The 54,910-nt window shown below is 58.9% G+C and carries 60 protein-coding genes, 1 tRNA gene and 1 pseudogene (2 of these 62 only partly in view); 8 read left to right on the forward strand and 54 right to left on the reverse strand.

The genetic code is table 11. The features are described 5' to 3' along the window. From ACSVIK_RS05705 to ACSVIK_RS05840, 28 genes are all read right to left on the reverse strand, one after another. Positions 1-451, reverse strand: the 5' portion of a protein-coding gene (locus ACSVIK_RS05705; protein ID WP_442443398.1) for an integrating conjugative element protein. It extends 59 nt beyond the left edge of the window; 451 of the gene's 510 nt are visible here — the first part of the coding sequence; the start codon lies at positions 449-451; its stop codon lies beyond the left edge, outside the window. Positions 452-461: 10 nt separating this feature from the next. After that, positions 462-887 carry a Soluble lytic murein transglycosylase gene (locus tag ACSVIK_RS05710; RefSeq protein ID WP_442443399.1) on the reverse strand — a complete coding sequence of 142 codons (426 nt, stop codon included), beginning with the start codon at positions 885-887 and terminating at the stop codon, positions 462-464. A 119-nt stretch (positions 888-1,006) separates the two neighbouring features. Continuing rightward, positions 1,007-1,711: a TIGR03759 family integrating conjugative element protein gene (locus tag ACSVIK_RS05715; protein ID WP_442443400.1), complete on the reverse strand. Its 705-nt coding sequence runs from the start codon at positions 1,709-1,711 to the stop codon at positions 1,007-1,009. A 21-nt stretch (positions 1,712-1,732) separates the two neighbouring features. Further along, complete coding sequence (locus ACSVIK_RS05720; protein WP_442443401.1) at positions 1,733-2,413, reverse strand: hypothetical protein; 681 nt, start codon at positions 2,411-2,413, stop codon at positions 1,733-1,735. A gap of 314 nt (positions 2,414-2,727) precedes the next feature. Beyond that, entirely contained in the window at positions 2,728-4,005 is a 1,278-nt protein-coding gene (locus ACSVIK_RS05725) for a DUF5623 domain-containing protein (protein ID WP_442443402.1), read from the reverse strand. 289 nt (positions 4,006-4,294) lie between these two features. Further along, the gene (gene pilM / locus ACSVIK_RS05730; protein WP_442443403.1) at positions 4,295-4,726 is read right to left on the reverse strand and encodes a type IV pilus biogenesis protein PilM; all 432 of its coding nucleotides are present in this window, start codon (positions 4,724-4,726) and stop codon (positions 4,295-4,297) included. 48 nt (positions 4,727-4,774) lie between these two features. Then, a complete protein-coding gene (pilV, locus tag ACSVIK_RS05735; RefSeq protein WP_442443404.1) occupies positions 4,775-5,977 on the reverse strand; it encodes a shufflon system plasmid conjugative transfer pilus tip adhesin PilV in 1,203 nt (400 codons plus the stop codon). After that, the gene (locus ACSVIK_RS05740; protein WP_442443405.1) at positions 5,967-6,908 is read right to left on the reverse strand and encodes an ATPase, T2SS/T4P/T4SS family; all 942 of its coding nucleotides are present in this window, start codon (positions 6,906-6,908) and stop codon (positions 5,967-5,969) included. Before ACSVIK_RS05740 ends, pilV begins: the two co-directional genes overlap by 11 nt. Before the next feature lie 11 nt (positions 6,909-6,919). Next, positions 6,920-7,435, reverse strand: a complete 516-nt coding sequence (locus ACSVIK_RS05745) for a type 4 pilus major pilin (protein WP_442443406.1) — start codon at positions 7,433-7,435, stop codon at positions 6,920-6,922. A gap of 23 nt (positions 7,436-7,458) precedes the next feature. Then, positions 7,459-8,625 (reverse strand): type II secretion system F family protein, encoded by a 1,167-nt coding sequence (locus ACSVIK_RS05750; protein ID WP_442443407.1) that lies wholly within the window; start codon positions 8,623-8,625, stop codon positions 7,459-7,461. Next, a complete protein-coding gene (locus tag ACSVIK_RS05755; RefSeq protein ID WP_442443408.1) occupies positions 8,615-10,162 on the reverse strand; it encodes a GspE/PulE family protein in 1,548 nt (515 codons plus the stop codon). Before ACSVIK_RS05755 ends, ACSVIK_RS05750 begins: the two co-directional genes overlap by 11 nt. An 11-nt stretch (positions 10,163-10,173) precedes the next feature. After that, positions 10,174-10,746: a type IV pilus biogenesis protein PilP gene (gene pilP / locus ACSVIK_RS05760; RefSeq protein ID WP_442443409.1), complete on the reverse strand. Its 573-nt coding sequence runs from the start codon at positions 10,744-10,746 to the stop codon at positions 10,174-10,176. Next, complete coding sequence (pilO2, locus tag ACSVIK_RS05765) at positions 10,736-12,067, reverse strand: type 4b pilus protein PilO2 (protein ID WP_442443410.1); 1,332 nt, start codon at positions 12,065-12,067, stop codon at positions 10,736-10,738. Before pilO2 ends, pilP begins: the two co-directional genes overlap by 11 nt. Positions 12,068-12,077: 10 nt before the next feature. After that, complete coding sequence (pilN, locus tag ACSVIK_RS05770; RefSeq protein WP_442443411.1) at positions 12,078-13,919, reverse strand: PilN family type IVB pilus formation outer membrane protein; 1,842 nt, start codon at positions 13,917-13,919, stop codon at positions 12,078-12,080. Next, a complete protein-coding gene (gene pilL2, locus ACSVIK_RS05775; protein ID WP_442443412.1) occupies positions 13,916-15,001 on the reverse strand; it encodes a PFGI-1 class ICE element type IV pilus protein PilL2 in 1,086 nt (361 codons plus the stop codon). The genes pilN and pilL2 overlap by 4 nt, the downstream gene beginning before the upstream one ends. A gap of 115 nt (positions 15,002-15,116) precedes the next feature. Next, positions 15,117-15,731, reverse strand: coding sequence for a hypothetical protein (locus ACSVIK_RS05780; RefSeq protein WP_442443413.1), 615 nt, complete (start codon positions 15,729-15,731; stop codon positions 15,117-15,119). A gap of 118 nt (positions 15,732-15,849) precedes the next feature. Continuing rightward, a complete protein-coding gene (locus ACSVIK_RS05785) occupies positions 15,850-15,987 on the reverse strand; it encodes a hypothetical protein (RefSeq protein WP_268179468.1) in 138 nt (45 codons plus the stop codon). 114 nt (positions 15,988-16,101) lie between these two features. Beyond that, a complete protein-coding gene (locus tag ACSVIK_RS05790; protein WP_442443414.1) occupies positions 16,102-16,605 on the reverse strand; it encodes an STY4534 family ICE replication protein in 504 nt (167 codons plus the stop codon). Positions 16,606-16,905: 300 nt separating this feature from the next. Further along, positions 16,906-17,451 carry a hypothetical protein gene (locus tag ACSVIK_RS05795; protein WP_442443415.1) on the reverse strand — a complete coding sequence of 182 codons (546 nt, stop codon included), beginning with the start codon at positions 17,449-17,451 and terminating at the stop codon, positions 16,906-16,908. A gap of 696 nt (positions 17,452-18,147) precedes the next feature. Continuing rightward, the gene (locus ACSVIK_RS05800) at positions 18,148-19,515 is read right to left on the reverse strand and encodes a helicase HerA domain-containing protein (protein WP_442443416.1); all 1,368 of its coding nucleotides are present in this window, start codon (positions 19,513-19,515) and stop codon (positions 18,148-18,150) included. After that, positions 19,512-21,530, reverse strand: coding sequence for a type I DNA topoisomerase (gene topA / locus ACSVIK_RS05805; protein ID WP_442443417.1), 2,019 nt, complete (start codon positions 21,528-21,530; stop codon positions 19,512-19,514). The genes ACSVIK_RS05800 and topA overlap by 4 nt, the downstream gene beginning before the upstream one ends. Positions 21,531-21,646: 116 nt before the next feature. After that, positions 21,647-22,561 (reverse strand): hypothetical protein, encoded by a 915-nt coding sequence (locus ACSVIK_RS05810; RefSeq protein WP_442443418.1) that lies wholly within the window; start codon positions 22,559-22,561, stop codon positions 21,647-21,649. A 17-nt stretch (positions 22,562-22,578) separates the two neighbouring features. After that, positions 22,579-22,827: a hypothetical protein gene (locus ACSVIK_RS05815; protein WP_442443419.1), complete on the reverse strand. Its 249-nt coding sequence runs from the start codon at positions 22,825-22,827 to the stop codon at positions 22,579-22,581. A gap of 115 nt (positions 22,828-22,942) precedes the next feature. Continuing rightward, positions 22,943-23,131 (reverse strand): ribosome modulation factor, encoded by a 189-nt coding sequence (locus ACSVIK_RS05820; protein WP_442443420.1) that lies wholly within the window; start codon positions 23,129-23,131, stop codon positions 22,943-22,945. Positions 23,132-23,193: 62 nt separating this feature from the next. Further along, positions 23,194-23,664: a single-stranded DNA-binding protein gene (locus ACSVIK_RS05825; RefSeq protein WP_442443421.1), complete on the reverse strand. Its 471-nt coding sequence runs from the start codon at positions 23,662-23,664 to the stop codon at positions 23,194-23,196. Between the two features lie 39 nt (positions 23,665-23,703). Next, complete coding sequence (locus ACSVIK_RS05830) at positions 23,704-24,189, reverse strand: DUF3158 family protein (RefSeq protein WP_442443422.1); 486 nt, start codon at positions 24,187-24,189, stop codon at positions 23,704-23,706. Then, positions 24,179-24,958: a PFL_4669 family integrating conjugative element protein gene (locus ACSVIK_RS05835; protein ID WP_442443423.1), complete on the reverse strand. Its 780-nt coding sequence runs from the start codon at positions 24,956-24,958 to the stop codon at positions 24,179-24,181. Before ACSVIK_RS05835 ends, ACSVIK_RS05830 begins: the two co-directional genes overlap by 11 nt. Positions 24,959-25,090: 132 nt before the next feature. Next, on the reverse strand, positions 25,091-26,377 hold the full coding sequence (locus tag ACSVIK_RS05840; RefSeq protein WP_442443424.1) for an AAA family ATPase: 1,287 nt from the start codon (positions 26,375-26,377) through the stop codon (positions 25,091-25,093). Between the two features lie 691 nt (positions 26,378-27,068). Here ACSVIK_RS05840 and ACSVIK_RS05845 point away from each other — a divergent pair. After that, positions 27,069-27,575: a hypothetical protein gene (locus tag ACSVIK_RS05845; RefSeq protein WP_442443425.1), complete on the forward strand. Its 507-nt coding sequence runs from the start codon at positions 27,069-27,071 to the stop codon at positions 27,573-27,575. 244 nt (positions 27,576-27,819) lie between these two features. Here ACSVIK_RS05845 and ACSVIK_RS05850 read toward each other — a convergent pair whose 3' ends face one another. The 26 genes and pseudogenes from ACSVIK_RS05850 to ACSVIK_RS05975 form a co-directional block, all read right to left on the reverse strand. Then, positions 27,820-28,260 (reverse strand): hypothetical protein, encoded by a 441-nt coding sequence (locus tag ACSVIK_RS05850; protein ID WP_442443426.1) that lies wholly within the window; start codon positions 28,258-28,260, stop codon positions 27,820-27,822. Beyond that, on the reverse strand, positions 28,257-28,730 hold the full coding sequence (locus ACSVIK_RS05855) for a hypothetical protein (protein ID WP_442443427.1): 474 nt from the start codon (positions 28,728-28,730) through the stop codon (positions 28,257-28,259). The genes ACSVIK_RS05850 and ACSVIK_RS05855 overlap by 4 nt, the downstream gene beginning before the upstream one ends. Then, on the reverse strand, positions 28,723-30,054 hold the full coding sequence (locus tag ACSVIK_RS05860) for an STY4528 family pathogenicity island replication protein (protein WP_442443428.1): 1,332 nt from the start codon (positions 30,052-30,054) through the stop codon (positions 28,723-28,725). Before ACSVIK_RS05860 ends, ACSVIK_RS05855 begins: the two co-directional genes overlap by 8 nt. Continuing rightward, a complete protein-coding gene (locus ACSVIK_RS05865) occupies positions 30,051-30,704 on the reverse strand; it encodes a DUF2857 domain-containing protein (protein WP_442443429.1) in 654 nt (217 codons plus the stop codon). Before ACSVIK_RS05865 ends, ACSVIK_RS05860 begins: the two co-directional genes overlap by 4 nt. Position 30,705: 1 nt before the next feature. Beyond that, positions 30,706-32,226 carry a ParB family protein gene (locus tag ACSVIK_RS05870; RefSeq protein ID WP_442443430.1) on the reverse strand — a complete coding sequence of 507 codons (1,521 nt, stop codon included), beginning with the start codon at positions 32,224-32,226 and terminating at the stop codon, positions 30,706-30,708. 56 nt (positions 32,227-32,282) lie between these two features. Then, positions 32,283-32,492: pseudogene (locus tag ACSVIK_RS05875) on the reverse strand (Arc family DNA-binding protein); the annotation flags it as partial. 142 nt (positions 32,493-32,634) lie between these two features. After that, entirely contained in the window at positions 32,635-33,651 is a 1,017-nt protein-coding gene (locus tag ACSVIK_RS05880; protein WP_442443431.1) for a hypothetical protein, read from the reverse strand. Then, on the reverse strand, positions 33,648-34,667 hold the full coding sequence (gene yejK, locus ACSVIK_RS05885; RefSeq protein ID WP_442443432.1) for a nucleoid-associated protein YejK: 1,020 nt from the start codon (positions 34,665-34,667) through the stop codon (positions 33,648-33,650). The genes ACSVIK_RS05880 and yejK overlap by 4 nt, the downstream gene beginning before the upstream one ends. Further along, positions 34,667-35,068 carry a hypothetical protein gene (locus tag ACSVIK_RS05890; RefSeq protein ID WP_442443433.1) on the reverse strand — a complete coding sequence of 134 codons (402 nt, stop codon included), beginning with the start codon at positions 35,066-35,068 and terminating at the stop codon, positions 34,667-34,669. The genes yejK and ACSVIK_RS05890 overlap by 1 nt, the downstream gene beginning before the upstream one ends. Beyond that, a complete protein-coding gene (locus ACSVIK_RS05895; RefSeq protein ID WP_442443434.1) occupies positions 35,065-35,580 on the reverse strand; it encodes a hypothetical protein in 516 nt (171 codons plus the stop codon). The genes ACSVIK_RS05890 and ACSVIK_RS05895 overlap by 4 nt, the downstream gene beginning before the upstream one ends. 126 nt (positions 35,581-35,706) lie before the next feature. Further along, a complete protein-coding gene (gene dnaB, locus ACSVIK_RS05900; RefSeq protein ID WP_442443435.1) occupies positions 35,707-37,056 on the reverse strand; it encodes a replicative DNA helicase in 1,350 nt (449 codons plus the stop codon). Next, positions 37,053-37,751 carry a DUF2786 domain-containing protein gene (locus ACSVIK_RS05905; RefSeq protein ID WP_442443436.1) on the reverse strand — a complete coding sequence of 233 codons (699 nt, stop codon included), beginning with the start codon at positions 37,749-37,751 and terminating at the stop codon, positions 37,053-37,055. Before ACSVIK_RS05905 ends, dnaB begins: the two co-directional genes overlap by 4 nt. Continuing rightward, the gene (locus tag ACSVIK_RS05910; RefSeq protein ID WP_442443437.1) at positions 37,751-37,960 is read right to left on the reverse strand and encodes a hypothetical protein; all 210 of its coding nucleotides are present in this window, start codon (positions 37,958-37,960) and stop codon (positions 37,751-37,753) included. The genes ACSVIK_RS05905 and ACSVIK_RS05910 overlap by 1 nt, the downstream gene beginning before the upstream one ends. After that, positions 37,944-38,408 carry a hypothetical protein gene (locus ACSVIK_RS05915; RefSeq protein ID WP_442443438.1) on the reverse strand — a complete coding sequence of 155 codons (465 nt, stop codon included), beginning with the start codon at positions 38,406-38,408 and terminating at the stop codon, positions 37,944-37,946. Before ACSVIK_RS05915 ends, ACSVIK_RS05910 begins: the two co-directional genes overlap by 17 nt. Then, positions 38,408-38,683, reverse strand: a complete 276-nt coding sequence (locus ACSVIK_RS05920) for a hypothetical protein (RefSeq protein ID WP_442443439.1) — start codon at positions 38,681-38,683, stop codon at positions 38,408-38,410. Before ACSVIK_RS05920 ends, ACSVIK_RS05915 begins: the two co-directional genes overlap by 1 nt. Continuing rightward, positions 38,680-39,423 carry a hypothetical protein gene (locus ACSVIK_RS05925; protein ID WP_442443440.1) on the reverse strand — a complete coding sequence of 248 codons (744 nt, stop codon included), beginning with the start codon at positions 39,421-39,423 and terminating at the stop codon, positions 38,680-38,682. Before ACSVIK_RS05925 ends, ACSVIK_RS05920 begins: the two co-directional genes overlap by 4 nt. Position 39,424: 1 nt before the next feature. Further along, positions 39,425-40,252, reverse strand: a complete 828-nt coding sequence (locus tag ACSVIK_RS05930) for a ParA family protein (RefSeq protein ID WP_442443441.1) — start codon at positions 40,250-40,252, stop codon at positions 39,425-39,427. A gap of 423 nt (positions 40,253-40,675) precedes the next feature. Continuing rightward, positions 40,676-41,893 carry a methyltransferase gene (locus ACSVIK_RS05935; RefSeq protein WP_442443442.1) on the reverse strand — a complete coding sequence of 406 codons (1,218 nt, stop codon included), beginning with the start codon at positions 41,891-41,893 and terminating at the stop codon, positions 40,676-40,678. A 69-nt stretch (positions 41,894-41,962) separates the two neighbouring features. Next, on the reverse strand, positions 41,963-42,655 hold the full coding sequence (locus tag ACSVIK_RS05940) for an ABC transporter permease (RefSeq protein WP_442443443.1): 693 nt from the start codon (positions 42,653-42,655) through the stop codon (positions 41,963-41,965). Further along, positions 42,652-43,347, reverse strand: coding sequence for an ABC transporter permease (locus ACSVIK_RS05945; RefSeq protein ID WP_442443444.1), 696 nt, complete (start codon positions 43,345-43,347; stop codon positions 42,652-42,654). Before ACSVIK_RS05945 ends, ACSVIK_RS05940 begins: the two co-directional genes overlap by 4 nt. A gap of 199 nt (positions 43,348-43,546) precedes the next feature. After that, positions 43,547-44,299 carry an ABC transporter substrate-binding protein gene (locus ACSVIK_RS05950; protein WP_268179438.1) on the reverse strand — a complete coding sequence of 251 codons (753 nt, stop codon included), beginning with the start codon at positions 44,297-44,299 and terminating at the stop codon, positions 43,547-43,549. A gap of 15 nt (positions 44,300-44,314) precedes the next feature. After that, positions 44,315-45,088 carry an ABC transporter ATP-binding protein gene (locus tag ACSVIK_RS05955; protein WP_442443445.1) on the reverse strand — a complete coding sequence of 258 codons (774 nt, stop codon included), beginning with the start codon at positions 45,086-45,088 and terminating at the stop codon, positions 44,315-44,317. A gap of 244 nt (positions 45,089-45,332) precedes the next feature. Next, positions 45,333-45,408: transfer RNA gene (locus tag ACSVIK_RS05960), tRNA-Phe, on the reverse strand. A gap of 177 nt (positions 45,409-45,585) precedes the next feature. Further along, positions 45,586-45,858 carry an oxidative damage protection protein gene (locus ACSVIK_RS05965; RefSeq protein ID WP_442443446.1) on the reverse strand — a complete coding sequence of 91 codons (273 nt, stop codon included), beginning with the start codon at positions 45,856-45,858 and terminating at the stop codon, positions 45,586-45,588. Next, positions 45,855-46,922, reverse strand: coding sequence for an A/G-specific adenine glycosylase (gene mutY / locus ACSVIK_RS05970; protein ID WP_442443447.1), 1,068 nt, complete (start codon positions 46,920-46,922; stop codon positions 45,855-45,857). Before mutY ends, ACSVIK_RS05965 begins: the two co-directional genes overlap by 4 nt. Next, positions 46,919-49,144: an AsmA family protein gene (locus tag ACSVIK_RS05975; RefSeq protein WP_442443448.1), complete on the reverse strand. Its 2,226-nt coding sequence runs from the start codon at positions 49,142-49,144 to the stop codon at positions 46,919-46,921. The genes mutY and ACSVIK_RS05975 overlap by 4 nt, the downstream gene beginning before the upstream one ends. A gap of 410 nt (positions 49,145-49,554) precedes the next feature. On the opposite strand from ACSVIK_RS05975, the gene ACSVIK_RS05980 reads away from it, so the two are divergent. The 7 genes from ACSVIK_RS05980 to ACSVIK_RS06010 all read left to right on the forward strand — a co-directional run. Continuing rightward, positions 49,555-51,213, forward strand: a complete 1,659-nt coding sequence (locus tag ACSVIK_RS05980; protein ID WP_442443449.1) for an OFA family MFS transporter — start codon at positions 49,555-49,557, stop codon at positions 51,211-51,213. 146 nt (positions 51,214-51,359) lie between these two features. After that, positions 51,360-51,953, forward strand: coding sequence for an imidazoleglycerol-phosphate dehydratase HisB (hisB, locus tag ACSVIK_RS05985; RefSeq protein WP_442443450.1), 594 nt, complete (start codon positions 51,360-51,362; stop codon positions 51,951-51,953). Then, positions 51,953-52,591 carry an imidazole glycerol phosphate synthase subunit HisH gene (gene hisH / locus ACSVIK_RS05990; protein WP_442443451.1) on the forward strand — a complete coding sequence of 213 codons (639 nt, stop codon included), beginning with the start codon at positions 51,953-51,955 and terminating at the stop codon, positions 52,589-52,591. The genes hisB and hisH overlap by 1 nt, the downstream gene beginning before the upstream one ends. Next, positions 52,591-52,848: a DUF2164 domain-containing protein gene (locus ACSVIK_RS05995; RefSeq protein ID WP_442443452.1), complete on the forward strand. Its 258-nt coding sequence runs from the start codon at positions 52,591-52,593 to the stop codon at positions 52,846-52,848. The genes hisH and ACSVIK_RS05995 overlap by 1 nt, the downstream gene beginning before the upstream one ends. 95 nt (positions 52,849-52,943) lie before the next feature. Then, positions 52,944-53,702: a 1-(5-phosphoribosyl)-5-[(5-phosphoribosylamino)methylideneamino]imidazole-4-carboxamide isomerase gene (hisA, locus tag ACSVIK_RS06000; RefSeq protein WP_442443453.1), complete on the forward strand. Its 759-nt coding sequence runs from the start codon at positions 52,944-52,946 to the stop codon at positions 53,700-53,702. Between the two features lie 71 nt (positions 53,703-53,773). Then, complete coding sequence (gene hisF, locus ACSVIK_RS06005; protein WP_442443454.1) at positions 53,774-54,544, forward strand: imidazole glycerol phosphate synthase subunit HisF; 771 nt, start codon at positions 53,774-53,776, stop codon at positions 54,542-54,544. A gap of 226 nt (positions 54,545-54,770) precedes the next feature. Continuing rightward, positions 54,771-54,910: the start of a substrate-binding periplasmic protein gene (locus tag ACSVIK_RS06010; RefSeq protein ID WP_442443455.1), read on the forward strand. The gene runs 610 nt beyond the window's last position; 140 of the gene's 750 nt are visible here — the first part of the coding sequence; the start codon lies at positions 54,771-54,773; the stop codon falls past the right edge of the window.

The raw sequence follows: 54,910 nt of genomic DNA on the forward strand, positions 1-54,910 counted from the left end.
CAGCGAAGTCGTCAATGTGCATGGGCATGACGCCAAGACCTGGAGCGGCTGCCCGGATACGGCCGAGAGCCGCCTTGTCACGGACATTCACCGCCCAACCCACAGCCTGCAGTTGATGAAGGGCAGCTTGATTGCGCTGGAGCCATGCGAGAGATCGACTGTCATCACCGACGATGAAAAGAGGGGCCGGCAACATGGGGAGCTGCACGACTTTGCGCTCGACATCCCCAGGGGTGAGCTGGCTCTGAACAGGCAGCATGTCCTCAATTCCTGAGGGGCCGGCTGGAGGACGGGGCTGAATTTGACTCGCACTGTGACTATCTGATGGTTCCGCAGATATCCCAGCGTAGAAAGGGGCTGCGGGTATGCCACCGAAATCAGCCACGACTGTCATCGCTGTGCATACGCCGGAGACCATAAGCATTGGCAGAGAGATAACTAGCGATCGCATCAGCGCGCCCTCAATGGTTTGAAATTGGGAAGGTGCAGAGCTCAGCGCAGATCTGGCGTAGGCGTGATCTCACTGCAGCTCGATAGCGCTTTGCGGGTTGTCCTCCTGCAGGGCGGTGATACTGCCCCGCTGCAGTTACCCAGTCGCCGGACGAGTCGAAGTAACGTCGAAGCTGCTTGGACGCGGCCTGAAGATTCGCGTAGGGATCGAGGGCGTCACAGGGATGGGCGAACCAGAACTTTCCAACATAGCCCCAATTCTGCTGGGTCAAGCCGATATCGACACCGAGCTCGCCATGCTCGCGTATACCCTCCAGGGCAGCGCTGCATGCCTCATGGCGAGTTGCGAAGTAAAAGGACTTGCCCTTGATATTCAACGTCCATGGCCACGGGAAATACCCAATTCGCAGTTTCGTGTTGCTCTCGGTCTTGGCCACGGCATAAAGCAGCTCGGATGGAGTGCCTCCCGCATGTGCTGCGACCTGGTACGCCGGCGGCGGTATCTCAGGCCAGTCCTGTGCCTCCACATCACCCACAGTGCAGATTGCCGCTGCAATCAAAACTCGACAGGTAGCCATTGATCACCAGCTCGCTTGAATGCAGCGGGAAGAGTGCCGGTTAGGCCGCCTAGGTCGAACCATTGGCCATTGTCGTGATTCAGCGTTATCTGGCGGGCACGCACCCGATCAGGTGGAATACCCACGGACTTGGCCCAAGTACGGATCACCTGGTCATCACTGTCAGTTCCTACGAGAAACAGATCGAATGCTGCTCCGCTCGTGACCAAGCGCTTAACCAAAGCCGCGCAGGTTTCACATTTCTGTGAAACGAATACCAGCAGGCGTGACGCCTGAGCGGGGGAGGCCGCATCGGTGCCAGGGACGCTGGATCCACTCCGCATGACCGGCATCAGGTCAGGGTATAGGCGCCTCCAGGCGGCGTCATATTCCTTCTGAAAGGCAAGCTCCTGCTCGATACGCAGTTTTTCAGCCTCGACAAGCATTTCGGCAAAGCGTCGGCGCTCAGCATCGGTTTCAGCACTGAGGCCCAGGGCAGTGATGGGATCAATACCTGGAGACCATGTACCTCGCGGGCCTGCCTGGAGATCCTGATATCGCCGCCAATCCGAAGCGTTTAGACGCCAGGCCTTCGCTGCAGACGCTTCCTGGGTGGTGGATTTACGCGTTGTACTGGTTTCATCGGCGATCGCTGTATTGGCCAGTAGCAGAGCGGCAGCCAGTGCGATGTATTTCAATTGCATGTTCAGATTCCTTGCCCCGATTTATCTGATGCTCACCACTTGCTCTTCCCCGCCGGCGGAGAAGACAGCAGCACGATCCTCTACTCGGATCAGCTTCCAGCTTTGATAGGCCTCACCAGGCCTCAACAACTGAACATCTCCCAGGCTGGCTGCTCCGTCACGGGCGATGGAAGCGAATGGTTCCCCTGCCCTGGTCTCGATGCCGAGCAACACAAACGGAGGCGGTGCCGGTTTTGGCTTCGCCTTCGCGATACGGGCTGCAGGAGCCGGTCGCGTCTTCGGTGGCGATTTGGCCGGCGTCGGAGAGGTAGGGGCCGCTGGCCGAGGAAGCGAAGCAGGAGTGCGCTTGAGCGCTGTAACGTCATCAATGAGCTGTTCAACCTTCGCTGCGAGAACGACCCGTAGCTCAAGGGTGTCAACTTGGGACGCGCCTAGGGAATCCGTGAGCTCCTTCAGCTCTGCGACCTTGGTGTCCAGAGAGCCCAGTTGCGCTTTTGTAGTGCCTTTCAGGCTGCTGACTGCCCCAGCCAGTTCTGTATTGGCGGCTCGCAAGCCATCAAGTTCTGCGGACGTTTGCGTGAGCTGTTCCTGCAGCCGTGTCGTCGATATGGATTTGTCGTATTGAAACCAGCCCAGCCAACCGAGCTGACCCAGCTGTAGTGCGACCAGCAGCGCCGTTGCTGTGATCCGTTTCTTCGACATGGTGACCTCTTGCCGTGCCTTCGGTGATGCGCGATAGGCTGCTAGAGATGCATGTCGGTCTCAATGCGAATTCAAAAGTGCGCGGAGGGGGAATTAATCTAACTGGAAGAAATGCGGGGTTTGCTGTGAGGGGATGTTGTTGGCTTTTGCCCCGAACGGTGACGTGACAGCCGTTTGGGCGTGTTTAGCTCGATCAGATATCCGTATTAGTGCCCAAAGAGAAATTACGACCATAGCTAGCGGTCGTGGCTCGCTTTACGATTCTTGCAGCACCGGCATGGCCAACTCCTAGGGCCATGCCAGCACAAGTGCATTTAACGGCTGACCTTCTTCTGAAGATCAGCGGCAGCCGCCTCAATCTTTGTGAGCATCTGTGCTCGTGGCTTGCATTCTCTATATCCTTTCAGAAGTACGGCCCGGACGCTCTCTATAGCCTCGAGAGCTTCTTGCGGGCAGGTGTACCCATCAACCCGTGGGCCGTAGTAGAGCTTTGAATCAACTTCGGCTGAGATACCTTCGGGGTGCTCCATGAAAGCCCAGTCTTCAAGTCGAGATCGCACCTGATTCAATCTATCGTAAACCCTGGCAGTTACTCCGGCAGTCCGGACGGAACTGTTGCAGAGCTTATGTAGGATGGGGCCAATCGTGGTATGCAGTTCAAGCGACATTCCTCCAGCAGGGCGCCACTTGGAGCGAACCCCTGGAGCCCCGCCGTAAGCTACAGCCCCATTTCTTGGGCTGTGTGCCGCCTTTAAGCGCGACCTTCTTGGCTTGCCTGATGCCTGGCGGGACGGACTGACAAAACATGAGTCGTACGGCATGGCTTCAGGAACACCCATGTGGAAGGAACTGTCTGGTATTCTCTCAAGCTGGGCCTGTACTTTCCTAAGTAGCTCCTGGCTTGGAGAAATTAGGTAGGGGACTGCATTCCCTGGGTAATAGATTCCCGGCCATTGTGGGGCGACCTGATGTAGGCGTTTTTCCTGCAGCCACTCCTTCCTGAAGCCCGGATAAGGCGAGATATAGGGCTCATCCAGTAGCAACCAGTCGCCACTTTGTGGTTCCTCCCAGCCGGTTATGTGATCTGCATAAGGAATCCGTTCAAGTTTGTTCATCTCCTCAATGTTTTCCCGCCGGAAAGCTCTCACCAGTCCAGTTGCGTTAATGAAGAGCAGGACAAAACTGGCTTGATCCAGATATTGCATCGCGCTTACCTGGCTAGCTGCATCAGTCCGCATTTCGATGTGATCAGGAGCTTCAAGCTTGAATTTACGTAAATAGGTTCCACCAACCTTGAGTCCGTCAGCAAGTAACTCTGGAAGAGGGCGCGTGAGGTGAACCTGAATGGTATATCGTCCGGAAGACGGTACCTCAGAACTGAGTTCTTTCCAGTACACAGTTACATAGGCTGTATAGCAATGCTGAGAGCCTTTCGCGATCGCATGTGAAGCGTGACGAAAGTTTTGGAAGCCAGCCTTGCGAGCAGCCTCTTCGAGAGCAGCGAGGTGAGTGAGGCCAGATTCGCGCTTGATGGCCTTAGCCAAGCGCTTGATGCCGTCAATGGTGGACGGAGGAGTTGCGAGGGTAACCATGAGTTTCTCCCGGTCTATCACGCAGCGTCACCCGTCTCCGCCACAACAGACCGAATGAATTCACGGTCGGTAATTTAGCAAGGCAGTGCCGTTTCCAGCTTTATTGACGGGTGTCCTACGCCTGCCGGGGCGCGACTCGATAGTAGCAACAAGATTTATATAGACTCAAGTACAACGTACGTATTAGGTCTCGCCTCCTTGTCGAGAGACAAGCGGCTTGTAGAGAGGATGCGTTGGCCATTCACGTCCGAGGGGGGAGCCAGAGGAGTAGCGCAAAGAGTTCGTCAGATCAATTAACCGCGACTACGGCACCGTTCGGAACCGCGCCAGGCACCGCAATTCCGGTCGAACCAACGTTCGGTGAAATCAGGATGCCGGCACGGTTCACGCCAACGGCAAGAGACTCTGTGAGCGACGACAGAGCCGCAGGTAGGCCTGGGGCCATATCACTGTAGTACGTGAAGGCCTGGCCATTTTCGATGTACGCAGAAACCCCTGCCGGGCGGTTGTACCAGGTCGGCAATGAAAGGGCAGAAGGCACCCCAGTGAATCCAGGGTTTTGATGAGCATACTCAGCAACCGCCGATCGGTACACGAGCATGCCACGGCTCAGTGCATCCAGGTCGGCCTGTTCAGACGTTATGGCGTCGTCGTGCAGAACATTAACGAGCACACCGCTCGCTATTACTAGGAAGGTGATGACGATCCACTGAAAAGACATTGAGCGACCCTTGGTAGCTTCTAGACACCAGTCACAACCTATTGGAAATCAAGGCTTGTAACAGCTGAAAGACCGGCATGGATTGCAGCCTCCGACCTGGATAGCGAACTGCTGATTTGCAACATATCCAGCTGGACAACTGCACGAGCCTGTATACGGGTTTGCAGTGCCGCAGCCACTTGCGAATTGGGTTCCTGTCCAAAAGGAGCCGCCCCACCGTTCTTCCGCGCTGCTAGCTTTCCACCTCCCGGATTGGCAGCTCAGTGGAGCGCCTTGGCTATTCTTCGACTGTAGTCCGTTCTTCGGGCACGCCTGATTTTCAACAGCAACACTCTCGATATCCAGGTACTCCCCCACTACGACACGACCTTGCGATTCAAGCGTGCCACCACGGATTCGCCCACCAGTGAGCAGTCCCTTGTCATTGAATACGCGAAGCCACTCAGCATCCGACTGATAGATCCCGCCACCCCATTTCTCGCTATACCAGCCATTGTCACCAGTCGATTTAAACCAGCCGCTCGCTTCGACTGTCTCAGCCGATACCGATTCCGAGGCCGTGAGTGCGCGGGTATTCAACTGGTCGGCATTGTTGATGTCGTTACCGCCCATATTGATGGCGGTATTCATTGTGTTCAGCTCGGGGCGGCCAGGTACGGCGTTACGGTAGAGATAGTCGTTTGCAAGCTCTCCATCCATCAAGAACAGGGCACTAGCTGTGTGGCCCGGGCCAGGAGATATCCCGTAATTACTCAGCGCGAGTTGCCACCCTCCACGAATGCCCTGGATGACACTGCTATTCAACGATGAGATGAACCCCCCAGGGCCACCGAGGTTCTCAGCTATCGTCCGCACGCCAAGCTCAGGGATTGCACGACCGTCGGTTGTGATGACGATGGCCTCAAGCTGGTTGGGGTTCGGTCTTCTGGCTAGGCCGATAATCGTTTGTCCGAACAGGTTCGTGTCACTGTAGCCGTCGGGTAGATATTTGGTGTTGCGCAGCATGGCCACAGTGATCTGCGCAGGCGCGGTCGCTGTTGCATTGGTCAGCACCGTGCTGTAGTGATCTTTCAGGTATTTCGAGAGCGCTTCTGCCACCGTGCGTTGCTGATCGGCGGCTATGCGGTAGTCCTGTTGATCCATCTGCCTGGTTACCCAGCCAGTTGCCAGGGCAATCATGATCGACAGCACTATCAAGGTGATCACTGCATCGACCCCCAAAAAACCAGACTGACTGCGTTTACTGATCATTCCAGAGGCTCCTTGAGGATTGATGGGCAATTTCTTGCTCGAGGGTAGATAGCTGGCCCGAGCGGACTTTTTCGCGAATGGCTGCGCTGTCATGCCCTGTGAAGGAGAGGCACTGCAGCTTGAGGCGCTTTATCCCAGAGGCATTCGTGATCAGCGTCTGATGGATCACGGCAATGAGCCCCTGGGCGAGGATCTGCCTGGCATTCGGCAGAAGGGGTTGGGCCAGAACAGCCAAACGTTCAATGCCCTGGATGACGCTACCTGAATGCCCCGTGCAGATGATCAGGTGGCCATTGATACAGGCCTGCACGACCTGAACCGCCGTAGGTGTATCCCGCACTTCGCCAACCAGGAGCAGGTCAGCTCTGGTGCGTAATGCGCGCACCAGGGCTTCTTCATAGCCCCCATTTCGTCGTGATACTGGGATCTGGATGCAACGCCCCAGTCCATGCTCACCGTGCAGAAGAGGCTCGGGCGGATCTTCGACCGTCAGTGCAGTGCCGCCGTGCGCCTCCAGTCGGGCTTTGACGATTGAGGCGGCACTGGAGGTCTTCCCCGAGCCCATTTCCCCACAGATGAAGATGAGCCCGCGAATAGACTCTTGCATCAGCGTGACGTGTATCTCTTCTGGCAGCCCAAGGTTATCGAGCGGCAGGATCTGCACTGACGACTTGCTCAGCACGAATACCTGCTTGGCATTCACGTCTTGGAGCTGAGTGACCCGGAGTACCACGCCCTCCAGAATCAACGAAAACTCAGGTTCTTGGGTTGCGTTGAAGTGATCGATACAACGCTGCAGCAGGCCCTCCAGTTCCTCTGCCCAAGTATCAGGTGCAGGGACGCGTCGAGGCTGGCCAGGCAGCCCCTTCACATCTGAAAAGCCGTCGCCAAGGTAGAGGTCGACGAACTCGACTCCAGCTATGAGACTCACGCTACGAACCTTCAGTAGGTGGTCCAGGTGATGCTGTTGGCGTCGCTGGAGCAACTCGTCGTGGCCGTGGTGGCATGAACCTCGCCGGTAGTGGCAGAGCCACCGTTGATGCTGGTGGTCGTCTGGCGGTCTTTCGCGACTTTCGTTGCGAGCGTGATGCATGCGCTCTTCGGAACGCCGCTTTCTGTGATCGTGAAAGTCATGCCGTTACTGACTACAGTGACACCGCCGTTCCACTGATTCACCAGCGTTGTGCCTGATACCCCCATAGAGCCCGCCCCCTCGATTGCGATGAGAGACGGCACCAGGTTCTGTCCTGCAGTTCCGTAGCCAGTGGAACCCTTCAACTTCTTGGTATTGGCGATCAGCGTGCTGATGTTGCTCTGCTCGATGGCCACGTCGGAGCTCCCGAGCATTCGCGCGCTCATCCAGATGATGAAACCGAGTGCGACCACGATCAACATCAACCAGAACAAGCCGTCGATCGACAAGAAGCCGCGCTGCTTGTAGTTACCTGGAAACTGCATATTCATTACCCCTTGGTGTGTTGTTAGAAACCTGAAGAGTCGGTGGCGTTGCCGGCAAGCATGAAGACCCCAATCACTACCAGGATCATCAGTGAGCCCATGCATACGGCTGAAAGAGCGATCATGGTTTTGGCCATGGCGTCGACGCGCTTGAGCATTTGATCCAGCCAGCGGTTCGCAAACCGCTCCATCGACGCTGCGAAGCCAGTGCGTGCCGAAAGCACTTCGAGGAAGTGAATGGCCATCGGGTCGGGAAATTGATGGCCGGCGAGCTTCAGTGCTTCACCAAAAGTCTTGCCCGCGCTGACGCCATAGCGGATTGCATCCAAACGTTCACGGAGCCATGGGGTAGCGCTGCGCTTCAGCGTGTCGAGCGCTGCGTTTTGATTGATGCCGGTGCGTAGCATCACCGACATGTTGAGAAGGAAAATTGAGCCCTGCAGGGTTTTATAGATTGACCAGGGCGGAATCCCCTCGAGCCGGATCCGGGCGGTCTGCAGGATCCTACTGAGCTGAATTTTCCACATTGGGCTAGTGGGCGTGACCTTCAGGCCACAGAAGTGAGGCAAGGTCAGGATCGAGGTGATGATCACCCCGACAATAGTGATCACGATGAACACACCGTAATGGCTGACCACATAAGAAAGCATGTGTAGGAATGCTGGTATCCCCGTCCAATTCTCCGGATCATCGCGGCGAGACATCGAGGGGACGAGCCATAGAGCAATCACGTACAGCAGAACCCACATCAGGCTCCAGGTCAGCGATGGTAGTAGCACCACGGAAGCTACCAGCCGACCTACCTGCTGCCGAACTTCGATGATGCGCACGCAATCGCGGAATGCCTGTACAAGGCCTCCGGTTTCTTCGCCAGTTTCAATCAGCGACGTCTCGTCATTGGGGAACCTGGCCCGACAGGCATCCGCGAGGGTCTTGCCCCCGCGCACCCCCATGGCTACTTCGTTGCAGATGATCGAAACAGGATGTAGAGCGCGGCCGCCATTGCTGAATGCTTTCTCTACCGTTTCGAGAGCTTCCTCGATCGGTATGCCGTCCTCGAGCACGCCCATCAGGCTCTCGTAGAACTGAATTCGCTCAGGCTTGCCGAACTGCGCCGCATAGAAGCCTTCGATTTTTCCACGGAATGCCTCCTTCAGCCCATCGACGATGTCCAATAGCTCAGCCAGCATGGGTGAACTCCACTACTTGCTGGTCGAAGTCCAGGGGGCCAATGATCGTCTCGGCATGTCGGGGGTCGATTTCACCGGCTGCAATCTTGGTGATTGCATGGGCGATCTTCGTGACTCCGCCCATCTCTTTGACCCAGTAGCGGCGAGCCGCACTGGCCCCGCTCTCGGCGAATACCCGCATGAATGAGAGATCTGTCAGGAGAACTTCGGCTACAACGGTTCGGCCCACGACGCCCAGGCCCTTGCAGCTCGAGCAGCCGTCTCCCTTGAGGCTCGTGCTGTGGAGTATCTGCAGGTGCTCGAGTCTGTCGCGAAGCCCACTGTCCAGCCGCTCTGCATGATTCTTTGCCGGTAAGCGGCATTTAGGACAAAGCACAGGTAGCAACGACTGATTGATCACACCAGTCATCAAGGCTGGGTCAGTGATCAGATACTGATCGACACCCATGTCGGCCAGCCGCTGCAGCGAAGCAACTGCATTGTTCGTATGCAGGGTTGACCAGACCAGGTGGCCTGTCATGCCGCCCCGAAACGCAGCCTGTGCCGACGCCAGATCGCGGATCTCGCCATACATCAGGTTGTCTGGGTCGAGCCGCATCGAGTTGGTGATGGCGGAATCCCAGGTCTCACTGGCCCCGAGTGGGGATTGGTTAGCTCTGATACGGTACTCGGGTGGATCCTCAACGGTCAGGATATGCTTGGTGCTCGAGGCTTCCTGATCCAGGAGATCCATATTGACCTGCAGCGTTTTCGACTTGCCTGATCCAGTTGGCCCGGTGATCAGGTTCACGCCATAGGGCAGGCTGCGCAGTCGGGCGAACTGACTGATTTGCTCGGGAAGGAAGCCCAGGTCTTCGAGGGTCATCTTCGACATGTCGTCGTAGAGCAAGCGCATCACCATCAACGGGCCTTCAACGAGCGGACGTGTGGCGATACGCGCGCCGAACAGACCGAGCTGCTCGACGTACTGACGGCTCACACGGGCATCCTGTGGAATCTGGGGCTGAAAGTGATCCTTAGTGACGTCGCACATGCTGTTGTACAGCGCTGCGCACAACTCGCGGCCTACTTCGCTTTTTTCCTGGCCGGCTTCCCACAGCAGGCCGTGAATGCGGTACTTGATCCTTGTGATCTCGTGTCCGACCACGATATGAACGTCGCTGGCCCCGCGACGGTGCGCGTCCTCAAGGATTGCAACTGCGTGCGCCTGTCTATCAGTTTCAACCTGCTTGGACATCCGCCCGATTTGCGATGACGATTGGTAGAGCGCTTTGATATCGGTCATCGAGCAGCTCAGGAGCTGATAGTCGAACCCAGCGTGTTCGAGCTGATCCATGAAGGCCATGACATACGGATCGGTGCTGTGTTGCGCACTCACATAGAGCTTGCCATCCGATGTGAGTGCGCAAACTTGGCGCAACTCTGGCTTCAACTCATAGCGTCCCCCAGGGGCCGTGAGTACGGTGACAAGAGGGAAGATTTCAGAGGTCGGAATCTCCGATTCAATGGCGGTGCTTTCAGGAATTTGAGTCGTCATTGGAGTGACCCTCAGAACTGGCCCGGTAGTGCCGGCGCTACAGGAGAAGATGCTGAGCCGGACGTGCTCGGGCTGATACCAGAGAAGCCCAGGAGAAACCGCTTGCCGTTGCCCTCTACGGTCACGCCATCCAGTGAGATATGGCTGACCCTGAAGTTGCCTGGGAGGATGGAACCAGCAGCCACATCGAACTCCACCCCTGATTTGTAGAGGAGGGTCGCACTCAGCTTGCTGGGCGACCCGGTGATGGCTTTGATCACTGGCAAATCCTGGTACTGGGTTATGGCCTGCGCCGAATTGCCTGGAGCGGGAGAGGGCATTGGCACTTGGGTGCTCGGGCCTCCCGATTGCTCGTTGCTCCCTCCGTTCTCAGTTATCGAACGCCTTGCTTTCGCCTGTTCTGCCTGAGCGTTGAACAGGATCGTCTGGCTTTGCACCTTGCCGAGGTGTCCAACATCAATGCCGGATAGATCCGCGACATCTGCCTGGGCATCGTTTGCAATGCAAGACGCCACAAACATGGCTACGAGCAGTACCAAGGGCAGCCAGAAAGGCAGCTTCAGATCAGGAGGGTTATTTGGCATACAGATCACCTGTTACTGACCACATGAGGAGCTCGGACTGCAGCTCTGTTTTGATTTCGCGTAGGCGCAGGCCCTGTCTCGGGGCACCGCTGAGAGAGTCGTAGGGAAGGAGGCCGGAAACGAAGCGCAGCTCGAACTGCTTCCACTGAGGTGGTGGCGGTGGTGGTGGGGCGGGCTCACCAGGCAGAGCTTCAGGTTGCGGCACGACCACAGGAACCTCCTTCAGGGTCGGTTCTTGGGCAAAGCCGTGAAGCCACGATGACAATGCGGCCAGGGCATCAAGTGCGGGTGCCAAAGGTTCGTCGCCTGCGGCCGGCAGCGACATCACGAACTTCAACGTCGCAGAGTTGCCTTCGTCGAAGAACGCTGGACGCTCCGAGGTCAGGCCGGAGGTAGCCGACATGAGCTGCAGCGCCGAACTGTTGCCTGTGCGTTTATATGAGGCCAGCACCTGGGTGCCGTCACAGGTAGCACTGGCGAAAATCCAGCCGTGGATGCTCAGCGGCAGTTGATACATCACCTGACTGCAGCCGCCGACAAATGACATGACAGAGGGGCGTTTTGCCCACGGGTGCTCAAGCGCCTGGGGAGGTTGCTCTGCACCACTCTCTTTATGTAGTTTGGACAGCTCTTCCAGGCGTGCCTGTTCAGCCGCGAGGCGTGCCTCCATGGCGATTCGGGCCTGATATGCCTGCCATTGAAACCAGGCCGTCAGCGCGATGCCGGCGACGAGTGCGACCACAACGAGCTGAGCCAGCTCTGCCTTAGAAAGGCCGAACATCAGTGGGCGTAGGCGGTATTCACGCTTCAGCTTGGAAGGGTGGAGCAGCTCCTCGATGTCGATGGGCGAACCACCCATATCGAAGTCAGCGGGTAGATACCATTCCTCGAACTCGATGCCCCTGCTGCGTTGCTGGGCAACGCGGCGCCGAACCTCGGCTTCTGTACCGATGAGATCGCAGCCCGGAATTATCCCTCCCTTGTGAACGGCGACTACGGCAAAGCGGTCTTCGTCCCGCTCAACGCGCCATGCAGCAATCCAGGAGTCCCCGAGCTGTCCGGCCAGAGTAGCGGCCAGTGAGTACATGCCCTTCGTCACTCCGTCGCTTCGGGAGACAAAGCCCGCCTGAATGATCCCCGGCGTCCTGCGTATTGCAACGATATCGAGGTTATTTTCCTTGCCGAACTGGCGGGCTTCTTTCATGTAACCCGTAACGCTGCCCAGAGGGTGCCAGCGCAACCCTGTCACGAACGCCTTGCCATGATGTGTGATGATTTGAGTGCGCGAGGCGCGCTGGGGCTGAAGCTGCTCTGTGCTCATACCCAATTCCTCAGAAGACAGAGCAGGCGCGCAGGGGCTGGCGACAGTTCATGAGCCCGATAGCGGGTTCATTTGCGACCAGGTTGTTCGCAGCGTTACGGATGCTGGGCACGTATTGGCTCTGACTGCTCGTGCCATCCACCTCGACAATGGGGGTAACCAGCACGACCAGAACGCTGTGCTCCGACGTCCTCGATCGGCCCCCGCCGAGCCCCAGGAATCGAGCGCTACCGACCCCGGATCGTGTGGCGTCTTCGCGGTTCTCTTCAAAGCCCGTCAACACCAAGGTCTGCCCGCTACGCAGCTTCACTTTCGGGGCGGCATTCTTCGTGTCGTAATCAGCGGTTTGAACGCGTGAATCGTTGCTCTCGAACGTCTGAAAGGTAGGCCTGCTGCTCATGCTGAGGTTGATCATCAACAGCAGGTTGTCCCGGTCGAGCACCTTGGGCAGCAGCATCATGTTGAAGCCACTGGTAATGGTCGCGGGATTCAGGGAGGTGGTGGAGCCAACCGAAGCCGTTGTCGAGGTCGTGCTTGACGCGATGTAGCTCTGCACGTTGCCGATCTGAATGGGGGCAGGCTGCAGGTTCAGGGTTGTAACGCTCGGCGTACGGATGTTCGAGATCCGCCCCTGCTGCGCCAACGCCTGTATCACCGCCTCCGAACCGGCCCAGGGCGAATTGGCCGTATCCAGGATGCCGACCGAGCCTGTCACGGCGTCGCTGCCGATGCCCGCGACAGTGTTGGCAAGCTGGAATCCCCAATTGCGGGAGATCGATTTATAAACCGCAGACCAATTCAAGGCGAGCTGATCGCGGTCGGTCAGGACTACCTCGAAGACCGTGACGTTGAAGGAAACCTGTCGAGTGATGCTGCGATTGATACTCGCCAAGTAAGCATCGACTCGACGCAGTACCTCGGGGCGATCACTGACGGTTAGCGTTCCGGTTGTCCGCGACAGGAACATGCGCCCGGCCGGTCGCGTGCTCAGCATTGACCTGACGTTCGACTCGATGTCACCGAGTAGCGAGGTGACGATTTTTACCTTGGTACTCTGGCTGCTACCGGACTCGCCAGAGGCGCCAGTACCGGATGAGTTGCCTCCGGACATCCCGGCTGCTGATCCAGTAGACGTGGTCAGCCCCGAGCGGACTGTACTCTCGATCTCCTGGTCGTCCCCGAAAGCCCATACATCGAAGACCTTCGTATCGAAGTAGGTGATCCGAACCCCTTTGATGTCGGGGTCGTAGTGCCAGCTCAGGCCAAGACGGCTGGTGGCCTGGTTCAGTAGTCCTGATACAGACCCAGCCCACTTCAATCCTTGGATTGTCTGGGGCAGTCCCAGCGAGCTATTGCCCGAAAAAGCCATTGCCGAGGCCGGCGATAAGGCACTTCCCGGAAAGAGTCCCTCCAAGCCACTGGCTGAGGTGCCAGTGTTCGAGCTACCAGGAACCTGGGTAGACGCTGTGGGAGCACTGTCGAGAATGCTGGGATTGATTGCATCCGGTGCTACGACGACAGGCAGCCCGGTTTCCGACGTGACGTACTGCGCAACCTCTGTGATTGTCACCGGGGATGAAGGGCGGTATGCGATGTCGCGATTCAACGACTGCGGCAGCCCGCGTTTGGTGATCAAGGGCTGCGTCGAGACCCAAGGCTTGTCACTGAATACAACCGTTTCACGCGATGACTCAGCCCGCTGGTTACGCAGCAGCGCCGTGTACTGACGTGCCGTCGCACCAGTCTGCTCAGTGCGGCTGATGGATTCGTCAACGCGCTGGAGGGTGCAACTCGATAGCAGAACCACCAGTGCTTGCACTGTCGCCAGGTGTATCCAGGTGCGTCGGTTCATTTCTTCTTCCTCTCGGCGATGTGCACGATCTGCTGAACTGAGCTGCCGTCCACGATGAACGGGCGAGGGGCGTTGTCGTAGAGGGGAAACAACTGGTAGATCGCGTCTTTGAATGAGCCTTCAAACCTCAAGGCAGCAGCGATCGGGTAGTTGAGGTCATCCTGATCCCAGATCACTTTCCAGCCAGCTTTCTTGGCCCAGGCCTCGACGCTGTCACGAAGCGTGGATCCGGCTTCAGCGACCCAAATCTCGCGTACCTGTGGCACTACAGTTGGCGACGTGATCGGTAAAGGTGGCTTACTGATTCCTGCAGTCTTAGAGACAGAGATCGAACCGCTAGCCGGGGCTTTCATCGTTGTCGCGGGAACACCTATTACAGGCGCAGTTGAGCCATCCTTGGCGATCTCCACGGGGTTTTGCTCGGTGCTCACAACGCTAGCTGCGGGGCGTGTGGTGACAGGAAGGGACTCGCTGGATAAAAGCGGCGCCTGCTTTTGAGGCTTGGTGGGCTCGACTTTGGCAATAGCAGCGGTCTGCCGCGCCGGCACCTGATAGCCGGATCGAAGGCTGAATTGGACTTGCCGAGTCACCTCATCGACCTGCACCCTCCAGGCCGGCCCTGCGAGCACCTGCAGGGTATCGCGCAGCTTCATGGGGCCAAGCTTGTAATGCGCTGCCGGCAGTGGCCGGGAGTACAGGACTTCCGTCACTGCGTTCGGGGCCGTGAGTGAATACCCGGAGCGTGCCAATGCATGCTTCAAGGCATCTCCAACAGTCGGATTCAGCGTGCCGGGAATTGTGACCTCAATAATCTGCGACATCAGGTCTTCCTGAGACAGCAGCGGCAGAGTGCTGGTGAGCGTGTAGCGCCCACTCCTGACTTGGTCACGCTCCCGGCCAGGATTCATCGAGCCTTTTTCTGCGTAGATATCAGGGGCGATGAAGGTCGGGTTTGAGATGACTTCAGCAGGCTCTGCAGGTGCTGGTTGCCGCTGAGCAGCGCAACCAGCCATAGCGACTGAAGCCATGGCGAGCAGCAGGGTGTGACGCATCAGGATGTTCTCCAACTTCGGTATGCGCATAGGGTTGCGTCTTGCCCCTATCGCAACAACGAAGAATCAAAATCCCGAAGGCGGGAATTAATTTATTGGGGAACGAAAAATGAAAAAGGCACCCGAAGGTGCCTTTGAGGTCATGTCAGCCAACACGAACAGGTTGAGGACGATCACGCTCTAGCCTTGGCGCATACTTGCGTAGCGCCGGCAGTCGGATCAGGTCGCGCAGCGGCTTCATGCAGAAGCTGAGCACCTTGCCCAGGAACACGCCCGAGTAGGAAGCAATCCAGCCGATGGAGAAGATCAAGCTGTCCACCGCGTAGTCCGACTTGAAAGCCCACAGCACCAGGAACAGAACGCCGATAGCGAACCACCAGGTGCGGAAGGACATCCAGCGAGTGTTTCCACCCGACAGACCGGGAAGGATTGCCTCGTACTGATCACAGCGGTGGGTGAGCATCTGGATCTGACCGTCTGCCCATGCCCGCTCATGCTGCAAGCGCTCGCGCTGAATCTCGAGCTCGTTCTGCAGGCGCTCAATCTCGAGCTGGGCCAACTGGGCGAGTTTCAACCCGTCCTGCTTGTGCTCTTGATGAAGCAATCGGTCATGGGCAACCAGGTGGTCAGCCATATTCTCGACCGTGAGGTGCAGCACAGAACCATCCAGGCCATAACGCTGCAACACTTCGGGATCGATCTCTTGGATCTGGCCAGTGCGTGCAGCAGCGAGGAAGGCAACCAGGTTATGAGTGTTCATAGTGATTCTCCAGAAAGCAGAAAATCACTGATCCCATGCGGGAAGTGATTCCCGCGAGGGTTGAGGTTAGGAAGCATGTAAAAGCCAAAGGCACCCGAAGGTGCCTTGAGGTCAGACATTAAGCGGCCAGAACGGCCCAGGCGTACTCGCAGAACTGCTCGGTTTCGAGCAGCGCCTCGAGGGCATCACTTTCGGAAATCTCGGTGACTTCCGGCAGGGCAGGCAGTTCTACAGCTTGGATGTTGGCGTTGCTCATGATGGATTCTCCAAAAAGGATTTTTTGGAGAACACCAAGCCCGCCAGCGGGGGGATGGTGCCCCCCGGATGGGTTAGCTGAGATCAGTGATGGCCCTCGGAGAGGGCCGGTTGTTCAGAAGCTTGCAGCGGCAGGCGCTTCCTGCTGACTGCTTGGTGCGGGTTGTTGCGGCTCTGCAGCAGTTTGCTGAGCTTGTTGGGATTGCTCTGCATCACCTTTCGGTTCTGCCTTGTAAACCAGCTCGCCGTCGACCTTGATCCAGCTAACGAACAGCAGGCGGGCTTTCAGGCTGACACCGGGTTGATCCTTCTTCTCACCACCTTTGTAGGTGAAGAGATCAGGGGTCAGGTCACCGAGACGAAAGCCGATGAGGACTTTCTTCTCGGCCGCAACGGCTGCCATGCAACGACGGATGAGCTTGTCAGCTTCACCGCCAGCGACTTTGCAGTCGAACCGGGTTTTTTCAGGTGCGGTGGCATCACCGTGCAGGGCAACGATATCGCACGCCAGGAAGGGCTCTCCCTTGCGGATGGGCACTTCGCGGATACGGTTCAGATAGCCGAGGCCAGTGATGTGCAGGTCGAAGAAGCTTTTTTGAGCGTTGGTGTTGGTAGTCATGGTGGTTCTCCAGATTCCAGGTACGGGAAAGCGGAGAAACACGTATCCCATGCGGGAGAGTGTTTCCCGCATGGGTGAGTAGATGTTCGGAGGAAGAGGCATCCATCGCCTGAGGCGACTGTCCGTACTACCGGATGCGTAACGGACTAGGGAAGTGGATCACCGCAACAGCGGACGCAGTTTGAAGATCCTTACTGCCTGGGCATGAGCCGACAACGTCAGCAACACACGGTTGAAAATATGGGTGCAGTTTCAGTCATTGTCAATACCTGAAAGCCCCCAGATTCGGGGGGCTGTTGTTCATTCAGGTTCGTACTCGAAACAACCACACGGGCAGGTCGAGGAAGTCAGGCCATGTTGGCAGATGCCTTCTTTGGCTGCTTCAGCGTTTACCCGCTCCAGCTCTTCGCTGGAGAGGTAACCGTAGGCATCTCGGGCATAGGCATATGCATAGGCCACATCTGGGTTGGCGTTCTCGTCCTCGCCGAACTCATCGCGCACAGCCTCAGAGAAGGAAGACTGAACCATCGTCTCGTAGGTTGGATAGGTCTTCACCGCTACACCATATAGAGCATCAATCCGGCGTTCGACCACGGCAGCGTCACCTGTACCCCGGTAAACCGGCAGGCATTCTTCATCGTCAGCTTTTTTGATCAACTCGTCCACGATGCCGCCGAAGCGCTCGAGCACGAATTCCTTGGATTGCTGCAGATTGAGTTGAAGCACGTCGATTACCTGATCACGAATTGCAATAGGATCGGTGTGCATAGCAATGGCTTCGTCGAGGATGGATTGCACCAGGTGCAATTCGTTTGAGGGGAGCGAAAGGGCATTGTTCAGATTCATGGCGTTTCTCCAATTGGGATTGGAGCGCCCCCCACAGGAGAGCGCCCTGTTGGGGTTGAGTTGAGTGAGCATCCATCGCCAACGGCGACCGCCTGCGCCACCGGATGCGTGACAGGCTTGGGAAGTTGCTGTCAACGACAGCAGCTTGGAATTCTGGCCAGCTATGAGGCCGCTGGCTGGCGTGTTTTGACTAGGTTGCTGTGCGTTTTAGGGCACAGCGAAGAGCAGGATGGCCACCATGTTGAGACTTGTGCCCCTCGCAAGATCACGCATCTAACATCCGACCCTCGTGTGACCTGGATCGGCATTTTCAGGCATGCATCCGCACACAAACGGATCCCAGTGTTCGCCGGCGGGCACCGGCAATGAATATGTCCGCAAGAGCGGTTGTCGTGGGCCACCTCAGGGAGGCCCACGACAACCGTCTCACGACGCTGAAAGGTAAAAAGGAAGGGTCAGAACACCAGTCCGGCCCGAAGGAGAGGAAACTCAGAACCCGGAAGTTGGAGGCTTCGTGTGCACGGTGTGCTGGGTTCGCACGCGCTTCCCTGAGTGATGGCGTGCTTGGGTTTGGACATAACGACCGGCGAGTGTCAGTCGGGAGCCGCTTGTCCTAGGGCACAACTGAGCGCCAGTTGCCAGCGGGTGAAATCGTTGACTCGGATTATCGTCACGACGTGATGGCAGTTCAACCATTCAGGCGAAATAAACCTGCCGAAATGCAGGTATTTGTCCTTTTTCGGTCAGTCTGACTGCTCCGGTATGCTGTGCTTGCAGGTACTGGAGCATTTTTGCATCGATCTTCAGTCGACGAGCTGCACTGTCCCAATTGGTTGGTGCGAGGTTGAGCAGCAGCATCGTACCGGCGCTGGAGAGAAACTCCTCGCTCATGTGAGTGGGCGACTGTCCGGCCTGCAAAATCGCCAGGCCAAACTTCCGCATTTGGTTGGCGATGACGTTGATCGGATTGCTCCTAGACTCATCGTTGAACAGCACGCACTCATCGATCACAACGAAACGCCTGATTCGCCCATGGGACTCACCGCGCTGCATTTCTTCGCGAATGATTGCCTGCAGGCGGAAGTGGACGAACATGCGTAGCTCGTCTTCAGATTGCGCAATTGGCTTGAGGTTGTAGCGCCGGATTCGGGCCTTGCCGAACGGCGGCGGATTGCTGTTGAAGATACCAATCGCCTGCAGGTTTTCTAGGCGATTGATGACGCTCAAAAGGACATCGCGGGAGTTGTATTTAACGACCTCTTCAAATTCGCGACCGGACTGCATGCGATCGAGAAATGTGCTGAAGCCATCCAGGGCGCGGATCTTGATGCTACCGAGCTTGCTGTCGAGCTGTGCCAGTTCCGCTTCGTCAGCGGCTTGCGTGGCATTCTTCATCCTGCGCTTATTCAGCGTCGCCATTACGCGACAGAATTCGTCGAAGGCCGTAAGCACCTGCCGCCCATCCTCCTTGTCTTCAATCCCCATCCAGAGGGCTTTGAGCTTCCGGCGGGCCAGAGTGGTGACATCGTGGAGCGTCGGGTAGACCTGACGAAGACCGTTCCAGTCGTGTGCCTCGATGAGCTGCTTGATCTGTTCGTCAGTGGCCTCATTCCGATACCAGGTGGATGGGTTGGTAGCCGAAATCCCCTTGAGCGCGTAAGCGTCGGTCAACAGCGCTCGAAGGACGCCCTCCTGATTGGTGCCGAGTGCCCTGGACGTATTGCCGATGGCCGCAATCACGTCGTTGATGGCGCGCCTCACCCCACCGAAGTGTGGATCCGGGTTCAGCACCAGCGGATTGAAGCCATACTTGGTGGACTCGCTGAACAGCACGGTCTTGGCGCCAGGTACTTCGATATCGCCGTGGTAATCAAAGATGTCGATCACCACATCATCAGCCTGGCCCTGGATGAAGTTGCGGATCCAGTGTGTTTTACCCGCGCCAGATGTGCCGGCGATCCCGATATGGTGGTTGGCCAGCCGGCTGGGATCCCACTGTACAAGCTCGTTCTTGTGATCGTTCTTGCGACGCCAGTAGTCGTAGCCAATCAGCACAGGAGTCATTGATCCCCTCCAACGCCAAGCATCGGCTGGTCATTCTCTACGTTGCAGATGAACTTGCATCCCTTGGAGTACCTGTTGCACCCGAAGAAGTCGTAGCCCCTGACTCCAGGCATAGAGGGACGAGTCCTGCGCTCCAGCTTTCCCTTCTTGCATTTGGGGCAATCTATATCCGTGGGAATGGGCGCAGCACCTGCCGGCTTCTTCTGCCCAGGAACCCCGTCCACGTCGGGCAACATGGTCTTGCAACCATGCTCCTTGAAGCCCGAGCACGCCCAGTAAGGCCCAAATTTTCCCTTGGGGTTGAGGTACATGGGACGACCACAGTCTGGGCAGGGATGCGATGTGGCTGCCTGGATCTGCACGCCCTCAAGCTCACGGGCAATACGGTTATAGAAGCCTCGAATCACGGGTATGTGCTCGATCTGGGAGCGTGCAATCTGATCGAGCAACTCCTCCATCTTCCTGGTGAAATCGAGCTGCATGAAGCTGAATTGGTTCACCAGACTGGCGAGGACGATCAGCCCCAGCTCAGTGACTTGGAAGTAACCTTTGCTGAGCCGCACATAGTCTCGTTGCTTGATCGTCTTGATGATTGCTGCGTATGTACTTGGTCGTCCAATGCCTTGCGCCTTGAGAGCCTTGATCAAACTCCCCTCGGTAAAGAGCTTCGGCGGTAACGTCTTGAGCTGCAGCAGACGGCCAGATAATGGCTGCAGCAACTGGCCTGGCTCGAGCAGGGGAACAGGGTTTTTCATTGCGTCCTGCTCCTGTCCGTCCTGCTCTGCGGAGCTGGTCTGCAGCACTGAACGCCACCCTGACTTCACCAAGACCTTGCCTGTGCCTGCGAAAATGGGTGTTACCCCATCAACTTCGTCCATCGCCTGCAGGTGCGCGACGCGGATATTCCACACCGCACTCTCAAGCTGGGAACCGACGGCGTGACGCCATATCAGTTGGTAGAGCGCTTGCTGCTGGGCGTCGTCGCCTGCCTCAAGCATCTGGAAGTTTGTTGGCCTTATAGCCTCGTGCGCCTCCTGGGCCAGCTCGGCCGAGTCCCATAAACGCTGTTCGGCAACAACCGGCAGGCCTTTGCTGCTGCAGTATTCGGTGATTGCCGTAAAGGCAGTCGCCGATAGGTTGGGACTGTCCGTTCTGTGGTAGGTGATGAGGCCTGCATCGAAGAGCTTCTGCGCCGCCTTCATTGTCGCGTCACTATCGAGCTTGAGCACGCTCGACGCCTCCACCATCATGGTGTCGGTAGTGAGCGCGGCTGGCGGAGCCTCTGAGCGAGCTTTCTGATCACAGGTGATGACCTTGAATCGATTCAAATTGGCGACACGCTGGGCAAAATCGCCATCTAGCCAGTATTCCAGGTTGCGCTGCTGCAGGAGTGCCTTCGTTTGCCACTTCGCCTTCCAGGCTCCATCTGGCCCAGGCAAATGGATCTCGGCTCCAAAGTGGGACACCGCCCTGAACTGGCCGACCTTGTGACACTGCTCAGCCACTAGCAAGACGGCGACACTCTGCACCCGGCCAGCGGACAGCCTCTGCCCCCGTAGCGCGGAGATCCGCTGACTCACAAGCCATCCCACAAAGCGGTCAATCATTCGCCGAGTCTGCTGAGCGTTGACCTTCGCGATGTCGAGTCCGCGGGGCGTCTCGATGGCGGCCAACAGAGCCTTCTTCGTGACTTCCTGATAGGTAATCCTTTTCGGGTTCTCCAGCTCGAGAACCTGTGCCAGATGCCAGGCTATCGCTTCCCCTTCGCGATCAGGGTCAGTCGCCAGCAGAACCTCAGAGGCAGCTTCTTTGCGCGCGCGAAGTCCGCTCACGACTTTGTTTTTACCTGGCAAGATCCTGTACTCAGCCGAGAATGTCTCCAAGTCAATTCCAAGAGCCCCCTCGGGGAGGTCTCGGATGTGCCCTATGCTGGCCCGCACGTCGTAGCTCGAGCCAAGGTACTTCTGGATAGTCTTTGCCTTTGCCGGCGACTCAACAATCACAAGAACAGTCATGAGCATGCGCCTAACGGATGACGTAGGCCGCATGGTTCTTGAGTGGTGGTCAGTCGTTCAATGGAAAGGTCTTTTTTGGTGGAAGGGGAATTAACAGTTCAAAGCCACCACCTCGATTACTGCAGTAGATGCCCGAGCTTTTGTTTAGCCAACTCGACTAAGTGCATCCGGCGGTGTCCTTTACCCTCCGGTATGCGAATGAGCCGGTCGAATTCGCTGTAGTCAAAATCAATCGCTTCTTGGTGGATATCTTCAAAACCACCCCCAACCTTCAGGGAGACGTTCATCACCATGCGTTCAGTAATGCCAGCATTGTTGGATGTTTTGCTGAAGCGATGCTTGAGATAATTGACCTTCAAATCGAAGAATATTGGCTTTGAATCGTCTGCCGGGACTTTCGATATCAGCCGACCGTCCTTGCTGATGTCAGCACCCGGGACATGCTGACGTATCGCTTCAACCAATGCGCTGTTACCAGAAACGCGCTGGTTGAACAGGTCGGTGGCGTTGGACATATACGCAAAAACCCAAGGGACATTGCGCAGAGTAGCTCCCGAGTACATGAACCCACGTTCCCCGACATACCTATCGAGCATCTTGCCTAGAGCATTTGTCGAAAGGACTAGGCCTGTCTGTTTTTCGAGTATGTAGGCGACGCGGTCAAAGTGCTCGATCAGCAGCTTCACGATCTTGCGGGGAACCCCATCAAATCGGGCTTTGCGCGAAGACTTATCGTGTTGCCTTGGATTGAAGTAAGGGCAGTTCTCTTTGGCCTCGTCATCCAGCGGAGCGATGCCTTTGACGCCTGTCACCATGTGCTTCCCAAACGGTTGCTGCACATTGGGCGGCAATTCGTACAATCCAATGAGTTGGATTGGATTGTCACAGGCCGGGCAAACCGCAAAATGAGAGTCGCGCCCCATTGTTCCTGGCTGATACCAAGGTTCACGACAGCGTGTTTGTTCCTCGAAAATATCCTTGTCAATTTTCGAGCCGTCAATCTGATCAACTGTCAGTTTGAATTCATCCATCCTGGGTAGGGTCTCTCTCAGCGCTTGTGGGAGAGATCATATCGACCTCTTACAGCGACCCACCAGTCCTCCGGTAGATCAGGGATAGCGCCCTGATCCTCAGCAAACCTCAAACACTGCAGGATCGTTGTCAGCCCCATCGAGAACTCATGGTGCTGATCCTTGAGAACGAAGACCAGGTGGTTATCGCAGCTCTGGCAATCTGTCGCCGTGGCGCCCTGAGCGTTGAGCTCGGCGCGATTCTTGAGTATTTGATCGTGATTCATGATTAGCCTCGTTTTTAGCTGATTCCCAAGCTGCAGCTTTCAACAGGCTGTGAGGAGGGGCCAGAGGTAATCATTAATCCACTTGCCGTGGGTTTGTCGTGAGCAAGTGGTGCGACTAGATCAGCAGCGGCATCTGCTTGCCTGCGCTGTAACCACGCAGCCAGGAAGCCTTCAACGGATGATGGGAGTACGGACACGAATGAACTGGCAGCCCTGAAATGGCTGCTTTGCGCCCGGCCTCAAAGATTGCTGCATGGGGATTGTTGAAGCGGCGGTTGTCAGTACAGGTAGAGTTTCTGGGCATGGACGCCTGCTCCACGATGAAAAAGCCCCCAGTTATCCAGGGGCTTGGCGATAAACGCGATTTTAAGCAGGGTAGTCGTCGAAGGTCTCGGGATAGTCCTGGCTTTGCTGCTGTGCCGGTCGATCCTGACGCGGTGCTTGACCAGATTGCCCTTGAGGTTGTTTCGCTTCCATTACGATATCAGCGATTCGGTGCAGGCCAACAGTGACCTGGGTGGCCTGAATCTTCAACGCTGACTTCTCCTCCTGGGAGTCACGATCACGCCAAGTATCCTTCACTTGTCGACCGAAGACCGTCACCCGCATGCCCTTCTGGAGCAGTTGCGAGTAACGCTCGGCGTCGCGGTGCCACCACTCCACTTGCATCCAGAATCCGCCTTTATCCTCGCGCCCCCCTTTTCCATCCGGAACCTGATTGTCGAAGTACACGTTGAGTCGACAGAGCCGACGCGGCTGGTCGTTGCCGTTCGGGAACTCGCGGAATTCAGGATCCGAGCCGATGTTGCCGACCCAGCCATTGACTGGTGCTGCCATGAAGCCTCCTTGTAGCTTGCGCTATTGCGTTGTGATGATTCAGTTGAGGGAGAAAGCCTGGTCGGCCATTTCAGCTTTCTGGGCGCATTCGGCGGCTTGGCGCGCGATGTACTGCATGACTGATGCCTGCATGTTCAGCGCCATTCGCTGCTTCTCCAGAATGAGCAAATTTGTGCGGGTCTGTGGGCCTGTGAGCGGGTCTTGCACCACCTTCTTCCAGAGCTGGAATCCCATGCTCTGCTCTGCTGCGTGACGCATGGTTCGCCAGCGCAGGTACCCGACACCTGATTTGGCCTTGTGAACCCGGAGCACGATGTTGCGGTGAGCTATCTGCTGGTGATCAGAAACGCTCACCAGACGATCCATCATCTGGTTCAACGTGACCAATGCCTCCCTCGCGCTCTGCTCCAACTCGCGGTAGTCCCCCTTACCCTTAAAAGGTTTTAAAAGGCCTTTTAGGGAGGAGTCGTGCGCCATGCGCCGGTAGAGGTCGTTCGCCCCTTCCTGTGAGAGGTCATGCGCCATCGGGCTCACCCTCGCCCTCAACCTCCGGATCTGCGCTCTGCTCCAGTTCAGAATCGTCGGCATCCTGATCTGCGGCAGAGGCCGTGCCATTGCGCAGTTGCGGCAGCGCAGGTGCGTAGCTGGAGCGCACAGTGCCTTCCAATACGTCCTGGGGCAGTTGGCCGAACTTCTCGATTGCGTCGCGTGCGCGTGCATTGTTGGCTGCGATGTCGTCGCGAGTGACACCGGCATGGCGGTACTGCTGGGCCAGCCCATAGCAACTGCGGATCTCGTGAGCTCCCCGATCGAGCATCTGCTCCATGAGCTTGCGACCGATCAGGGCCGTGTGATGGGCCAGCAGAATGCGACGGGCGAGGGTGTCGTATTCAGTGAGCATGTAGACACCGATGTAGCCCAGCTGGCAGCCAATGAAGAGCGGTAGTCGAACCGGCTGGACGTTGAGGTTTTCTGCAATGCTGATTGCTGGCGGCACCTTCTTCAGCAGTTCATCGACTTGCTGTGCCAGTTGCTGGATCTCGGTGCGGGCTGCCTCCAGGCGTTCCTCCATGCGTATGAGCCAGTGATCTGCATAGGGGTCGTTTTGTGCTGCTGCGTTCTTCATCTGATCCATCAGCGTGATGAAGCGAGGCATGCCGATGATGGTGTGGGCTTGTCCGGTCTCTTCGGATTTGCGGCGACCGAACCACAAGCGGGCAGCGTGATGAGTATGCATGGTGATACTCATGTCGCTGCGCAGACTGCCGAGGTTGAGAGCGATGTTTTCGGCCACAAGGCCTCCTACTGATGACGTTGTGAGGAGTTGTGCGCCGATGGTCGATGTAGCCGCTACGCCACTCAACGGATAATCAAAAGCCCAAGAGGGGGGAGTTTCTGAACGTCCTTGTTCGTAGCCAGGTTCAGGTCAGTCCTTCATGTTGCTGACTTCTTCGATGAGCTCATCGTGATCAACACCGGGGCCGTGCTCCTTGAACTCGTTCTGCCGATCATCCATGTCCTCTTCACACGTCTCTGCCGCTCGTTTCAGCCGGCCAGTTAGCAGTTCGCGGGCGTGCTCCAAGGTCTTGGCCGTCAGCTCTTCTCGGGTGACACGGGTAACACCGAAGGCGGTCACGATGATCTCTTTGATCTCAGCAGCAGTGCAGCGATCGAGAGCGGCTCCCAGATCCTTGGCCGGTATATGGCAATCGTCTGGTAGGTAGTGCTGGGCGCATAGAGCCGCAGCTTTTCGCCGGAAAGCCCCAACAGGTATCACACGGTCTATGCGGCCAGGGCGCTTGAGGATTCGCTCATCAATATGCTTGGGATAGTTGGTCGAGAAGATGACGTAGGTGCCTGCGACATTCCTGGGTGTCTTGATTCCATCCAGGAAACTGAGAATTTCGGCGCCTGCATAACCCTTGTAGAGGTGATCGACTTCCTCTGCGATCACGATGGTTGGCGTGGAGCGACGTGCGGCCTCATAACACACATCCCGAAAAGTGCTGCCGTCCGCCTGAATGAATGCGTACTTGCTGCTGTAGTTCGCTGCGAGTACACGGGCGAGGGTGGTCTTCCCAGTACCAGGTGGCCCTGCCATCAGAACCTTGCGCATGCCTGCCTGGCCGTAGCGCGTGTAGAAGTCGATGTCTTCAAAGAACTGGATGAAGTCCGATTCCAGATTTTCGTATTGGGGATGCCCAGAGAAGGCGGAGGCTTCTTTCACCAGCGAAGGCTTTGGCCTGTGATAGATCAGCCCATTGTCTTTCTCGCAGTCCCACAACCCTTTCTTGGGGAGGTTGCGGCGCAGGTTCTTCGATCCGGTGCGGCAGAGGTTGTGCAATTGAAGTATCGCGCTCTGCCGGCCAACGGCGTACTCAATGCACAGCGAGCCGTTGAGCCGGCAACGCACAATATGGACAACCTCGTCTTTACTCAGGCGCACACGAAAGGCGCCCGAGGCGTCCTTGAACATCAGCTTGTTGCCACTCTGCGCCCGAACCACAACTGGGCTGCTGCGCGACACCATCAGACTGGACTCGATTGGCTCAATATCCAAATAGCTGAAAGCCTTCTGGGTTCGCCGAGTGATCAGCAGCTCAGCCAGCTTGGGGTAATAGTGCTCATCCTTCACCACCACGCCGAAATCATCCGGGTACATCTGCTTGTGGTAGTTCAGTGCCTGTTTCCACATGGGTACTTTGCCAGTCATACGCCTCGGGCTCCTTGCATTTATCGGTACGCGAGCAATCTCGCCTGCAAGGAAGAGGGCTTGCTATAGAAAACCAATAACCCGGTGCCGCTGAATCGAGTGTCGACCTGTGAAGCCTTCACAGGTCAGGTTGGTGCTCGTCGACCTATGGAGCCTCCATAGGTCAGTCTGGTGTTGGTGCCCCATCACTCACCGACTGGCTCCAGGGTGATGCGGGCCGCATCGCTCACCGACTGGCTCCAGGTTGGTGAAGGCTTCACCACTCGCCGGCTGGCTCCGGGGTGTTGATACCTCGTCTTAAGGTTTCACAGGCAAGGCTGATGGGGCATTCCGAAAATGGTCGATATTGACGCAACGAGTTATCGAGCTAATGTTCAAGTAAATCGAAACAGTGTCTGAGGCACAGGCTATGCCCCCAAATGGAACAGGCTCGGGTTCCGAGTCAGACTCAGACTCAGACTCGGACTCGCTTAATAACGTAGACTTTTCAGCTCTTCTCGACTTTGGAGATTCAAGCCCTCAAGAGGATACGGGCTATGTCGACATAGAGTTTTGGACCAGCCTACATGAGCAGTCCGATGGCCCCAGTGCATTAGGTTATATACGGGATGACGTCACTCTCCAAGGAGAGCTAAAGCCGCCTGGAGCGAATAATGGAGGTCTGCTCTATGTCAGCGCATACCGCAAGGGTATGAGCGTGACCCTCTCTGGCTCCATTGAACCTACACCAGGTAGTGTTCCCGCATATTGGTTGCCATGGAAAAAAGGAACAACGGTATATGCTCAGCGTCATTGGTTTGAAAAATCAAAGTGTCAATTTTTTCTGACTACGAAGTTGACGGGTTGTCAGTTCGTGATTACAGATAACCTGGTTCTTCATATTGCTAGCGATGCAAATGGTGCGTTCGACTTTGATTCTGGTTCAGGAACACGAGCAGCCGCACGAACACAGATTATTGGAAGTGCCCCGCATCGCAAAATGTCAGTTACAGATCATCGTGTAACGGGTGAAACTCAGAAGCACTTTGGCTATGGTAAGTACGATAACTTTGAAGGAAGGCCTAAGGACTCGCTTAGACCTCACGCTTTCATTTTTGGAATGAAGCAAAATAGTGGTCGTTGGATCTACAAAGCTTTGACATTCTCTCCTGGCAGCATGGGGGTATGGGAGACACTAGTTGTCCCTGAGAGTCTCTAGTCGTCGACTTATGCACGTACGACGTTAGCCTCATTCCTTCCCATCAGTGCATTAGGTTCTACCCGATCACTCACCGACCGGCACCAGGGTGTTGGAGGCTCCAACACTTGCCGACTGGTTTCAGAGTGTTGAAGGCTTCAACACTTATGCGGCCCGCACAGGTCAGAAGGCACACCAGAACACCAACCAGCGAAAACACAAGACCGACAGCAGAGAGGATCAGCGGAACATTTGATGACATGGCTCAGGTCCCATAAGCGATCTTGATAGACCGCACGCGAAGTCGAGCAGCAACAGCTACGACAAACATCCAGTACTCGTCGTGTGACGCGGTCGAGGCGTATTGGGTCGGCGTCATCATTTCCGCGTCGAGTTGCATTTGCTGCTGTGAGAGGTGGTCGTCAAAGCTGTAGCGCTTGTGTTCTTTCCCTCCGAACTCGACTGCAAACATCAGTGGAACTTGCCCTTGTTCTTCAATCCACAACTGCGTGTAGCCGTTCGGTGAATCTGCAGGATCTCTGTAGGGCGGGACAAATGATTGGATGCATAGCGTTGATTCTGGACGCTCGCCGACGGCATTGAATATGGATTCAACCAAACGACTTACATGCTCAAGATCCAAGTCGGCGGCAGGCGAGAGTGCAGGGCCGTGAACAATCGCTACCGAATACGATTCGTGTGTCATAGCGAACCCCCGGTCTCCATGGAGGGTGGAGGCAGCAACAGTGGCAACGTGGCTTTGGCCAACTGGCGGATGTCCTCGCGCTCATGTTCGGCGGCCTCTGCCACAAGCCGTGGGTAATCAGGATCCAGCTTGACCACCTCGGCGATGCTGGCCACCTCATCATGCACCCCGTAGAGCGTGCCGCCTCCCATGGCATCACCGCATCGAGTCAGCCACCTGCAGAGACGGAGTTTGAGCAAGACATCTCGCAGCGCCGGTAGCTCATCCGGGTTGTTGTACAGCAGTTGGGCCAGCTCAGTGCTGCTCTCGAGGTCGTGAACACGGTTGTGCTCGCTCAGGACTTTCACTGCCATCCAGCAGATTTTCTCCTCATGCGAGAGCGTGCTCGCAGTGATGAGCCGGCGCGGAATGACCTCCATCGGGTTTCCGAAGAACAGCAGGGCTCCAAATTCTTGATCATGCTCACTCATCGGTCTGAGTCTCCGTCGTAGCGGGTTGCGGGGGCTGTGAGGGCTTTTTGCCAACCAGGTTGCGGATAGCTTGAATCTCCGAAGCGATATCGACTGGCTTGCCCAGGGGAGGGCGCTTCGGCGTCGGAGCGGTGGCTTGGGGTAATGCGTGCGGTTGTACGGAGGGCGCGGCAGGTGGCTGCTGTGGCGTTGGTGTTCCCTGCTCGGCGGTGAACTTGAACTGCCCTGTTTTGGCCCGGTCGATCAGACCGATCAGGTACGCGCTCATGTTGCGTACGGACTTTCGACGTGCCGCTGCCTCGTTGATGATCGCTTGGTGAAGGTCTTCAGGGACTGCGCTCATGTAGCGCGTGATGACCTGCTGCTCATCAGCGTTGAGGGTCAGGCTCGACCAGTCCAGCTCCCCAGTACGTACTTTTACAGAAACAGTTTCTTGTAAAGTACGTACTGTATATGGGTTTGAAAATCGAACTCTGTCGGCAGGCCCAGTGTTTTCAACAGGGTTCGATTTTGTTGCCGCCGCTTCAGCCTGGGTCTCACTTTCAAACTCATGGGCAGCATCCTGGGTTTGAATTTCGTTTGCACTGGGTTTGAAATTTGAACCTGGCTGCTCTGCCCCGGTTCGATTTTCAAACCCGGTAGGTTCGGGCGGAGTGCTTTGAGTTCGTTTTTTGTTCGCCCTGGACGCTTTGGTTTTCGGGCGCGGCTTGCTCAGCTCATGATCACTGAGTCGCTCCTCGAACAGGCCGAGCCGAGTCATCAGGTATCGAGCGGTAGAGTCGTCGGCCAACTCATCAAAGACGATATTGGCCACCTTGCGTACAGCCTGGTTGCCATGGCTGCGGCAACGTCCAACGAACGCGATGTAGTCGGTGTCGATGCCGGCGGCATCAACGATCGACACGGGTTCGTCGTGCAGTGCATAGATGTTGCCGACCATTCGGCCATTGGCGGTGTTCCTGGCCTGGTGGCATAGGCTGAGCCAGCGAGTCAGACGCAGGATGTAGACCACTCTGTTCACCGTGCTTTTGCTGGCCTGGCCGCTGTCCGCCCTGGAGGAGAGGAGGCGTTGGAGGGCGTCATAGCTGGGGAATGATGTCTCGCGATCCTTTGACGCCATCATGCGAAATGCCATCCAGCCGATTTTGTCGACCGGGGACAGACGTTCGTCCACCAGGAGCCGTCTGGGGGTAGTTTCCATCGGGTTGCCGAAGAACAGCAGCCCACCCATGTCGTCATGGTCGGTGCGTCCGGCTGCTCGATCCGCTTCCCTCTGTGTCAGTTGCCCACAGGCCCGGCCAATCAGTGCCTGCAAATCAATCATCGAACAGCCTCCTTGCTGCTCGAGGCTGAGGTCTTGCGGGATGTTTTCGGTTTGCCCTTGGAAGAACGCTCTAGCATCTTCTTCACGTCGGCGTGCCATTCGTGAACCAGCTTCCAGATGACCGACAGCGGCTTGCCGGTCTCTTCGGCCAGCATCATCATGATGTCCAGGCTTTCGATGGAATTGGCGTCTATCAGCTCGGGCTTGATTCCCGCATGCGCGATCAGGCTCTGCCAGCGGCCCCAGATCAGGTGAAGCTCTTCCACCTCAGGCATCTTGGGACGTCCGGTCTTGATGCTAATACCTAGTAAGCGACGTCGAGCGCTCACCTCTTCGGAGGTGATGCCGAAGAGCTTGTTGAGCATCTCGATGCTCGCGCCGAGCTGAATCGCCCTCTGAACCAGTTGGGCGCGCTGGCCCTCCTCTTGCAAGCGCCCGAGAGCTTTCCCTAGCAAGTCGTGATTGATGCTGATTTTCACGAAGCGCACGGGCATCCGAGTCAGTTCGGTGATGTCGCTGAACGAAAGCTGATTCAGGCGAATCAGCTCGTCCTCCTTGAACCCAAACTCCAGGCAGCGGCGAAAGTCACCGTCGCGCAGGTGGGTCATGACCTGGTGCAGCACTGCTGTATTCAGTGGGCTGTCGGACATCTCATTTCTCCCCGTTCAATTCCTTTGCTCGGCGAGCCAGCCGGATCATGCGGAAGACCTTGATGATCAGGTCGTCCGGCAGGTGATGGAGCAGCAGCTCGGCCAGGTCATCTGGTGCGACAGGTTGAATGTCGGCTGCCGGCGAATTGCCGGAGAGGCTGGCGAGAAACTGCCAGGTGGTTTCTGATGCTGCCGACGTGAAGGCTTCAGGGCGCCTCAGTGTGAAGCCCATGCCTTGATGCTGAGTCGAGGTCATGTGATCGAGGATGCCGGCCCATGACGCAACTTCCATCGCGATCAGATCCGCCAGGTTTCGCAGTGCTTCGATGCTGTCCTGTTGCGGGTAGATCGCCCAGATGTCGCTGACAGGGGCGAGGCCACCCGTGGACACAGGGATTGAAACGACTGGCCCATTACCTGAATCTGCAGGCGGTATGGGCGGCTGCTTGGTTTTGGTTCCAGTAGAACTGCCAGTGGGAGTCGCGGCCGGGGGCTGGGCGCCTGCAGGATGCTGTGGAGGTTGCTGCTGCCCACTGCCCAAAGTGCCGCCGTCGGGCGTTGCTGTAGCTGGTGGAAGGTTTGCAGGCGGTTGATAGCCGCTTTCCTGCTGCTGTGGCGCACGCTTGGGATCCTGAGCCACTTCGATCTCAAACAGAATGTGCTCATAGCTGACGTCGTTCGCGCGCAGCGCGTCGGTCATCGCGCCGATGAGATCGTCCTTGAAGTGGCTGAAGACATACCCCTCGGGTTCCTGGTCATAGACGCTGAGGGTGGTACTGAAGAGTAGGTCGAACTGGATGCCAGACGCGGGTTCGCCTTTCTCTTCGATGAGCTTTGCCCAAGCTTTTTCGGCATTGGAGCGGAGCTGTAGCAGTTTGTCAGTTGAGTCTCGACCGGCGCCGGCCCACAAGATGCTGGGAATGTACGGAAACAGATGCTGGAGCGTCTGCTCCATGCGGCTCAGGTGCGATTGATCAATCGGGTAACCATCCGCTTTTAGACGTCGGGCCAGCTCACGTTGGGAGATGTCTTTCCCATCATCCTGCTCCTGATACAGCGCCTTGGCCTGCGCAACGCCCAGGCAGCGCTCAATCCAGATCAGCCGACCATGTGTATCGTTCTCGGCCATGTGGCCGGTGAGGGCGAAGATCTCACTTTTCCAGGGCTTGAACAGGCACGGGATGCGGAAGAACCGTTCGTCACGGGTCTCCTGCCACAACTCGCCCAGGATCTGCAGGCGCGTATTCCCGCCGTTGTGGATGGTGTAGTGCTCCTCCCCGGGGCGCCGGCTCACCTGTGGTGGGCTGTCGAGGCCTCGAGCACGGATCGAATCCTTGATCTCCTCGTACTTCTCGTTCTTCTTGACCCGTGGGTTGAGGTTGTACGGGCGCAATTGATCGAGCGTCAGCACCATCTGTACCGGCTCAAGCGGATCGCTCAGCGAGGACGGCTGCGGCGAGGATGTGGTGAAGTGGCCCACCAGGAGCTTGTCACGCAGAGACGTTTTGGCGACAGGCTTCATGCCGTTGCTCCTTCTGCCTGTGCTTGTGTTTGCAGCACGCGGATACGGAAGTGTGCGTCGTCGAGCGCCGATTGCAGGCGCTGCAACTCCTGGTCGGCCTGCAGGCTCTGCTCAAGGCGTTGGATGATCTCCATGTTCATGGAGCGGTGCTGTGCCTTCGCCTTGTCGGAGATCTTGTCCCGCATGCCGTCCGGCAAGCGGAGTACGAATTTGTCCTGATCGCGGCTGTGTTTGTGCGCAAGGTTCTGGTGCTTCACATGGCTCATGTATTACCTCCAATAACAACTGTTGAGCCCGACTGCTCCCCCGAGGAACCGGAACCCGGTTCTTGGGTCTTACGTTTCGGCGCTGTCCATAACGAGCCCTGCATCGGGCTGGTGTTGGGGGCTCGTTTGGGGAGCGCCTTTATCACTCTCCTGCTGGGGGCGCTCCCTCACGAGTCAGGCTCTGCATCAGATCAATCCACTCGTGAAAGCCTTCAGGCGCTTTGTGGAAGGTCGCCATCTGTCGAACTCGCTCGTAGATCTCCGCCTCGCGCTGTTTCCCGCTCTGCACCAGAGCCTCTAATCGGTGGCGAGGTAACGTCACCGTGTCCGTGTGCTCGCGCTTGAGGCTGCAGAGATAGGTTTCCAGAGCGAGGTGATCCAAAGGCGCTGGAGGCGAGTTGGCGTCCAGCATGTCGATGGCGTAAAGGGCGTATGCCAGACCCTGAATGAGCTCTGAGCGGGATGGTTTCGAGGCAGTCTCGACGGCGGCAGAGTCGGGCTGGTCGCCGATTTGAGCAGCCTTCCCCAGGTGGTTGATCGCAGCGAAGAGAAGCTGCTGTACCGCGACCAGTGCTCCAGCATTCCATAGCTCTTGCCCGGCCAGCGTCTCCTGCAGACGCAGCCGTTCCGACTGTGCTTCTGTAGCCGCACGGCCCAGTACGAGATCCATACTGGTTATCTCAGATTCGGATACCCAGGTATCCACTGCTTGAGGATCCAGGTCACCTGTGCAAGCGCTCGTGAGCAATTCTCCTGCTCGCTCCACCTTGGCCAGCAAAGCCTCGATTTGGCGATATGCCGTGACGCGCAGTACCAACTGCTCGTCATGGGACTGCCGCAGCATTCCAACTTCCTCGAGGAGCTGCTTCAGGCGCTCAAACATGGCGCTGACGACGAAGGGGGGCAGCATCGATGGCTGCCGAAGCCAGAGGCTGTGCCAGGCCAGTAGGTCATTGCCGCTGAGCACAGGCCACGGCCCTTCAGACGCTGTCTCGCCGACCTTCAGCATTGCCTTGAACGCGCATGAAAGTGCTGTTGCAGGGGCGTTGCCTTGAGCGGCAGCAGCGTTCAATGCGCGCATGCCTGCATCAACCATTTCGGTAGTCAGCCAGGTTGGCGATGGGGTAGGGGACTCCTGCCGGAGAGGATCGGCACTCACGACTTCACCTCTTTTTGGGCGCGGCGAAGCTGCTCACGGAGCTGCGTCGGCACTTGGCGAATGACCAGCGTGTCGCGGCCCTCGTCGTAATCGATCTTCGAGCCCAACATGTGCGCCTCGAAGCTGATTGCGAGGCCTTCGGCGCGGCCAGTGAAACGCTGGAACTGGCTCAGGGTGCGTTTGTCCGCCGGAAATTCCGGGGCCATGCCGTAGTCCTTGTTGCGGATGTGCTCGTAGAAGGCCTTGGGGCGTTCTTCGTCGATCAGCCCGGAGAGTTCTTCCAGGGTGATGGGTTCACCCATCTTGGCCTGGCTACTGGCGTAGCCGACCAGGGTCTTGGTCTTCTCGCGGGCCTGCTCTTCGGGCAGATCTTCGCTTTCCACGTAGTCGCTGAAGGCCTTGAGCAGGGTGCGCGTCTCGCCCGGGCCGTCGACCCCTTCCTGGCAGCCGATGAAGTCGCGGAAGTAGTCCGACACCTTCTTGCCGTTCTTGCCCTTGATGAAGGAGATGTACTGCTTGGACTGCTTGTTGTTCTGCCACTCGCTGATGTTGAGGCGCGCGGCCAGGTGCAACTGGCCGAGGTCGAGGTGCTTGGCCGGGGTCACGTCCAGCGCGTCGGTCACTGCCACGCCTTCGCTGTGGTGCAGCAGGGCGATGGCCAGGTAGTCGGTCATGCCTTGCTGATAGTGGGCGAAGAGGACGTGGCCGCCGGTGGACAGGTTGGATTCTTCCATCAGCGTCTGCAGGTGCTCGACGGCCTGGCGACTGAAGGCGGTGAAGTCCTGCTCGCCATCGAGATAGGCCTTGAGCCAGCCGCTGAAGGGGTAGGCGCCGGATTCCTCGTGGAACAAGCCCCAGGCCTTGCCCTGCTTGGCGTTGTAGTTCTCGTTGAGGTCGGCCAGCAGGTTTTCCATGGCTTGCGAGGTGGCCAGCTCGCTGTCGCGGGCATGTAGCACGACGGGCGTGCCGTCGGGTTTTTTGTCGAGCAGATGAACAATGCAATGACGGATAGGCATTAGCGTGCCTCCTTTTCGTCTGATAGAGGCTTTTGCCGTACCCAAACACACACTGGCCCACGCTCAGTGTCGTGGAGCGAAAAGATGAACCAGCCGCTACCACTTGGCTCGGTGGGTTGCCAAAGGCTGCAGGCAGGCGTGCCTGTTTCCATCCAGATCGTCTGCAACTCGTCGGGGGCGTCGTATTCGTATTCCGTGACTTGACTCTGAAGTCCTCTAGCTGAGAACCAAGCAGTGATCTCAGACGACGTGGTTCCTTCGTCCCAGAAGTGGGGGTATTGCGGGTGCGTCCAGAAACCGTGCTCATCTCGCTCAACGGGCACAGCCTGGATAGCGCATTCAGAGGAAGAAGCATCACAGCCAAGTTTTTCTGCTGACTCAACCTGCTTGGAATTGATCATTTGGCCTCCTTGGAAATGTGCTTGCCTACTTGGATCGCTACGATCTCAGGGGAACGATCGGGGTAGGTTTTGCAGAGGTCGCTCAGGAACGTCCTGACCTCATCTCTTGCACCTGGGATCCGGAACACCACGGTGCAGTGCTGCGCATCACCCTGCGTAGGAACCTGGGGCAGCACCGCGACTTTCATGGAGCGAGCAAGCAGGTGCTGCGGAACCCATACCGACCAGAAATAGGCGGATAGAAGGCCGGCAGCTCCACGCCTGGTTACTTCCAGGGTGTCGTGGTTGGTCAGTTCGAGATCGACGTAGCCGAGCTCCTGCAGGGATCGCAGATCCTCCTGCAGGTGGAGTGGGGCGACCGTGCTCTCATCTCGGGACAGGCGGTTGATCACAAGCGCCATGGCGTCCAGCTCCACAGCGTTGATGCCAAGCTGATGGGCATATACCAGCGCTGACTGATCGAACGGGGCGACGGCTGGGATATGGCGTAGTTGTAGCGCGCTACTGTTCATCACCGAACTCCTCGAGCTCCTCGAGCTCGATGGTGAAGCAGATAGGGCAGCAGGCCGCGTCGGCCAAGTAGCGAGGCCGTAGGTGGTGATTGCAGTGCCTGCACCAGTGGGTGGGGGAGAGCAGCGTCATACGCGGACTCCTTCAGCCAGCGACCGAGCTGACAAGTTGGCGAATCGGGTTTCGCGGCCAATGAAGGCCGTGCGAACGGTCGTTGTCGGGCCGTTTCGGAACTTGCCGAAAATGAGCTCGGCTACTCCCTTGTCCTCGGTGTTGGGGTGGTAGACCTCGTCGCGGTACACGAACATGATGATGTCCGCGTCTTGCTCAATCGCTCCTGACTCTCGAAGGTCAGCATTCACTGGTCGTTTGTTGGGGCGTTGCTCTACCGCGCGATTGAGCTGCGAAAGAGCAATAACCGGGCAATTGAACTCCTTGGCCACTCCCTTCAAGGCGCCACTGATCTCCGCGATCTCGAGGTTGCGGTTCTCTCGCCCGGTTACGCGCATCAGTTGCAAGTAATCGATCATGATGGCGGCGGGGTCACCGAACTTGCGGGCTGCACGGCGCGCTCGAGCACGCAACGCAGTAGGTGAAATGCCGGCCTCATCATCAATGATCAAGCGGCCTTCCATCTGCTTCATCGTCGCCACTGCATGGGTCAGTCTTGGCCAGTCTTCGTCTTGAAGGTCACCCTTCATCAAGGCATTCGCGTCTAGGTGCCCTATCTGGGCAAGCATCCGATAGAGCAGCAGGCGCGCCGGCATTTCCAGGCTGTATACCTGGACGGTCTTGTCCGGCTTAGCGTCTAGGATCGGCTTGATCCAGTTGAGCACCAGAGAGGTTTTGCCCATGGAGGGACGGCCAGCAACGATGATCAAATCCGCGGGCTGCAGGCCTGCAGTTACTGCATCGAGGTCGTCGAGCCCGGTAGGCACTCCGGTCAGGCTGGAGTCGCTATTGAAATTTCGGTCGATCTCATCGACGACACCCACCAGTGCATCAGCGAGGTTGACGAAGTCAGATTTCGAGTTCGCCTGGTTCAGCGCGAAGAGTCGTGCCTCGCACTCCTCGTGGACTGCCTCAACATTTGCATCCGGCTCATAGGCCATGCGCGCAGTATCGTTGCCGAGAGTGATCAACTTTCGGAGGTGGGCGCGTTTGGCGACCACGTTCGCGTACGCCACGATGTTGGCCACCGAGGGAATGTTCTTCGCGAGCTCACCCAGGTAGGCCAGGCCGACGTCACTGCTGTCTCTGTGCAGTTCTTCACCAACTGTGACCACGTCGATTGGTTGACCTTGATCAGCCAGACGGTTGATCGCGATGAATATCTGCCGATGCTCTGCACGGTAGAAGTCGCCGGCGCCAACGATGTCTGCGATCAGATCCCAGGTCGAGTTATCCAGCATCAGTCCGCCGAGTACCGATTGTTCGGCCTCGATGGAGTGAGGGGGCAGGAATTGAATATCGCTCATCGACCGGCCCCTCCGTACTGGAGGGCAGCCAGCGGAGTCTGCTGGACGCCTCTGTGCAAATGAGCATGACGGCCTGCAGACCGGCCATGTTCTGACGCTTTGGCGTCATGAGCGCGGCGGGCCTCTACTCGCTTCAGCTCCTGGGTAGTCGCATCTGCGAAGTGTTTGCCTTCGTATGCGAGTAGTGCAGTGATTGTGGTCTGATCAGCTCCAGCAAACTGCTGAACCTTCGTGGAGACTGCATCAATCCACCCTTGCGCGAAGAGATCGCCACGCCTGCGCTTGGTTGCGAGCTTGCAACGCGACTGTTTAGCCACGAAGGATTTACGGGCTTTCAGCAATTGGTGATGAAGCATTGAGTAGGCGTGGCTGGCCAGCTCGCTCGACATGCCGATGCCGTAGAAACGGAAATGCCAGCCTCGGGCCTGGTAGGGGGAGCCAACCACCCTGCAGTTGAAGGCGTCTGCGCATACGCTGGCCAGCCGAAACATCCAGTTCGTAGGCTTGGATTTGGTGCCGCAACGAACCTGGTGCTCGACTACTCCGGCAGCGAGTACGTCACCCATATCGAGGTGATACTTGTCCATGAGCGCTCTGGCATGGCGCAGGGCTGTTTCGGCTTCGTGCTCCGAGTCAGTACCTTCCGCGCGAGCGAGGCATTTGAGCGCTTTATCGAGTGCCTTGTCCTTCTCCATCAGATGGCCCTCCGCAGTTCGCGAACACCATCCAGGATCATTCCAACCGAATCTAAGTTTTCACCTGTAACCGCTAGCAGGATCATCTCTCGGCCAGATTCGAGGGTCAGATGAACGAGGTCGTATGCATCAGCCTTCATCGCTTCTGCTGTGTCGACCAGTTGCTTGAGCGTGGTTTGGTTGAAATCGGAATTACTGATCAGAGGCATGCTGGCAGCCCTCCAGGATCGGTGTAATCAACCACTTGCTGTCGATGCGACCAGATCGCTCACAGGGAAGCTGTTCCACCTTGCATTCGTGATCTGGGAAGAGCTTCTTGGCCAGGGCATGGACGGGATATTCAGAGCTATGTGTGCAGGACACCTTGAAGCCCCTGACAGAGCTGGTGATGTAACCATCCCCGTCAAGACGAACCGTTACTTCCACAGGGGAAAGGGGAATCATCGCCTTGACTGGATAGCGAATGTTTCCCTCTTCACCGAAGCGATTGTGGTGAACGAGTTCGCCCGCTTTCAGCTTGGAAAGATTCGTGATCTGCAGGCCGCACCAGATCTGCTTTTGAAAAGGCCAGCAGCCCGTTACAACACCCTGTTCATCAACCTGCCAACGCAGAAAGTCCTGTCCGTGGTCTTGGAAATGAATGATTGCGCTTGGCATCAGGCATTACCTCGTTTAGCTGTTGGCAGGGCATCCTCGGCCTTCTCCCCAGAGGCTGTAACGGGATGCTCGAGAGTGATGGCTGTGCCCATTACGCCTAGGAGCAGTCCGATCAGGAAGAAAAGAGGCAGCATCAACAGGGCATGTAGGTACAGAGCGTCGGGCGCCGGAACATCGCCGGCCAGCATCCAGCTCGTGTACATGGCGCCAGTAACGACGGAGAGCGAGAGTAATGCGACTGCATAAGCCGCTAGCCTCGGAAGTGAGCGGTTCATGGCCGACCCTCCGAGTTCGCGTCGTCAGCTAATGCTTCTGACCAGATGCGGAGGGTCTCGACCGCCTGCGGATCCGCGAGCACTTGATCCCTAGAATCAACAACGCGCTGTTGGAGTTCTTCGAGCTGTTCCTGGACGCTGCGGTCGTCCAGTTCATAGGTGATTGCAAATTGAATGCTCTGGAGAATGTCTCGCCGGTGATCGGCGAGTCGAGATAGCTTCCACTCCGGGATCGACCAGCCAATAAGCCTGGAAAAGTCTGTGACCTCCTCTCGGAGCGCGTGATGGAATTTCAAACCGGGGCGGAAGTCTTGGTAGACACCAAGACGGTGAAACACCAGAGCCAGCTTGATGATCTCCAGCTTCTGCTCGAGCGTTTCATGTGGCAACGGGAACGCTTTACCGCTCAAAATCTGGGCTTCTTTCCCGCGCTGTTTCCTCCAGGCAGCCTTTGTATCCTCGCTGCGTTTCTTGCGTTCTTTGGCGTGCGTGATGTTCTCGTTGACCGAGTCGATGAGCTGAGCTGCATCCTTGAGCAGTTGCCGCTGTTCACGCGTCAGTTTTGCGCCTATCCGACCCAGTAGTGTGTGGCTGTCTACCAAGTTGCGAAGTTCGCGGGAATTGCCTGTTAGCTTGGATTGAACCGAGCGAAGCTCATTGGAGCTGTAGAACTGGCTCAGCTCGACGACAACATCTGCAGTGATGCCGTCTGCTTGAGTGAGGTGTGACACCTTGGTCATGTCACACCCCCTCGAAGCGCCAAGTCCAGCTTGGCCAAACCTCGCAAGCGACAGACTTCATCGTCTGGAGGGCAGATGCTGTACGTCGATTGGAGGGGGTGGAGCGTTCGAGGTGGTGTGCCGGCACGCCTTGAGAGGCCGCTACTCGGTAGGTCACCAATGCAGGGATATGAGTCCCCAGCACCTTGACGCTATCACCCATCGTTCCGAGCATGTCGCGAATTTCCAGGGCGATATCACGGGCATCGTTTGTTTTGTCCTGGCGATTGAACACGACATTCAACGGCAACTCAGAGAGGCCCAGGGTGCGGCGCAGGTTGTTGACGCCCTGGAGCAGTTGCAACGTTCCGCGATTGAATTCCCGTGCCGCTAGCATCTCGGGGTAGAGCGGGGAAATGGCATTGTCTGCTGCTACAAGAGCCATCTCCACGGTTACAGCGGAAGTACCCTTCGTGTCGATTACCACCAGATCGTACTGATCCGTGAGACGTGCCAGCAGAGAACGCAGGCGCAGCCGACCATCCGGCGCATGTAGCAGGAGGGTTTCGAGCTGATTGTAAGGGTCATTGGAGAGGATGATATCCAGATTAGGAATCTGGGTTTTGGAGATGACCTTAGCTGCGTCCAGGGTGCTGTGTACGAGCATGTCGTACACGCCGCCAGACGCGAGATAGTCGAGCTGGAAATAGCTCGAAAGCGTAGGTTGGCCTGTATCCAGGTCGATCAGCAGGGTGCGAAGACCGGCATCTGCTGATAACGCGCCCAGGTTGGCTGAAGCGGTGGTTTTCCCGGTTCCGCCTTTCGTTGAGTAGGTAGCTGTAACTTGCATGACACTCGCCTCGTTTGAAGGATCAAACGAGAACTCATGGCTTTGCGCCGTGACGAGTGCTGAATGTGCTGGCCGATCTGATGCAACGAATTACAAGTCAGTTGCTCTACCAGCTGAGCTATACCGGCATAGGTGGGGGCGCCATTATATCCATTCATAGGCTCGCGTAAAGCCATGATGGTGCTCGGAATTCCTGTGCGAGCTATCACCACCGAGCGGCTTATGCACAATCGGAATTTATCTTCCAGCGCCAGGTATGAAAGGTTTGACTTTCGTCATGGTTTTCTGCAAGTGGCTGTTTTATCTAGGGTTTAGCCCGCATGCTCAGAAATTGATCAGATGTCCACGGGCCTTTCTGCGTGGCCGTTACAGGCAGTTGCTCAGGCGGCATCAACAGAGTTATCCACAGCTTCTGTGAGCAACTCAGGGGCGTTCGGCCAGCAATAGAAGGTTGCGTGGGCTGAGGCGGTAGTCGCAGAAACTGCCCAGGCGGACTTCATACCCCTGTTCCTGCAGATAGAGGGCGCGATCCAGTAGCAGCCAGAGCTCCAGTGGGCGGCGGAACAGGCCGCGTACCAGCTCCTGGTTGCGCACCATGGCCAGGCGTTGCCAGCCCTGGGCCTCCAGCGCTGGCCAGTCCTCGTCGCCAGGGGCGGGGACATCTCGCAGGGCGGCCAGGTCGCGGCAGAAGTCGGCGAAGGACTTGTCGAGCCAGTGGCTGGCCAGAGCGGGGGTGTTGAGGTATTGATCCGTGCCGCGCAGGCGCCGTTGCAGCAGGTCGAAGGCCAGGCGCCAGGCCATGGAGCGATCCCGCTGGCGCCTGGTGCGGGCGCCGGCGGTGACGGTTTCGCTCAAGGGCAGGCCCAGGTCATCGCGGGAAAGGTGCAGGCTGGAGGCCTGGGCCGCAATGCTGAGTGGTCGATAATGCGCCGTGCTGATGCGGTTATAGCAGCAGGGTGCCACGGCCAGGTGCACGCAGCCCTTGGCACTGGCCAGTTGCAGCAGGCGCACGTGCAGGTCGCCACAGGCATGCAGGGCCACCGGGCTGTGCTCGGGTTGCAGGCGCGTGGCGGCAGTGTCGGCCATGACATCCTGGCACAGATGCTCGGCGGCGATGTTCAGGCGCTGGCTGAGGGCGGCGCCTGCTGTTACCAGGGCTGGATCGTATTCCAGGCAGGTCAGCTGTTGCCCGCCACGGGCCAGCCAGCGTCCCAGGTGGCCTTTGCCCGAGCACCAGTCGAGCCAGTGGCTGGGAGCAGTATTGAATTGCAGACGGCTGGCGAAGGCCTTGATCTGCTCCAGTTTACGTCCGGGAATGTCATGCAGGTGGCGCGCCTTGGGCGGGGGCTCATCGCCTCCGCTCGGCAGGCTGCCGACGCTGGCCAGCTCACGCGCTTGCACTGCCCAGTCCCGAAACGGGGCGGGGGCATCGAGCGTCCAGGGTTCGCCGTGGTCGGCCTCGGCCTGTTCCAGGGTGCGGCTGCGCAGCCAGGCGGCGAGTTCGGGCCAGTCGCCTTCCCAGGGCAGTTGCAACTGGGTGAAGGGCTTGGGGCGCCAGAGCCGCTGGTGCTCATCGATCCAGGCGTCGAGGGCCTGAAAGCGTTCGAGCAGTGCTGGGCCTTGGAGGATGGTGTTTGGCATGGTGCGCAACCGGGCGGGGCTTTCTGGAGAGCCAGTAGCTGGGCGTCGAGCGGCGACGCCCAGCAGGTATCAGCGGCCCTGGCTGGCGTCGACCCGCAGCCAACGCTCCAGGCTGCGGAACATCAGGGTCAGCGCCAGGGTGATAAGCAGGTAGAAGAGGCCGGCGTAGCAGAAGAACAGCATGTACTGGTAGTTCTTCGCGGCGATGGTCTTGGCCATGCCCATCAGGTCGTACAGGGTCACGGTGTAGACCACGGCGCTGGCCTTGAGCATGAGGATGACCTCGTTGCTGTAAGCCGGCAGGGCGATGCGCGCGGCGCGCGGCAGGATGATGTACAGCAGCGCCTGCCTGCGCGACATGCCCAGCGAACGCGCCGCCTCTACCTCCCCCTTGGGGATCGCATGGATGGCGCCACGCAGGATCTCGGCGATATAGGCCGCCGTGTGCAGCGACATGGCCAGCAGGGTGCAGAAGAACGGATCACGCAGGTAGGGCCAGAGTATGCCTTTACGCACCGCCTCGAACTGCGCCAGCCCGTAGTACACCAGGGCCAGTTGCAGCAGCAGCGGGGTGCCGCGGAAGAAGAAGATGTAGCTGTAGGGCAGGGCGCGCACGTACCAGTGCCGGGACGCGCGGGCGATACCCAGCGGTACGGCGAGAATCAGGCCGATGATGGCCGACAGACCCAGCAGCTCCAGGGTGAGCAGGGCGCCCTCGAGCATCTTCGGCGTCCACTTGGCGAGCAGTTCCCACTCGCTCATAGCTCGTTCCTCGTGAAGCCCTGGCTGACGCGTTTTTCCGCCAGGTGCATGATGGTCATGGCGACGACGGTCAGGCCCAGATAGATGAGCGCCGCCGTCAGATAGAAGGTGAAGGGTTCCTTGGTGGCGTTGGAGGCGATGCTGGCCTTGCGCATGATCTCGTCGAGGGAAATCAGCGAAACCAGCGCGGTGTCCTTGAGCAGCACCAGGTACAGGTTGCCCAGGCCAGGCAGCGCGACACGCCAGACTTGCGGGAGGATGATGCGCCAGAAGATGCGTGCCGAGGAAAGCCCGAGCGTCTGCCCGGCTTCACGATGCCCCTTGGGGATGGCCAGCAGCGCGCCACGCAGCACTTCGGTGGCGTAGGCGCCGAAGCACAGGGCCAGGGCGCAGGTGCCGGCGGCGAAGGGCGACAGCGCCAGATCGGGATGGCCGAACAGGCTGCCCAGGGCATTCAGGCCACTGACGGTGCCGAAATAGACCATCAACACCCAGAGCGTTTCCGGCACGCCACGCACCACCGTGGTGTAGAGCGTGGCTAGCGCACGCAGGGCGCGGAAGCGGGAGGTCTTGGCGACAGCGCCCAGCAGGCCCAGCAGCAGCCCCAGCGACACGGCGGCCAGCGAGAGCTTGATGGTCATGAGCGTGCCTTCGGCAAGCTGGTTGCCGAAGCCATGCAGGTCGAGAATCATGGTCTTGGTTTCTAGTCGGTGCAGGGGCGCCCCGTTCGGGACACCTCTAAAAACTACCTGCGTTGCCATCGCTGCGTTAAAAAACAGGCTCAAAGTGCTCATTTACAGCGCGTAAACTGCGCTTCTTCGCCTGTTTGTGCCTTGCGCTGACTTCCTCGCTTACGTTCTTAGAGGTGTCCTTTAGGGGCGCCGAGGCGCATCAATAGATGCTGAACGGGAAGTACTTGTCGTTGATCTGCTTGTAGGTGCCGTCAGCGACGATTTCCTTCAGCGCGGTGTTGAGCTTCTCGCGCAGCGGGTCGCCCTTGCGCACGGCAATGCCGATCTTGTCGTTGTCGAACACCGGCTCGCCCTTGAACTCGAAGTCCTTGCCGGCATCGCTCTTGAGCCATTCCCAGTTGACGAACTTGTCCGCCAGCACGCCATCGACGCGGCCGGAAGCCAGGTCCAGGTAGGCGTTTTCCTGGGTGTCATAGAGCTTGATGTCGACGACGTCTTCGAGGTTCTCTTCCAGCCAGGTGCCGGCGATGGTCGAACGCTGGGCGCCAATCACCTTGCCCTTGAGGCTCGCCTTGTCGGTCTTGAAGTCAGCGTCTTTCGGGGCGATGAACTGCAGCTTGTTGGTGTAGTAGGGGTCGGTGAAGTCCACGGCCTGCTTGCGCTCGTCGGTGATCGACATGGAGGCGATGAGGAAGTCGAACTTCTTGGCATTGAGGGCGGGGATGATGCCGTCCCAGTCGGAGGTGACCACCTCGCACTCGACCTTCATCTTGGCGCACAGGGCCTGGCCGATTTCCACGTCGAAGCCGGTGGCCTTGCCGCTTGCATCGATCAGGTTGAAGGGCGGGTAGGCGCCTTCGGTGCCGATCTTCAGCTTGTCGGCAGCGATGGCCTGGGTGCCGAAGGCCAGGGTAGCGGCCGCAGCCAGCAGGATCTTCTTGTAACTGTGCATGGGGTTTGCTCCGTGTTAGCGATTGCTGGACATGAATTGTTTACAGCGAGCCGATAGCGGGTTGTCGAACACCTGGGCCGGTGGCCCCTGTTCCTCGACCTGGCCCTGATGCAGGAACACCACTTCGCTGGATACCTGGCGAGCGAAGTTCATCTCGTGGGTCACCAGCAGCATGGTGCGCCCTTCATCGGCAAGCGCGCGGATCACGTTAAGCACTTCTTGTACCATCTCCGGGTCGAGGGCCGAAGTGGGCTCGTCGAACAGGATGACCTTGGGCTGCATGGCCAGGGTGCGCGCGATGGCCGCGCGTTGTTGCTGGCCGCCGGAAAGCTGGTTGGGGTAGACGTGGCGCTTGTCGGCGATGCCGACCTTGGCCAGCAGCCCTTCGGCCACTTCGATGGCTTCGGCCTTGCTCTGGCCGAGCACGCGGCGCGGTGCCTCGATGATGTTGTCGAGCACGCTCATGTGCGGCCACAGATTGAAATTCTGGAAGACGAAGCCGATCTCGCTGCGCAGGCGGTTGATCTGCTGATTGTCGGCGGCCACCAGTTCGCCGTTCTTCGCCGCTTTGAGCTTGAGCTCCTCACCGGCGACGAAGATCTGCCCCTCGTGCGGGTTTTCCAGCAGGTTGATGCAGCGCAGGAAGGTGGACTTGCCGGAGCCGGATGAGCCGAGGATGGAGATGACGTCGCCGTCTTTGGCCGTCAGGGAAATGCCCTTGAGCACTTCGAGGTCGCCGTAGCGTTTGTGCAGGTTGCGAATGTCCAGCGCGGGCGTCGCCTCGGCCATGGGGTGGGATCCTCTTCTTCTTCGATAGCGCTCCGGCGTGCAGCAGACCGTCCTGGCAGGCGGCCAAGCTAGCATAGCGATTACGTGATCGCCATGCCGTTTGCCGGCCTGAAGGCGGGTCCGTGCCCAGGGTGTCGCCTGGTTGCAGCAGCTTGTCGCGCAGGCGAAAAATGACGCGCGATTATTGTCGGAGCAGAAAGCAAAAAGCCCCAGCGCATGGCTGAGGCTCTTTGTTATGAATCAGTGGTGCCCAGGGACGGAATCGAACCGCCGACACGGGGATTTTCAATCCCCTGCTCTACCAACTGAGCTACCTGGGCCAACGGGGCGCTATTAGACGGATTTGAAGGATCAGTGTCAAGCGCGGGTTTGAAAAATATTTAATTATTTCGGGCGCTTAGGTTAATGGCGGTAGGGTGCGCTGTGCGCACCGCTATCGAGAGCCTGACGGCTGGTGCGCATGGCGCACCCTACCCGAAGCCGTCCCAGGGTTGTCCTTACTCGCTCGGCGGCACGTAGCCTTCGGCCTGGGCGTATTCCTCACCGGAAAGGAACTTGTCCATCTCGGCCTGGAGGAACTTGCGATCCTCGGCGTTCATCATGTTCAGGCGACGTTCGTTGATCAGCATGGTCTGGTGCTTCTGCCACTCGTCCCAGGCCTGCCTGGAAACGTTATTGAAGATGTCTTCGCCCTTAGGGCCGGGGTAGGGCGCGCGATCCAGGCCGGGCAGTTCCTGTTTGTATTTGCGGCACTGTACGGTGCGGGTCATGTCGGTTCTCCAGCGGTAATGGCTTGCGCCGCGCGTTTCAGCAGCTTCTTCACCGGGGCGGCGAGGCCCAGGCGCGGCGGGGTGGCGAGGTTATACCAGAGCCAGTCGGCCTCGGCCACGCGACCGGGCTGCTCGGTTACCTCGATCAGCCAGGGTTCGATGGCTAGCTGGAAGTGGCTGAAGGTATGGGTCAGGCCTTCCAGTTCGCGACGTTCGCCGAGGCGCAGTTGTTGCTGCCCTGCGAGGTCGTCGAGCTGGGCCAGGTCGTCCAGCTCCGGCAGGCTCCACAGCCCGCCCCAAAGGCCGGTGGCGGGGCGGCGATAGAGGAGGATGTCGCCGGCCGCGTTGACCAGCAGCGGCATCAGGGTGCGCTTCTGCGGCAATGTCTTGCGCGGCTTGGGCACCGGGTAGCGGATTTCCAGGCCGAGCAGGTGCGCCTGGCAGCCGCTGCGCACCGGGCACAGCAGGCAGGTGGGTTTGCTGCGGGTGCAGAGGGTGGCGCCGAGATCCATCATCGCCTGGGTGTAATGGCCGACGCGCTCATGCGGGGTGAGGCGCTCGGCCACGTCCCAGAGTTGCTTGGCCACCTTGGGTTCGCCCGGATAGCCCTCCTGCGCCACGTAGCGCGCCAGCACGCGCTTGACGTTGCCGTCGAGGATCGGTGCACGCAGGCCCATGCTCAGGCTGGCGATGGCGCCGGCAGTGGAGCGGCCGATGCCGGGCAGCTCGCTGAGGGCTTCGACGCTGCGGGGGAATTCGCCGCCGTGTTCGCCCATGATGATCTGCGCGGTTTTCTGCAGGTTGCGGGCGCGGGTGTAGTAGCCCAGGCCCGTCCACAGGTGCAGCACTTCGTTCTCGGGCGCCTCGGCCAGGTCTTTCACGGTCGGCAGGGCGGCCATGAAGCGGTCGAAGTAGCCGAGCACGGTGCTGACCTGGGTCTGCTGCAGCATGATCTCGGAAACCCAGACGCGATAAGGGGTGATGTTCTGCTGCCAGGGCAGATCCTTGCGCCCGTGCTGGTCGTACCAGGCCAGCACGGCGCTGTTGAACTGCTCGGGGCTCATCGGTTGAACAGGCCCTTGAGTGCGTCTTTCAGCTCGGGGCTGACCTTGTCGCCGAGCTTCTCTTCCAGCTTCTCGGTCAGCTTGTTGCCGGCCAGGCGCGCGGCGATCTTGCCGAGGCCGTCCTGATCCAGACGGCAGGCCTTGGCGCCCATTTCCAGCGGGCCACGGCAGCGCAGCGGCCATTCGATGCCGACATAGCGCTCGTTGACCTGGCAGGCCGGGTCGGGCATTTCCCGCTGGTCGCCCTCGATGGTGATACCGACCTTGTAGTCCAGGCCGAGCACGCGCAGGTCGAGGTCGCCATTGCCGCTGACCGCCAGGCCCGGTATCTGTGCGACCAGATCCGGGTTGTGCGCTACGCCATCACGTACGCTGAGGCTGCCCTTGAGTTCGCGGAAGGGGGTGTCCTTGCCGCTCGGCGGGTTGCTCAGGGTCTTGCGGTTGAGGGTGGCGATGCCACGGCACAGTTGCTGTTCGAGGTTGGCACCGACCAGCACGCCGTCGTTGAGGACGAAACTGGCGTTGCCGTTGAGCGCCTCGATCCAGGCCTTCTCGCTGTTGCCGCGGGTGTTGAACTTGGCGTCCAGATCAAGCAGGCCGCGGATGGGCGAGGGTTGATCCTCCTTCTTGAGGAAGGGCTCCACGGGGATGCGGCTGAGCCGCTTCTCGACACTGATCATCGGCTCGGCCTGGCGCACGTCGATGCGCCCGTTGCCGCTGAAGCTGCCGCCCTGCAGTTTGCCGCGCACTTCTTCCAGGGTGATCAGGCCGCCACGGCCATTGGCCTTGAGGGTCACGTCGGTGAAGGGTTGCTGGTCGAAGGTGAGCTGGCCCAGGCTCAGCGCCAGTTGCGCGTCAAGCTTGCGCAGGCGGTCGATGGGCAGCACTTTCTCGTCGCTCCAGGCCTGTTGGGTCGGGGCGTTGGGCAGCGGCGTAGTGCCGCTGGAGCCGGCATCGGCGATGCTCGCCTTGACCTCCGACTGGCGCGCGGCGGCGGCGCTGTCCTTGCCCTTGGGTGGCAGGTAGCGGTCGAGGTCGAGCTTGTCGCCCTTGAGGTCGGCGCGCAGTGCCTGTTTGGCGAAGTCGGCCACGCCCAGGCTGCCGCTGTAGCTGCTGCCGTCGAGCTTGAGGTCGAGGTTTTCCAGCATCAGCCCCTTGCTGGAGCCGTTGAGGCGGCTGACCAACTCGAACTGGCTGAGGCTGTTTGCATCACGCATGGGCGGCAGTTCGACGCCGATACCATCGAGGAATTCGCGCAGATTGAGTGCGGCGATGGACAGGCCGCCAGCGAGCTTGGCGTCCTTGTCCAGTTCGCGCACCTTGAGTTCACCCAGAGCGCGCAACTGGTTGGTGGAGAGCTTGAGGCCATTCCACTCGGCGATATTGGCGGCCTGGTCGAGCAGCAACTGACCCTGCGCGGAGAAGTTCAGGGTCTTGCCATTGAGTGGTTCGCCCGAGGCTTCGCCGGCCAGCTTGAGATCCTCAAGCTGGTAGCGCTTGAGGGCGCGGTCGAAACGCAGCGAGCCTTCCAGTTCACTGCGCGCACGCAGCACCGGCTGGTTGGTGCCGAAGAAGGCGCTGAGCTTGAGCGGGATGCTGGCGCCTTCGCGGATCGCACCGGTCTTCAGTTCGATGTTTTCCACGGTGAATTGCTGGCCTTTCTGCGCATCGTCGTAGTCGATGCGCGAGTTGCTCAGGGTCAGGCTGTCGATATCCAGTTTCAGCGGTTGCGCGGCGGGTTTGCCCGCTTCGCTGCTGGGCTGGGTGTCCGCCACCGGCGGCTGCTCGGCTGGGGGCTGTTCGCTGCCTTCGGCCTTGGCCGGGCGGCCTACACCCTCCCAGTTGCCATGACCCTTGGCGTCGCGCTGCAGGTTGAGGTTGAGGCCGTCGACGCGGATATCGCTCATCTGCACTTCCTTGCGCAGCAGCGGCAGTACACGTACCGACAGGCCGATCATGCGCAGGTCGGCGAAGGGCTTGTTCGGGGTGTCGGCACTGGCCAGGGTGGCGTCGGTGAGTTCCAGGCCGAGCCAGGGAAACAGGCTCCAGCCGATGTCGCCCTTGAGTTGCAGGTCGAGATTGGCCTTGTCGTGAGCGATCTGGCGAATCTCGTCCTTGTAGTCGTTGGGGTCGAACAGATGGGTCAGGGCGAACAGCAGCGCCACTATGATCAGCAGCAATCCGAGAAGGAAGAGGCCCAGGATCTTGCCAAGCGCTTTCATGGACGAGTCCTTGTTTCGATGGCTGGAATGAAAGGGCGCCCAGTATAACGTCAAGCGCCGTCGCGATAGGTTCGGTTGGCCCGTGGCCATGTCATGGCCTGGCCGCAGAGAGAACCGGCAGGGGGTTGGATCGGGAAGAGGATGAGCGGTTCCTTGTGCGATGAGCCTGCACGCGAACCTGGGCAACCTCGATTGCACCTGGCCGTAACGGCGTTTGCATCGATGGCTTCTATCAAGCAATAGAGACTGTCTTTTGTGATTTGCCGAAAACTCAGAAAAAAAGCAAAAAAAAGCAAAAAGCTCATTCTCGCGCGACGTTTTGTCGCGGCCCGGTGCTACTCTCTGCAAACTTTGGCGCCAGGCTGCTGTCGCGTGCGCCTTTGTCTGCAACCATAAAAAGAGACTCTGCTATGACTGACGCCCTTGCATTGAACGGCGTTGCGGCGAAGCCTGCATTCCTCTCCAAGGAACGCATCATCGCGCGCCCCGGCTTCAACCGTTGGCTGGTTCCGCCAGCCGCCCTCGCTATTCACCTGTGTATCGGTATGGCCTACGGCTTCTCGGTATTCTGGCTGCCGCTGTCCAAGGCCGTCGGCATCACCGCCGCCACGGCCTGTGCCCCGGAAATGGGCTTCTTCGAGCAAATCTTCGCCAGCAACTGCGACTGGCAGATTTCCATGCTCGGTTGGGTCTACACCCTGTTCTTCGTCTTCCTTGGCTGCTCGGCTGCCATCTGGGGTGGCTGGCTGGAACATGCCGGCCCGCGCAAGGCCGGTGTGGTATCGGCCCTGTGCTGGTGCGGTGGTCTGCTGATTTCCGCGCTGGGCGTCTACACCCACCAGATCTGGCTGCTATGGCTGGGCTCGGGGGTGATCGGCGGTATCGGCCTGGGCCTGGGCTATATCTCGCCGGTGTCGACCCTGATCAAGTGGTTCCCGGACAAGCGCGGCATGGCGACCGGCATGGCGATCATGGGCTTCGGCGGCGGTGCGATGGTCGGTGCGCCGCTGGCAGCGATGCTGATGAACCACTTCGCCACCCCGGATAGCGTTGGCGTGTGGCAGAGCTTCGTGGTCATGGCGGTGATCTACTTCATCTTCATGATGGGTGGCGCACTGTCCTACCGTGTACCGCCGACCGGCTGGAAGCCGGCAGGCTGGGCTGCGCCAGAGGCGAAGGGCAACAACGCGATGATCACCAAGGGTCACGTGCACGTTGATACCGCGCTGAAGACGCCGCAATTCTGGCTGGTCTGGGCCGTACTGTGCCTGAACGTGTCGGCCGGCATCGGCATCATCGGCATGGCTTCGCCGCTGCTGCAGGAAGTCTTCGCCGGCAAGCTGATCGGGGTCGACCTGAGCTTCAACCAGCTCGACGCGGCTCAGCTCGCGCAGATCGCGGCGATCGCGGCGGGCTTCACCGGCCTGCTCAGCCTGTTCAACATCGGCGGCCGCTTCTTCTGGGCCTCCTGCTCGGACTTCATCGGCCGCAAGGGCACCTACTTCGTGTTCTTCGGCCTGGGCCTGGCGCTCTACGCTTCGGTGCCGATGCTCGCTCACCTGGGCAGCCTGGCGCTGTTCGTGCTGGCCTTCTGCATCATCCTGTCGATGTACGGCGGTGGCTTCTCCACCGTGCCGGCCTACCTGGCTGACCTGTTCGGCACGCAGATGGTCGGCGCCATCCATGGTCGTCTGCTGACCGCCTGGGCCGTGGCGGGTGTGCTCGGCCCGGTGCTGGTCAACTACCTGCGCGAGTACCAGTTGAGCATCGGTGTGGAGAAGGCCGCGGCCTACGACATCACCCTGTACATTCTCGCTGGCCTGCTGGTGCTGGGCTTCATCTGCAACGCCCTGGTGCGCCCGGTGGCAGCCAAGTACTTCATGAGCGAGGCCGAGCTGGCCGCCGAGCGTGCCCATGGCGAGAAATCCACCCCGGCAGCGGGCGAGCTGGAGTGGTCGGCCGATCCGTCGAGCAAGCCGTTGGCCATCGCTGCCTGGCTGGTAGTGGGCATTCCGCTGGCCTGGGGTGTGTGGATCACCCTGCAGAAGACCGTCGTACTGTTCCAGTAACGCCGCGCTGCTGAAAAAAGCCCGTGCAGGCTCCGCGCCTGCACGGGCTTTTTCGTTGTCGCCGTCCGACCATCGCCGGTAGCCGTTGCGGCCGCGGCGCGCCTATAATGCTGGCCTTTTTCCGTTGGCAATTCGTGGAGCTGGTGATGGCCGAACGTACGGCATCCGTCGAGCGCAACACCCTGGAAACCCAGGTCAAGGTCTCTATCAATCTGGATGGTACTGGCAAGGCCAAATTCGACATTGGCGTGCCCTTCCTCGAGCACATGCTCGACCAGATCGCCCGCCATGGCCTGATCGACCTCGACATCCACTGCAAGGGTGACCTGCATATCGACGACCACCATACCGTCGAGGACGTCGGCATTACCCTCGGCCAAGCTTTCGCCAAGGCTGTCGGCGACAAGAAGGGCATGACCCGCTACGGCCATTCCTACGTGCCGCTGGACGAGGCACTGTCGCGCGTGGTGATCGACTTCTCCGGTCGCCCGGGCCTGCAGATGCACGTGCCGTTCACCCGTGCCGTGGTCGGTGGCTTCGATGTCGACCTGTTCCAGGAATTCTTCCAGGGCTTCGTCAACCACGCTCAGGTCAGCCTGCACATCGACAACCTGCGTGGGCACAACACCCACCACCAGATCGAAACCGTATTCAAGGCCTTCGGCCGTGCCCTGCGCATGGCCGTGGAGCTCGACCCGCGCATGGCCGGGCAGATGCCGTCGACCAAAGGAACCCTCTGATGCAGACCGTAGCCGTCATCGACTATGGCATGGGCAACCTGCACTCGGTGGCCAAGGCGCTGGAGCACGTCGGTGCTGGCCGCGTGCTGGTGACCAGTGACGCCAAGGTGATCCGTGAGGCCGACCGGGTGGTGTTCCCCGGCGTCGGCGCGATCCGCGACTGCATGGCCGAGATCAGGCGCCTGGGCTTCGACGAACTGGTGCGTGAAGTCAGCGCCGACCGCCCGTTCCTCGGCATCTGCGTTGGCATGCAGGCGTTGCTCGAGCGCAGCGAGGAGAACGACGGTGTCGATTGCATCGGCCTGTTCCCTGGCCAGGTGCGCTTCTTTGGCAAGGATCTGAGTGAAGACGGCGAGCGCCTCAAGGTGCCGCACATGGGCTGGAACGAAGTGGCGCAGGCGGTGAAACACCCGCTGTGGCACGACATTCCCGATCATGCGCGCTTCTATTTCGTGCACAGCTATTACATCGAGGCCGGCAAGCCGCAGCAGGTGGTCGGTCGTGGTCACTATGGCAAGGACTTCGCCGCCGCGCTGGCCGAGGGCTCGCGCTTCGCCGTGCAGTTCCACCCGGAGAAGAGCCACAGCCACGGCCTGCAGTTGCTGCAGAACTTCATTGCCTGGGACGGCCGCTGGTAATGGCTCGCGCCAAGGTGCCGAGCCTGGCGCTGGAGCCGGCTCAGGAGCAGGCCGCGCTACTGGTTTTGCAGCGCTTTCTCGATGAGCGTTTCGAGCTTGAGCTGGGCACCTTCGAGGTGCAGGAAGTGCTCGACCTGATCACCCGCGAATTGGCACCGCACTACTACAACAAGGCGATTCTCGATGTGCAGGCGCACCTGAAAGACAGGTTCGAGAGCATCGAGAGCGACCTCTGGGCACTCGAAAAAGGCAGCTGAAAGCGACAAGCCGCAAGCTGCAAGAGAAACGAATGCGCCTGCCTGCAGCTCGAGGCTTGCAGCTTGCCGCTCTTTTTGACGTTAGGAAAAAAGACATGCTGATTATCCCCGCTATCGATCTCAAGGACGGCGCTTGCGTGCGTCTGCGCCAGGGCCGCATGGACGACTCCACGGTATTCTCCGACGACCCGGTGAGCATGGCCGCCAAGTGGGTCGAGGGTGGTTGCCGTCGTCTGCACCTGGTCGATCTGAACGGCGCCTTCGAGGGCCAGCCGGTCAACGGTGAAGTGGTCACCGCCATCGCCAAGCGCTACCCGAACCTGCCGATCCAGATCGGCGGCGGCATCCGCACCCTGGAGACCATCGAGCACTATGTGCGCGCCGGCGTCAGCTACGTGATCATCGGCACCAAGGCGGTCAAGGAGCCCGAGTTCGTCAGCGAGGCGTGCAAGGCCTTCCCCGGCAAGGTGATCGTCGGCCTGGATGCCAAGGACGGTTTCGTCGCCACCGACGGCTGGGCTGAAGTCTCCAGTGTGCAGGCCACCGACCTGGCCAAGCGCTTCGAGGCCGATGGCGTCTCGGCCATCGTTTATACCGACATCGCCAAAGACGGCATGATGCAGGGCTGCAACGTCGAAGCCACCGCCGCGCTGGCCGCTGCCAGCCGCATCCCGGTGATCGCTTCCGGCGGTATCCACAACCTGGGTGATATCGAGAAGCTGCTGCTGGCGCGTGCGCCCGGCATCATCGGCGCCATCACCGGCCGAGCCATCTACGAAGGCACCCTGGACGTGGCCGAGGCGCAGGCGTTCTGTGATGCAGCGGCAAGCGGCAAGCCACAAGCCGCAAGTTAAAGCGCTGCCTGCCCAGGCTTCTGCTTGAGGCCTGGGGCTTGCAGCTTGCAGCCCTTTTTCGGAGAAAAAGCATGGCACTGGCCAAACGCATCATTCCTTGCCTGGACGTGGACAACGGCCGCGTGGTCAAGGGCGTCAAGTTCGAGAACATCCGCGATGCCGGCGACCCGGTGGAAATCGCCCGCCGCTACGATGAGCAGGGTGCCGACGAGATCACCTTCCTCGACATCACCGCCAGCGTCGACGATCGCGATACCACGCTGCATACCGTCGAGCGCATGGCCAGCCAGGTGTTCATCCCGCTGACCGTCGGTGGCGGCGTGCGCAGCGTGCAGGACATCCGCAACCTGCTCAATGCCGGCGCCGACAAGGTGTCGATCAACACCGCCGCCGTGTTCAACCCCGAGTTCGTTGGCGAAGCCGCCGCGCGCTTTGGCTCGCAGTGCATCGTCGTCGCCATCGACGCCAAGCGCGTTTCCGCGCCGGGCGAGCCGGGCCGCTGGGAAATCTTCACCCACGGCGGGCGTAAACCCACCGGCCTGGATGCGGTGGAGTGGGCACGCAAGATGGAAGGTCTGGGCGCCGGTGAAATTCTGCTGACCAGCATGGATCAGGACGGCGTGAAGAGCGGCTACGACCTGGGCGTGACCCGCGCCATCAGCGAGGCCGTGCGCGTGCCGGTGATCGCCTCCGGTGGGGTCGGCAACCTGCAGCACCTGGCCGACGGCATCCTCGAAGGCAAGGCCGATGCAGTGCTGGCCGCGAGCATCTTCCACTTCGGCGAATACACCGTGCCGGAAGCCAAGGCCTATCTGGCCAGCCGCGGCATCGTGGTGCGCTGAGCGCATCGTTTGCCAGGGGCGAGCAGGGCGCCCCTGGTTACGTTCGCCCCTGCGCCTCTCGTATTGCCGGGCGTAATGGCCCTGGTGCAGAACTTGCTACTGTGAACTTCGTCACGGCATGGCACATTCGTCCAAATGATGGCGGCAGTCTGCTATCGATCACTGTGCCGAGGCTGGCATGGGGGGTATCCTCGCCCGGTCTGCTTTGCTGAATACGAGAAATACCATGTTGAAACGCATGTTGATGTTGCTGGGGAGCACTCTTGTGGTGCTGACCGGCAGTGTGCGCGCCGAGTTGAGCGAACCTGTGGTGCTGCTGACCGAGAATTTCCCGCCCTACAACATGGCCACCAATGGCAAGAATTT

Origin of the sequence: Pseudomonas sp. NCHU5216, assembly GCF_052156495.1 — a bacterium.
GTDB lineage: Bacteria > Pseudomonadota > Gammaproteobacteria > Pseudomonadales > Pseudomonadaceae > Aquipseudomonas.

Excerpts from the sequence above, each read along its gene's own strand:
- ACSVIK_RS05715 (WP_442443400.1), bottom strand. The coding sequence starts at position 1,711 with ATGCAATTGAAATACATCGCACTGGCTGCCGCTCTGCTACTGGCCAAT.
- ACSVIK_RS05720 (WP_442443401.1), bottom strand. The coding sequence starts at position 2,413 with ATGTCGAAGAAACGGATCACAGCAACGGCGCTGCTGGTCGCACTACAG.
- ACSVIK_RS05725 (WP_442443402.1), bottom strand. The coding sequence starts at position 4,005 with ATGGTTACCCTCGCAACTCCTCCGTCCACCATTGACGGCATCAAGCGC.
- pilM (WP_442443403.1), bottom strand. The coding sequence starts at position 4,726 with ATGTCTTTTCAGTGGATCGTCATCACCTTCCTAGTAATAGCGAGCGGT.
- pilV (WP_442443404.1), bottom strand. The coding sequence starts at position 5,977 with ATGATCAGTAAACGCAGTCAGTCTGGTTTTTTGGGGGTCGATGCAGTG.
- ACSVIK_RS05745 (WP_442443406.1), bottom strand. The coding sequence starts at position 7,435 with ATGCAGTTTCCAGGTAACTACAAGCAGCGCGGCTTCTTGTCGATCGAC.
- ACSVIK_RS05750 (WP_442443407.1), bottom strand. The coding sequence starts at position 8,625 with ATGCTGGCTGAGCTATTGGACATCGTCGATGGGCTGAAGGAGGCATTC.
- ACSVIK_RS05755 (WP_442443408.1), bottom strand. The coding sequence starts at position 10,162 with ATGACGACTCAAATTCCTGAAAGCACCGCCATTGAATCGGAGATTCCG.
- pilP (WP_442443409.1), bottom strand. The coding sequence starts at position 10,746 with ATGCCAAATAACCCTCCTGATCTGAAGCTGCCTTTCTGGCTGCCCTTG.
- pilO2 (WP_442443410.1), bottom strand. The coding sequence starts at position 12,067 with ATGAGCACAGAGCAGCTTCAGCCCCAGCGCGCCTCGCGCACTCAAATC.
- pilN (WP_442443411.1), bottom strand. The coding sequence starts at position 13,919 with ATGAACCGACGCACCTGGATACACCTGGCGACAGTGCAAGCACTGGTG.
- pilL2 (WP_442443412.1), bottom strand. The coding sequence starts at position 15,001 with ATGCGCATACCGAAGTTGGAGAACATCCTGATGCGTCACACCCTGCTG.
- ACSVIK_RS05780 (WP_442443413.1), bottom strand. The coding sequence starts at position 15,731 with ATGAACACTCATAACCTGGTTGCCTTCCTCGCTGCTGCACGCACTGGC.
- ACSVIK_RS05785 (WP_268179468.1), bottom strand. The coding sequence starts at position 15,987 with ATGAGCAACGCCAACATCCAAGCTGTAGAACTGCCTGCCCTGCCGGAA.
- ACSVIK_RS05790 (WP_442443414.1), bottom strand. The coding sequence starts at position 16,605 with ATGACTACCAACACCAACGCTCAAAAAAGCTTCTTCGACCTGCACATC.
- ACSVIK_RS05795 (WP_442443415.1), bottom strand. The coding sequence starts at position 17,451 with ATGAATCTGAACAATGCCCTTTCGCTCCCCTCAAACGAATTGCACCTG.
- ACSVIK_RS05800 (WP_442443416.1), bottom strand. The coding sequence starts at position 19,515 with ATGACTCCTGTGCTGATTGGCTACGACTACTGGCGTCGCAAGAACGAT.
- topA (WP_442443417.1), bottom strand. The coding sequence starts at position 21,530 with ATGACTGTTCTTGTGATTGTTGAGTCGCCGGCAAAGGCAAAGACTATC.
- ACSVIK_RS05810 (WP_442443418.1), bottom strand. The coding sequence starts at position 22,561 with ATGGATGAATTCAAACTGACAGTTGATCAGATTGACGGCTCGAAAATT.
- ACSVIK_RS05815 (WP_442443419.1), bottom strand. The coding sequence starts at position 22,827 with ATGAATCACGATCAAATACTCAAGAATCGCGCCGAGCTCAACGCTCAG.
- ACSVIK_RS05820 (WP_442443420.1), bottom strand. The coding sequence starts at position 23,131 with ATGCCCAGAAACTCTACCTGTACTGACAACCGCCGCTTCAACAATCCC.
- ACSVIK_RS05825 (WP_442443421.1), bottom strand. The coding sequence starts at position 23,664 with ATGGCAGCACCAGTCAATGGCTGGGTCGGCAACATCGGCTCGGATCCT.
- ACSVIK_RS05830 (WP_442443422.1), bottom strand. The coding sequence starts at position 24,189 with ATGGCGCATGACCTCTCACAGGAAGGGGCGAACGACCTCTACCGGCGC.
- ACSVIK_RS05840 (WP_442443424.1), bottom strand. The coding sequence starts at position 26,377 with ATGACTGGCAAAGTACCCATGTGGAAACAGGCACTGAACTACCACAAG.
- ACSVIK_RS05845 (WP_442443425.1), top strand. The coding sequence starts at position 27,069 with ATGAGCGTGACCCTCTCTGGCTCCATTGAACCTACACCAGGTAGTGTT.
- ACSVIK_RS05850 (WP_442443426.1), bottom strand. The coding sequence starts at position 28,260 with ATGACACACGAATCGTATTCGGTAGCGATTGTTCACGGCCCTGCACTC.
- ACSVIK_RS05855 (WP_442443427.1), bottom strand. The coding sequence starts at position 28,730 with ATGAGTGAGCATGATCAAGAATTTGGAGCCCTGCTGTTCTTCGGAAAC.
- ACSVIK_RS05860 (WP_442443428.1), bottom strand. The coding sequence starts at position 30,054 with ATGATTGATTTGCAGGCACTGATTGGCCGGGCCTGTGGGCAACTGACA.
- ACSVIK_RS05865 (WP_442443429.1), bottom strand. The coding sequence starts at position 30,704 with ATGTCCGACAGCCCACTGAATACAGCAGTGCTGCACCAGGTCATGACC.
- ACSVIK_RS05870 (WP_442443430.1), bottom strand. The coding sequence starts at position 32,226 with ATGAAGCCTGTCGCCAAAACGTCTCTGCGTGACAAGCTCCTGGTGGGC.
- yejK (WP_442443432.1), bottom strand. The coding sequence starts at position 34,667 with ATGCCTATCCGTCATTGCATTGTTCATCTGCTCGACAAAAAACCCGAC.
- ACSVIK_RS05890 (WP_442443433.1), bottom strand. The coding sequence starts at position 35,068 with ATGATCAATTCCAAGCAGGTTGAGTCAGCAGAAAAACTTGGCTGTGAT.
- ACSVIK_RS05895 (WP_442443434.1), bottom strand. The coding sequence starts at position 35,580 with ATGAACAGTAGCGCGCTACAACTACGCCATATCCCAGCCGTCGCCCCG.
- dnaB (WP_442443435.1), bottom strand. The coding sequence starts at position 37,056 with ATGAGCGATATTCAATTCCTGCCCCCTCACTCCATCGAGGCCGAACAA.
- ACSVIK_RS05905 (WP_442443436.1), bottom strand. The coding sequence starts at position 37,751 with ATGGAGAAGGACAAGGCACTCGATAAAGCGCTCAAATGCCTCGCTCGC.
- ACSVIK_RS05910 (WP_442443437.1), bottom strand. The coding sequence starts at position 37,960 with ATGCCTCTGATCAGTAATTCCGATTTCAACCAAACCACGCTCAAGCAA.
- ACSVIK_RS05915 (WP_442443438.1), bottom strand. The coding sequence starts at position 38,408 with ATGCCAAGCGCAATCATTCATTTCCAAGACCACGGACAGGACTTTCTG.
- ACSVIK_RS05920 (WP_442443439.1), bottom strand. The coding sequence starts at position 38,683 with ATGAACCGCTCACTTCCGAGGCTAGCGGCTTATGCAGTCGCATTACTC.
- ACSVIK_RS05925 (WP_442443440.1), bottom strand. The coding sequence starts at position 39,423 with ATGACCAAGGTGTCACACCTCACTCAAGCAGACGGCATCACTGCAGAT.
- ACSVIK_RS05930 (WP_442443441.1), bottom strand. The coding sequence starts at position 40,252 with ATGCAAGTTACAGCTACCTACTCAACGAAAGGCGGAACCGGGAAAACC.
- ACSVIK_RS05935 (WP_442443442.1), bottom strand. The coding sequence starts at position 41,893 with ATGCCAAACACCATCCTCCAAGGCCCAGCACTGCTCGAACGCTTTCAG.
- ACSVIK_RS05940 (WP_442443443.1), bottom strand. The coding sequence starts at position 42,655 with ATGAGCGAGTGGGAACTGCTCGCCAAGTGGACGCCGAAGATGCTCGAG.
- ACSVIK_RS05945 (WP_442443444.1), bottom strand. The coding sequence starts at position 43,347 with ATGATTCTCGACCTGCATGGCTTCGGCAACCAGCTTGCCGAAGGCACG.
- ACSVIK_RS05950 (WP_268179438.1), bottom strand. The coding sequence starts at position 44,299 with ATGCACAGTTACAAGAAGATCCTGCTGGCTGCGGCCGCTACCCTGGCC.
- ACSVIK_RS05955 (WP_442443445.1), bottom strand. The coding sequence starts at position 45,088 with ATGGCCGAGGCGACGCCCGCGCTGGACATTCGCAACCTGCACAAACGC.
- ACSVIK_RS05965 (WP_442443446.1), bottom strand. The coding sequence starts at position 45,858 with ATGACCCGCACCGTACAGTGCCGCAAATACAAACAGGAACTGCCCGGC.
- mutY (WP_442443447.1), bottom strand. The coding sequence starts at position 46,922 with ATGAGCCCCGAGCAGTTCAACAGCGCCGTGCTGGCCTGGTACGACCAG.
- ACSVIK_RS05975 (WP_442443448.1), bottom strand. The coding sequence starts at position 49,144 with ATGAAAGCGCTTGGCAAGATCCTGGGCCTCTTCCTTCTCGGATTGCTG.
- ACSVIK_RS05980 (WP_442443449.1), top strand. The coding sequence starts at position 49,555 with ATGACTGACGCCCTTGCATTGAACGGCGTTGCGGCGAAGCCTGCATTC.
- hisB (WP_442443450.1), top strand. The coding sequence starts at position 51,360 with ATGGCCGAACGTACGGCATCCGTCGAGCGCAACACCCTGGAAACCCAG.
- hisH (WP_442443451.1), top strand. The coding sequence starts at position 51,953 with ATGCAGACCGTAGCCGTCATCGACTATGGCATGGGCAACCTGCACTCG.
- ACSVIK_RS05995 (WP_442443452.1), top strand. The coding sequence starts at position 52,591 with ATGGCTCGCGCCAAGGTGCCGAGCCTGGCGCTGGAGCCGGCTCAGGAG.
- hisA (WP_442443453.1), top strand. The coding sequence starts at position 52,944 with ATGCTGATTATCCCCGCTATCGATCTCAAGGACGGCGCTTGCGTGCGT.
- hisF (WP_442443454.1), top strand. The coding sequence starts at position 53,774 with ATGGCACTGGCCAAACGCATCATTCCTTGCCTGGACGTGGACAACGGC.